The 56,915-nt window shown below is 70.8% G+C and carries 53 protein-coding genes and 1 tRNA gene (1 of these 54 only partly in view); 14 read left to right on the top strand and 40 right to left on the bottom strand.

Going from position 1 to position 56,915, the window contains the following annotated elements; translation table 11 throughout:
* The 5 genes from IFR11_RS01920 to recO form a co-directional block, all read right to left on the bottom strand.
* Window positions 1-1,011: the 5' portion of a deoxyguanosinetriphosphate triphosphohydrolase gene (locus IFR11_RS01920; RefSeq protein WP_156458893.1), read on the bottom strand. 312 nt of this gene lie to the left of the window's left edge; 1,011 of the gene's 1,323 nt are visible here — the first part of the coding sequence; its start codon is at window positions 1,009-1,011; the stop codon falls past the left edge of the window.
* Between the two features lies 1 nt (window position 1,012).
* Complete coding sequence (dusB, locus tag IFR11_RS01915; RefSeq protein ID WP_191915037.1) at window positions 1,013-2,179, bottom strand: tRNA dihydrouridine synthase DusB; 1,167 nt, start codon at window positions 2,177-2,179, stop codon at window positions 1,013-1,015.
* 80 nt (window positions 2,180-2,259) lie between these two features.
* Complete coding sequence (locus tag IFR11_RS01910) at window positions 2,260-2,943, bottom strand: DsbA family oxidoreductase (protein ID WP_055837060.1); 684 nt, start codon at window positions 2,941-2,943, stop codon at window positions 2,260-2,262.
* A 57-nt stretch (window positions 2,944-3,000) separates the two neighbouring features.
* Entirely contained in the window at window positions 3,001-3,804 is an 804-nt protein-coding gene (locus tag IFR11_RS01905; RefSeq protein ID WP_055837057.1) for an isoprenyl transferase, read from the bottom strand.
* On the bottom strand, window positions 3,801-4,529 hold the full coding sequence (recO, locus tag IFR11_RS01900; protein WP_055837054.1) for a DNA repair protein RecO: 729 nt from the start codon (window positions 4,527-4,529) through the stop codon (window positions 3,801-3,803). The genes IFR11_RS01905 and recO overlap by 4 nt, the downstream gene beginning before the upstream one ends.
* A gap of 423 nt (window positions 4,530-4,952) precedes the next feature.
* Here recO and IFR11_RS01895 point away from each other — a divergent pair, with 423 nt between their 5' ends.
* Window positions 4,953-5,657: a trimeric intracellular cation channel family protein gene (locus IFR11_RS01895; protein WP_191915036.1), complete on the top strand. Its 705-nt coding sequence runs from the start codon at window positions 4,953-4,955 to the stop codon at window positions 5,655-5,657.
* Window positions 5,658-5,721: 64 nt separating this feature from the next.
* Here IFR11_RS01895 and IFR11_RS01890 read toward each other — a convergent pair whose 3' ends face one another.
* From IFR11_RS01890 to lepA, 15 genes are all read right to left on the bottom strand, one after another.
* Window positions 5,722-6,504: an MOSC domain-containing protein gene (locus IFR11_RS01890; protein WP_191915035.1), complete on the bottom strand. Its 783-nt coding sequence runs from the start codon at window positions 6,502-6,504 to the stop codon at window positions 5,722-5,724.
* A gap of 41 nt (window positions 6,505-6,545) precedes the next feature.
* The gene (locus tag IFR11_RS01885; protein ID WP_191915034.1) at window positions 6,546-7,334 is read right to left on the bottom strand and encodes a methyltransferase domain-containing protein; all 789 of its coding nucleotides are present in this window, start codon (window positions 7,332-7,334) and stop codon (window positions 6,546-6,548) included.
* Window positions 7,335-7,357: 23 nt separating this feature from the next.
* Window positions 7,358-9,118 (bottom strand): 2-isopropylmalate synthase, encoded by a 1,761-nt coding sequence (gene leuA, locus IFR11_RS01880; RefSeq protein WP_055837043.1) that lies wholly within the window; start codon window positions 9,116-9,118, stop codon window positions 7,358-7,360.
* Between the two features lie 186 nt (window positions 9,119-9,304).
* On the bottom strand, window positions 9,305-10,252 hold the full coding sequence (locus IFR11_RS01875) for a quinone oxidoreductase family protein (protein ID WP_191915033.1): 948 nt from the start codon (window positions 10,250-10,252) through the stop codon (window positions 9,305-9,307).
* A 73-nt stretch (window positions 10,253-10,325) separates the two neighbouring features.
* Window positions 10,326-11,219, bottom strand: a complete 894-nt coding sequence (gene era, locus IFR11_RS01870; protein ID WP_055837036.1) for a GTPase Era — start codon at window positions 11,217-11,219, stop codon at window positions 10,326-10,328.
* Window positions 11,216-12,526, bottom strand: coding sequence for a hemolysin family protein (locus IFR11_RS01865; protein ID WP_191915032.1), 1,311 nt, complete (start codon window positions 12,524-12,526; stop codon window positions 11,216-11,218). Before IFR11_RS01865 ends, era begins: the two co-directional genes overlap by 4 nt.
* Complete coding sequence (gene ybeY, locus IFR11_RS01860; RefSeq protein ID WP_055837030.1) at window positions 12,523-12,990, bottom strand: rRNA maturation RNase YbeY; 468 nt, start codon at window positions 12,988-12,990, stop codon at window positions 12,523-12,525. Before ybeY ends, IFR11_RS01865 begins: the two co-directional genes overlap by 4 nt.
* Entirely contained in the window at window positions 12,987-14,009 is a 1,023-nt protein-coding gene (locus tag IFR11_RS01855; RefSeq protein WP_197978856.1) for a PhoH family protein, read from the bottom strand. The genes ybeY and IFR11_RS01855 overlap by 4 nt, the downstream gene beginning before the upstream one ends.
* Before the next feature lie 49 nt (window positions 14,010-14,058).
* Window positions 14,059-14,406 carry an HIT domain-containing protein gene (locus IFR11_RS01850; protein WP_070407930.1) on the bottom strand — a complete coding sequence of 116 codons (348 nt, stop codon included), beginning with the start codon at window positions 14,404-14,406 and terminating at the stop codon, window positions 14,059-14,061.
* Between the two features lie 210 nt (window positions 14,407-14,616).
* On the bottom strand, window positions 14,617-15,351 hold the full coding sequence (locus IFR11_RS01845; protein ID WP_191915030.1) for a 16S rRNA (uracil(1498)-N(3))-methyltransferase: 735 nt from the start codon (window positions 15,349-15,351) through the stop codon (window positions 14,617-14,619).
* A 2-nt stretch (window positions 15,352-15,353) separates the two neighbouring features.
* Window positions 15,354-16,481 (bottom strand): molecular chaperone DnaJ, encoded by a 1,128-nt coding sequence (dnaJ, locus tag IFR11_RS01840; RefSeq protein ID WP_055939967.1) that lies wholly within the window; start codon window positions 16,479-16,481, stop codon window positions 15,354-15,356.
* 49 nt (window positions 16,482-16,530) lie between these two features.
* Window positions 16,531-17,571: a heat-inducible transcriptional repressor HrcA gene (gene hrcA, locus IFR11_RS01835; RefSeq protein WP_191915029.1), complete on the bottom strand. Its 1,041-nt coding sequence runs from the start codon at window positions 17,569-17,571 to the stop codon at window positions 16,531-16,533.
* Between the two features lie 140 nt (window positions 17,572-17,711).
* Entirely contained in the window at window positions 17,712-18,929 is a 1,218-nt protein-coding gene (hemW, locus tag IFR11_RS01830; RefSeq protein WP_191915028.1) for a radical SAM family heme chaperone HemW, read from the bottom strand.
* Window positions 18,929-19,573 carry a DUF1990 family protein gene (locus IFR11_RS01825; protein ID WP_055939964.1) on the bottom strand — a complete coding sequence of 215 codons (645 nt, stop codon included), beginning with the start codon at window positions 19,571-19,573 and terminating at the stop codon, window positions 18,929-18,931. Before IFR11_RS01825 ends, hemW begins: the two co-directional genes overlap by 1 nt.
* A 22-nt stretch (window positions 19,574-19,595) precedes the next feature.
* On the bottom strand, window positions 19,596-21,440 hold the full coding sequence (gene lepA / locus IFR11_RS01820) for a translation elongation factor 4 (RefSeq protein ID WP_055837006.1): 1,845 nt from the start codon (window positions 21,438-21,440) through the stop codon (window positions 19,596-19,598).
* 173 nt (window positions 21,441-21,613) lie between these two features.
* Between lepA and IFR11_RS01815 the strand changes: the two genes are divergently transcribed.
* The gene (locus IFR11_RS01815) at window positions 21,614-22,336 is read left to right on the top strand and encodes an alpha/beta fold hydrolase (protein WP_191915027.1); all 723 of its coding nucleotides are present in this window, start codon (window positions 21,614-21,616) and stop codon (window positions 22,334-22,336) included.
* A 117-nt stretch (window positions 22,337-22,453) separates the two neighbouring features.
* The gene (gene rpsT / locus IFR11_RS01810) at window positions 22,454-22,714 is read left to right on the top strand and encodes a 30S ribosomal protein S20 (RefSeq protein WP_055836993.1); all 261 of its coding nucleotides are present in this window, start codon (window positions 22,454-22,456) and stop codon (window positions 22,712-22,714) included.
* Window positions 22,715-23,154: 440 nt separating this feature from the next.
* Here the strand turns inward: rpsT and holA are convergent, their stop codons facing one another.
* The 5 genes from holA to IFR11_RS01785 all read right to left on the bottom strand — a co-directional run bounded on the left by holA (window position 23,155) and on the right by IFR11_RS01785 (window position 31,458).
* Window positions 23,155-24,192 (bottom strand): DNA polymerase III subunit delta, encoded by a 1,038-nt coding sequence (gene holA, locus IFR11_RS01805; RefSeq protein WP_055836989.1) that lies wholly within the window; start codon window positions 24,190-24,192, stop codon window positions 23,155-23,157.
* Between the two features lie 161 nt (window positions 24,193-24,353).
* On the bottom strand, window positions 24,354-26,702 hold the full coding sequence (locus IFR11_RS01800; RefSeq protein WP_191915026.1) for a ComEC/Rec2 family competence protein: 2,349 nt from the start codon (window positions 26,700-26,702) through the stop codon (window positions 24,354-24,356).
* Window positions 26,699-27,340 carry a helix-hairpin-helix domain-containing protein gene (locus tag IFR11_RS16245; protein WP_342030233.1) on the bottom strand — a complete coding sequence of 214 codons (642 nt, stop codon included), beginning with the start codon at window positions 27,338-27,340 and terminating at the stop codon, window positions 26,699-26,701. The genes IFR11_RS01800 and IFR11_RS16245 overlap by 4 nt, the downstream gene beginning before the upstream one ends.
* A 226-nt stretch (window positions 27,341-27,566) precedes the next feature.
* Window positions 27,567-30,140, bottom strand: coding sequence for a leucine--tRNA ligase (gene leuS, locus IFR11_RS01790; protein ID WP_191915024.1), 2,574 nt, complete (start codon window positions 30,138-30,140; stop codon window positions 27,567-27,569).
* A gap of 67 nt (window positions 30,141-30,207) precedes the next feature.
* On the bottom strand, window positions 30,208-31,458 hold the full coding sequence (locus IFR11_RS01785; RefSeq protein ID WP_191915023.1) for a chorismate-binding protein: 1,251 nt from the start codon (window positions 31,456-31,458) through the stop codon (window positions 30,208-30,210).
* 41 nt (window positions 31,459-31,499) lie between these two features.
* Between IFR11_RS01785 and IFR11_RS01780 the strand changes: the two genes are divergently transcribed.
* The 5 genes from IFR11_RS01780 (at window position 31,500) to IFR11_RS01760 (ending at window position 35,126) form a co-directional block, all read left to right on the top strand.
* On the top strand, window positions 31,500-32,180 hold the full coding sequence (locus tag IFR11_RS01780; RefSeq protein WP_055836975.1) for a DedA family protein: 681 nt from the start codon (window positions 31,500-31,502) through the stop codon (window positions 32,178-32,180).
* Window positions 32,181-32,185: 5 nt separating this feature from the next.
* On the top strand, window positions 32,186-33,217 hold the full coding sequence (locus IFR11_RS01775) for an App1 family protein (protein WP_055836972.1): 1,032 nt from the start codon (window positions 32,186-32,188) through the stop codon (window positions 33,215-33,217).
* Between the two features lie 178 nt (window positions 33,218-33,395).
* On the top strand, window positions 33,396-34,106 hold the full coding sequence (locus IFR11_RS01770) for an SOS response-associated peptidase (protein ID WP_191915022.1): 711 nt from the start codon (window positions 33,396-33,398) through the stop codon (window positions 34,104-34,106).
* On the top strand, window positions 34,103-35,011 hold the full coding sequence (locus IFR11_RS01765; RefSeq protein WP_191915021.1) for a 3-methyladenine DNA glycosylase: 909 nt from the start codon (window positions 34,103-34,105) through the stop codon (window positions 35,009-35,011). The genes IFR11_RS01770 and IFR11_RS01765 overlap by 4 nt, the downstream gene beginning before the upstream one ends.
* A gap of 42 nt (window positions 35,012-35,053) precedes the next feature.
* Window positions 35,054-35,126 (top strand) — tRNA-Ala (locus tag IFR11_RS01760).
* Window positions 35,127-35,278: 152 nt separating this feature from the next.
* Here IFR11_RS01760 and IFR11_RS01755 read toward each other — a convergent pair.
* A complete protein-coding gene (locus tag IFR11_RS01755; protein ID WP_055836964.1) occupies window positions 35,279-36,643 on the bottom strand; it encodes an MFS transporter in 1,365 nt (454 codons plus the stop codon).
* A 192-nt stretch (window positions 36,644-36,835) separates the two neighbouring features.
* Here IFR11_RS01755 and IFR11_RS01750 point away from each other — a divergent pair, with 192 nt between their 5' ends.
* Genes IFR11_RS01750 through IFR11_RS01740 form a run of 3 tightly spaced genes read left to right on the top strand, consistent with a single transcriptional unit; the run spans window position 36,836 to window position 39,791 of the window.
* On the top strand, window positions 36,836-37,492 hold the full coding sequence (locus IFR11_RS01750; protein ID WP_055939947.1) for a response regulator transcription factor: 657 nt from the start codon (window positions 36,836-36,838) through the stop codon (window positions 37,490-37,492).
* Complete coding sequence (locus IFR11_RS01745) at window positions 37,489-38,877, top strand: ATP-binding protein (protein WP_191915020.1); 1,389 nt, start codon at window positions 37,489-37,491, stop codon at window positions 38,875-38,877. Before IFR11_RS01750 ends, IFR11_RS01745 begins: the two co-directional genes overlap by 4 nt.
* Window positions 38,874-39,791, top strand: coding sequence for a TAXI family TRAP transporter solute-binding subunit (locus IFR11_RS01740; protein ID WP_191915019.1), 918 nt, complete (start codon window positions 38,874-38,876; stop codon window positions 39,789-39,791). The genes IFR11_RS01745 and IFR11_RS01740 overlap by 4 nt, the downstream gene beginning before the upstream one ends.
* Window positions 39,792-39,891: 100 nt before the next feature.
* Here IFR11_RS01740 and rsfS read toward each other — a convergent pair whose 3' ends face one another.
* The 9 genes from rsfS to rplU form a co-directional block, all read right to left on the bottom strand.
* On the bottom strand, window positions 39,892-40,272 hold the full coding sequence (gene rsfS, locus IFR11_RS01735) for a ribosome silencing factor (protein ID WP_055836953.1): 381 nt from the start codon (window positions 40,270-40,272) through the stop codon (window positions 39,892-39,894).
* Window positions 40,269-41,456 (bottom strand): hypothetical protein, encoded by a 1,188-nt coding sequence (locus IFR11_RS01730; protein WP_191915018.1) that lies wholly within the window; start codon window positions 41,454-41,456, stop codon window positions 40,269-40,271. The genes rsfS and IFR11_RS01730 overlap by 4 nt, the downstream gene beginning before the upstream one ends.
* The gene (gene nadD, locus IFR11_RS01725; RefSeq protein ID WP_055836947.1) at window positions 41,453-42,049 is read right to left on the bottom strand and encodes a nicotinate-nucleotide adenylyltransferase; all 597 of its coding nucleotides are present in this window, start codon (window positions 42,047-42,049) and stop codon (window positions 41,453-41,455) included. Before nadD ends, IFR11_RS01730 begins: the two co-directional genes overlap by 4 nt.
* 10 nt (window positions 42,050-42,059) lie before the next feature.
* Window positions 42,060-42,284, bottom strand: coding sequence for a hypothetical protein (locus tag IFR11_RS01720; protein WP_055836944.1), 225 nt, complete (start codon window positions 42,282-42,284; stop codon window positions 42,060-42,062).
* A 51-nt stretch (window positions 42,285-42,335) separates the two neighbouring features.
* Complete coding sequence (locus tag IFR11_RS01715) at window positions 42,336-43,595, bottom strand: glutamate-5-semialdehyde dehydrogenase (RefSeq protein WP_191915017.1); 1,260 nt, start codon at window positions 43,593-43,595, stop codon at window positions 42,336-42,338.
* A gap of 4 nt (window positions 43,596-43,599) precedes the next feature.
* Window positions 43,600-44,436 carry a glutamate 5-kinase gene (proB, locus tag IFR11_RS01710; RefSeq protein WP_055836938.1) on the bottom strand — a complete coding sequence of 279 codons (837 nt, stop codon included), beginning with the start codon at window positions 44,434-44,436 and terminating at the stop codon, window positions 43,600-43,602.
* Window positions 44,433-45,977: a GTPase ObgE gene (gene obgE / locus IFR11_RS01705; RefSeq protein WP_055836935.1), complete on the bottom strand. Its 1,545-nt coding sequence runs from the start codon at window positions 45,975-45,977 to the stop codon at window positions 44,433-44,435. The genes proB and obgE overlap by 4 nt, the downstream gene beginning before the upstream one ends.
* A 95-nt stretch (window positions 45,978-46,072) precedes the next feature.
* Window positions 46,073-46,333 carry a 50S ribosomal protein L27 gene (gene rpmA / locus IFR11_RS01700; protein WP_055836932.1) on the bottom strand — a complete coding sequence of 87 codons (261 nt, stop codon included), beginning with the start codon at window positions 46,331-46,333 and terminating at the stop codon, window positions 46,073-46,075.
* 18 nt (window positions 46,334-46,351) lie between these two features.
* Entirely contained in the window at window positions 46,352-46,660 is a 309-nt protein-coding gene (gene rplU, locus IFR11_RS01695; RefSeq protein ID WP_055836929.1) for a 50S ribosomal protein L21, read from the bottom strand.
* Between the two features lie 212 nt (window positions 46,661-46,872).
* Between rplU and IFR11_RS01690 the strand changes: the two genes are divergently transcribed.
* Window positions 46,873-47,139 carry a DUF4031 domain-containing protein gene (locus tag IFR11_RS01690; RefSeq protein ID WP_055939938.1) on the top strand — a complete coding sequence of 89 codons (267 nt, stop codon included), beginning with the start codon at window positions 46,873-46,875 and terminating at the stop codon, window positions 47,137-47,139.
* A gap of 81 nt (window positions 47,140-47,220) precedes the next feature.
* Here IFR11_RS01690 and IFR11_RS01685 read toward each other — a convergent pair whose 3' ends face one another.
* A complete protein-coding gene (locus IFR11_RS01685) occupies window positions 47,221-49,890 on the bottom strand; it encodes an Rne/Rng family ribonuclease (RefSeq protein WP_191915016.1) in 2,670 nt (889 codons plus the stop codon).
* Window positions 49,891-50,169: 279 nt separating this feature from the next.
* Between IFR11_RS01685 and IFR11_RS01680 the strand changes: the two genes are divergently transcribed.
* Window positions 50,170-50,766 (top strand): vitamin K epoxide reductase family protein, encoded by a 597-nt coding sequence (locus tag IFR11_RS01680; RefSeq protein ID WP_055939935.1) that lies wholly within the window; start codon window positions 50,170-50,172, stop codon window positions 50,764-50,766.
* An 81-nt stretch (window positions 50,767-50,847) separates the two neighbouring features.
* Window positions 50,848-51,084, top strand: coding sequence for a PLD nuclease N-terminal domain-containing protein (locus tag IFR11_RS01675; RefSeq protein ID WP_191915015.1), 237 nt, complete (start codon window positions 50,848-50,850; stop codon window positions 51,082-51,084).
* Between the two features lie 109 nt (window positions 51,085-51,193).
* Here IFR11_RS01675 and ndk read toward each other — a convergent pair whose 3' ends face one another.
* From ndk to ileS, 4 genes are read right to left on the bottom strand one after another with little or no spacing between them, the layout of a single operon-like run.
* Window positions 51,194-51,610, bottom strand: coding sequence for a nucleoside-diphosphate kinase (gene ndk, locus IFR11_RS01670; protein ID WP_055836910.1), 417 nt, complete (start codon window positions 51,608-51,610; stop codon window positions 51,194-51,196).
* 3 nt (window positions 51,611-51,613) lie between these two features.
* Window positions 51,614-52,027 (bottom strand): DUF4233 domain-containing protein, encoded by a 414-nt coding sequence (locus IFR11_RS01665; RefSeq protein WP_308447287.1) that lies wholly within the window; start codon window positions 52,025-52,027, stop codon window positions 51,614-51,616.
* On the bottom strand, window positions 52,024-53,376 hold the full coding sequence (locus tag IFR11_RS01660) for a bifunctional folylpolyglutamate synthase/dihydrofolate synthase (protein ID WP_191915014.1): 1,353 nt from the start codon (window positions 53,374-53,376) through the stop codon (window positions 52,024-52,026). Before IFR11_RS01660 ends, IFR11_RS01665 begins: the two co-directional genes overlap by 4 nt.
* Window positions 53,373-56,786, bottom strand: coding sequence for an isoleucine--tRNA ligase (gene ileS, locus IFR11_RS01655; protein WP_197978820.1), 3,414 nt, complete (start codon window positions 56,784-56,786; stop codon window positions 53,373-53,375). The genes IFR11_RS01660 and ileS overlap by 4 nt, the downstream gene beginning before the upstream one ends.
* Between the last annotated feature and the right edge of the window lie 129 nt (window positions 56,787-56,915).

Raw genomic sequence — 56,915 nt, 5'->3', positions numbered from 1 at the left:
CAGCACGGCCATCTCGGTCTCGACCTCGGCCGGGACGATCACGTGGGCGCGATAGCGGGTGAGCTCGTCGGCCGGGTAGGCCTCGCGCGTCGCCGCGGTCGCCGCGCGCGCGAAGCGGCCGATGAGGTCGGAGGTGAGGTTCTTCAGGCGAGCGAGGGCGGGGCGTGTGCCGTCGAACGAGGGGATCCACTCGGGCATCGACATGAGCCGCTCGAGCCCCTCGGCGAGGTCGTCGCGCACGAAGTCGTAGCCGACCCATCTCTGGATCGCGTCGAGCAGACCGTCACGGCCCACCCTGGATGCCAGGCGGGCGGGGTCGATGTAGCGGTTGACCATGGCGTCTTCGAAGTCGTGCACCGAGTACGCGATGTCGTCGGAGAGGTCCATGACCTCGGCCTCGATGCAGCGCTGGCGCGCGGGCGCTCCCCCACGCATCCAGTGGAAGACGGGCTCGTCGTCGGGGTAGACGCCGAACTTGAGCCGCCCGCCCGGATCGGGGACGGGTTCGTCGACCGTCCAGGGGTACTTGCAGGTCGCGTCGAGGCTCGCGCGCGTCAGGTTGAGCCCGAACGGCTCGCCGTCGGCGCCGAAGGTCTTGGGCTCCAGGCGCGTGAGGATCCGCAGCGTCTGCGCGTTGCCCTCGAAGCCGCCGATGTCGGCCGCCCAGTCGTTGAGGGCGCGTTCGCCGTTGTGACCGAAGGGCGGGTGACCGAGGTCGTGACTGAGGCAGGCCGTGTCGACCACGTCGGGCGACAGCTGCAGGGCCGTCGCCAGCTCGCGGCCCACCTGCGCGACCTCGAGCGAGTGCGTGAGTCGGTTGCGGGCGAAGTCGGCGGGGCTGGCGGGGCTCAGCACCTGCGTCTTCGCCGCGAGGCGCCGCAGGGCGGCGGAGTGCAGCACGCGCGCGCGATCTCGGGCGAAGTCGTCGCGCTGCGAACGGTGCTTCTCGACGTGGAAGCGGGCGGCGTCGGCGTCGACGTAGCCGAGCGGACGAGCGGTCGCCGTGCTCAGCTCAGCCACCGCTGTGGTCCAGTTCGGCGTCGGCGAGGGCGCGGCCGGCGGCGTCGCCGATCTCGCGCGAGTCGAGCCATCCGTCGGGCAGGGCCGGGCGCTTGGGCGTGCCCGCCCGCCCGCGCTGACCCTCGGCCGGGGCGCCGGGGTACGGCGCGTCGAGCTCCATCGTCGCCAGCAGCTCGTCGATCTCGTCGAGGGTCGAGGCCGTCGCGAGGCTGGCTCGCAGCTCGCCGCCGACGGGGTAGCCCTTGAAGTACCAGGCGACGTGCTTGCGGATGTCACGGCATCCGCGCCCCTCGTCGTCGAAGAACTCCACGAGCAGCTCGGCGTGACGGCGGAAGGCGCGCGCGACGAACCCGAGGGTCGCGTCGACGGGGGCGCCGTGGGCGGCGTCGGGGCCGCCGAGGGCCCGCGCGAGATCGCCGAACAACCAGGGACGCCCGAGGCAGCCGCGGCCGACGACGACACCGTCGCACCCGGTCTCGGCCATCATGCGCACCGCGTCCTCGGCCGACCAGATGTCGCCGTTGCCCAAGACGGGAACGCCGGTCACGGTCTCTTTGAGCGTGGTGATCGCGTTCCAGTCGGCGTGACCCGAGTAGAACTCCGATGCCGTGCGGGCGTGCAGGGCGATGGATGCCACTCCCGCGCCCTCGGCGATGCGTCCGGCCTCGAGGTAGGTGAGGTGGTCGGGGTCGATGCCCTTGCGCATCTTGATCGTGAGCGGCTTGTCACCGGCGGCGCGCACGGCGCGCTCGACGATCTCACGGAACAGCGAGAGCTTCCACGGCAGGGCCGCTCCTCCGCCGCGCCGGGTGACCTTGGGGACCGGGCAGCCGAAGTTGAGGTCGATGTGGTCGGCGTGGTCCTCGTCGACGATCATCTGCACCGCCGCTTCGACCGTCGCGGGATCCACGCCGTAGAGCTGGATCGAGCGGGGGGTCTCGGACTCGTGGTGGCGGATGAGGCGCAGGGTGGTCTCGTTGCGCTCCACCAGGGCACGCGTCGTGATCATCTCGCTGACATACAGGCCGGCGCCGTACTCGCGGCACAGTCGACGGAACGCGGTGTTCGTGATGCCGGCCATGGGGGCGAGCACGACGGGGGCGTCGAGTTCGATGTTGCCGATGCGGAGCGTCCGCGCCGGAGCCAATGCCGTATTCACTCGTTCATTCTCCCAGACCTCACGAGACAGCGGTGCCCGGTCCGGTCAGACGCCGGGACGGGCACCGCTGTGGAGAAGCTTCACGCGTCGGCGGTCTCCGACGCCTCGCGACGCTCGCCCCAGACCTGGCGGGCGATCTGCGTGAACGCCTCGACCGGCTGCGCACCGCTCACGCCGTACTTGCCGTCGATGACGAAGAACGGCACGCCGGTGATCCCGAACTGCTGCGCCTGCTCCTGGTCGGCGCGCACGGCCGCGCGGTAACGCTGCGAGGCCAGGGCCTCGCGTGCCGCGTCGGCGTCGAGGCCCGCCTCCACCGCGAGGTCGACGAGGTCGTCGTCGCGGCCGACGTGGCGACCCTCGAGGAAGTACGCCGACATGAGCAGTTCGGCGAGCTCGAGCTGACGCCCGTTCTCTTTCGCGAAGTGCAGGAGCTCGTGCGCCTTCACCGTGTTGGTGTGCTTGAGGATGTCGAAGCGGTAGGTCAGCCCCGCGTCGGCGGCGACGCCGGTGACGCGGTCGAGCATCTCGCGCGCGGACTCGGGCGAGATGCCCTTGTGCTGCGAGAGGTAGTCGACCTCGCCGCCGTCGAAGTCTTCGGGGGTGTCGGGCGAGAGCTCGAACGAGTGGTATTCGATCTCGACGACGGGGGCGTCGTCATCGGCGGCGGTCGCGGCCAACCCGTTCTCGAGGTTGCGCTTGCCGATGTAGCACCAGGGGCAGGCGATGTCGCTCCACACGTCGATCTTGATGGCATCCGTCATATCGCGTGCAACCTCTCGAGCTTGTGATCTATTCCGTTGGCGGCATCTTCGCCGGAATCAGGCGGTGGGGGTGTCGATCGCGCCGCCGAAGCGACGGTCGCGCGACAGGTAGAGCCCGATCGCGTCCCACAGGTGCGTACGTCGGAAGTCGGGCCACAACGTGTCGAGGAAGACCATCTCGGCGTACGCCGACTCCCACAGCAAGAAGTTCGACGTGCGCTGCTCGCCGCTCGATCGCACGAACAGATCCACGTCGGGCATGTCGGGCTGGTAGAGGTTCTTGCGGATCAGCTTCTCGGTCACCGCCGAGGGCTTGAGCCGGCCTGCGGCGATGTCGTCGCCGATGCGCCGCATGGCATCCACGATCTCGACGCGCCCGCCGTAGTTCACGCACATGGTGAGCGTCAGCGTGGAGTTGCCCTCGGTGAGGCGTTCGGCGTGCTGCAGCTCCTTGATGACCGAGCCCCACAGGCGCGGCTTGCGGCCCGACCAGCGGATGCGCACCCCCCACTCGTTGAGCTGATCGCGACGGCGGTGCAGCACCTCGCGGTTGAAGCCCATGAGAAAGCGCACCTCGTCCGGAGAGCGCGACCAGTTCTCGGTCGAGAAGGCGTACACCGACAGGTGCTTCACCCCGGCCTGGATCGCGCCGGCGACGACGTCGAGCAGCGCCGCTTCGCCCGCCCGGTGGCCCTCGACGCGGGTGAGACCCTGCCGGTTCGCCCAGCGTCCGTTGCCGTCCATGACGATGGCGACGTGCTCCGGCACCGCGCCCTTCGGGTAGGCCGGCGGATATTGCTCCGTCCAGTCGAGGGGACGGTAGGGCACGGCGTCGCGGTGGGTGAAGGGCTTCGGGGTCACGGATGCGCCTCCAGGTGCGAGAGCGAACGGATGCCCCGTTCGAGATGGAACTGGGCGTAGGCGGCGACGAGCCCCGACGCGGCGGCGGTGGTGCGCCCGGCGGCGGCGTCGACGGCATCCCACTCCCCCGCCATGAGCGAGCGCAGCAGATCGACTGTGTCGCGCGCGACCCGAGGAGAGCCGGCCGGCGCGCACGTCGAACAGATGACGCCGCCGAGCTGGGGAAGGAAGTAGTCGTGCTCGCCGACGGTGCCGCAGCGCGCGCACTCACCGAGTCCGGGTGCCCAGCCCGACAGCGCCATGGCCCGCAGCAGGTACGAATCCAGCACGCTCCGTGCGGCGTGGTCGCTGCGGGCGAGCGAGCGCAGCCCACCCACGAGCAGCAGGTACTGCTGCGGGGTCGCCTCGGCCTCGTTCAACCGATCGGCGGTCTCGACCATCGCACTGGCGGTGGTGTAGCTGTCGTAGTCGGCGACGATGTCGGCACCGTACGAGCCGAGCGACTCGGCCTGCTGCACGATGTCGAGATTGCGGCCGGTCGCCAACTGCACGTCGGCCACCATGAAGGGCTCGAGGCGCGAGCCGAACCGCGACGAGGTGCGCCGCACGCCCTTCGCCACCGCGCGGATCTTGCCGTTGCGGCGGCTGAGCAGGGTGAGGATGCGATCCGCCTCCCCCAACTTCTGGGTACGCAGGACCACGACTTCATCGCGGTAGGTGGGCACAGTCCATTATCGTTCGGCGATCCCGTGAGAGGCCTGCGCGGCGCGCGCGCGGCCGGGTCTGCGGCGCGGAATGGTGCGTCTGTCGGACCGCCACGCGTTTCGGTGGCGCACACGCCTCGATAGGCGTCACCAGCCCCACCGGTCAGACAGATGGACCGCGTCCCCGGCGGCGAGACCGGCCGAACGGGAAAGCCCATCCGCAGCGCGGAGTGGTCCGTCTGTCGGACCGCACCGCGTTTCGGTGGCGCACACGCCCCGGTAGGCGTCACCAGCCCCACCGGTCCGACAGATGAACCACCCCCGCGGGCGGCGAGACCGGCCCGCCCCGCGTTGCGGTGGCGCACACGCCCCCGTAGGCGTCACCAGCCCCACCGGTCCGATAGATGAACCACCCCCGCGGGCGGCAAGACCGAAGGGGGGAGAATGGATGCCGTGAACTCGGTCTTCGTCATCCCCCTGTGGGCGGATCTCACCGCCGTCGCCCTGGGCGGCGTGCAGGGTGCGCTGTTCGCGTCGGGCTTCCAGGGGCAGCGGCGCCTCGATCTGCTCGGCGTCGCGATCATCGGCATCCTGCTGGGGATGGGCGGCGGTCTGATCCGCGACCTGCTGCTGGGGCTGACGCCCGCGACCCTGCAGAGCAATTGGTATCTCATCACCGCGACGTTGGCGTCGATCGTCGGCATGCTGCTGTCGGGGATCTTCCAACGTCTCAATCGCGCGATCGTCATGCTCGACGCGGTCGTGATCGGTCTGTTCGGTGCCTTCGGCACGTCGAAGGCGCTCGCCCTGGGCATGCCCGCCGTGCCCGCGATCTTCGTCGGCGTGGTCGCCGCCGCGGGCGGCAGCGTGCTGCGCGACGTGCTGATGGGCCTGCCGGTGGCGATCATGCACGTGGGCTCGCTCTACGCCGTCGCCGCGGGTGGCGGATGCGCGGTGCTCGCCATTACGGCCGCCTTCGGCGTGCCCCTGCCCCTCGCCGCGGTGATCGGCGTCGTCGTGACGACCGTGATCCGCGTGCTTGCGGTGCTGTTCGACCTCTCGTTCCCGGAGCAGCGCAAGCTCTACCGCCGCAAGGTCGCGGTCGAGACCACCGGCATCCCGATCATCCGCACCGACGACCCCGCCTGAACCGCGCGCAAGCCCATCCAGGTTTGTCGCTTGGCGCCGCCCCGAAGCAACGAATCCTGGCGACTCACGCGGCGACGACGACCTCGTCGCCCTCGCGGATCGTTCCGCCGCCGGCCACGGGGAGGAGCAAAATGCCGAGGGTCGGCTCGTCCTGAGTGAACTCGGTCGTGAGCACGCGCAGCAGTCGCGCGTCGCGCACTCCGGTGTCGGGGTTGGCGGTGATCGCGGCGCAGCGCTCGATCGGCTTCTGCACCTCGAACTCCACCTCGCCGATGCGTACGCGACCACGCCACTCGAGTTCGGTCCACGCGGCGGTGCCCCCGACCACGATGTTCGAACGGAATCGCCGATCGTCGACGGGCGCCGGCACCGTGGCATCCAGGGCCTCGACGGACGCGGCGCCGTGCAGCGACACGAAGCCGCGCGGGCGATCCTGGAACCGCGCGGTGCGGCCGTCGCCCAGCAGTCCGAGGGGAAGGATGCCGTCGGCGGCGAGCAGCTTCGCGTCGCTCGTCGTACGCAGATACGCCGTCACGGCGTCGGCGAGACGCGCGCGACCCGCGGGGCTGAGGTCGGCCTCGACGTCGATGTCGTCGACCTGGAGTCGCAATGTCTGCCTCTCGTCGTCGTAAGCGAGATCGACGCGCGCCAGCGTGGGGAAGGTCATCAGCGCCAGGCCGCGGCTCTTCGGGAACGTCGCGTCCTCGGGCTCGAGCGCGTCGGCGAAGCGGAACACGAGGGCACGGTCGCCCTGCACCCGCCCGTCGTCCTGGATGACGAGGTGGTCGCACCGTTCAGGGGTGAAGCCCTTCACGGGATATCGGTACAGAGCGGAGACGATGGGCACGGATTCATCCTCGCACCCATCGCTCCGCTCCCCCGCGCGGGTCAGGCCCGGGCGAGCACCTCGCCGTGCGGCAGCAGGATCCACCCGTCGGGGTGCGCGGCCCATTCGCGCCAGCCGTCGGAGATGCGCTGCAGCGCGGCGTCGTCGGCGAGTCCGAGTCTCTTCGCGTGCCCCGCGAACGCCGACGCGACGACGCGGTCAGCCCACATACCGCCCCACCAGGCCCGCTTCTCGGGCGTGTCGAAGACCCACACGCTCGCACTCGCCTCGATGCGGGCGAACCCCGCCTCGCGCGCCCACGCCTTGAGCCGCCGGCCCGCGTCGGGCTCGCCCGACACCCCGCGGTGCACCCCGTGGTAGATCTCGAGCCACTCGTCGAGGGCGGGGATCCGTGGATGCCAGATCACCCCGCCGTAGTCGACGTCACGCACCGCGACCAGGCCCTCGGGCCCCGCCACGCGGCGGAACTCGCGCAGGGCGTCGACGGGCCGGGCCAGGTGCTGAAGGACCTGATGCGCATGCACGATGTCGAATGACCCATCGGGGGCATCGAGGTCGTACGCGTCATCGGTGCGGAACTTGACGTTCGTGCGCTCCCCCGCGGTGGCGCGGGCGACCTCGACGACGTCGGGTGCGGCATCCACCCCCACGACCCGCCCCGGGAAGACCCGGTCGGCGAGGCCGACGGTGATGGTGCCGGGGCCGGCGCCCACATCGAGGATGCGGGCGCCGGCGAACAGCGAAGACACCAGGTACGCCGCCGAGTCGGCGACGGTGCGTGCGGCGTGGGAACGCAGCACGCTCTCGTGGTGTCCGTGGGCGTAGGCCACGGCCGTGGTCTTCGGCGTCGAGGTCAGACGCCGGCGAGGGCGTCGGCCGACTGACGGGTGCGGATCGCGCGGTTCACGCCCGAGACGATCGCCTTCAGCGACGCCGTCGAGATGTCACCGTCGATGCCGACGCCCCACAGGCGCTGGTCATCGACCTGCAGTTCGACGTACGCCGCGGCCTGGGCGTCGCCGCCCGAGCTCAGGGCGTGCTCGACGTAGTCGTAGAGCGTGACGTCGAAGCCCTGCGCGCGCACGATCTCGAGGAACGCGGCCACGGGGCCGTTTCCGACGGCCGAGGCGGGGTGGGTCTCGTCGCCGTCGCGCAGGGCGACATCGAGGTGCACGTCGCCCGACATGTCACTCGACGAGCGCGTCGACAGCAGCTCGAAACGACCCCAGCGCTGGTCCTGGTCTTCGGCGGGCAGGTACTCGTCGGTGAAGATGTCCCAGATCTGGGCACTCGACACCTCGCCGCCCTCGGCATCGGTGCGGGTCTGCACGACGCCCGAGAATTCGATCTGCAGCTTGCGGGGCAGGTCGATCGCGTGGTCGGCCTTCAGCAGGTAGGCGACGCCGCCCTTGCCCGACTGGGAGTTGACGCGGATGACCGCCTCGTACGAGCGGCCCAGGTCTTTCGGGTCGATCGGCAGGTACGGAACCGCCCACTCGATGTCGTCGATGCTCTTGCCCTCGGATGCCGCACGGGCCTCCATCGCCTCGAAGCCCTTCTTGATGGCATCCTGATGCGAACCGCTGAAGGCGGTGAAGACCAGGTCGCCGGCCCAGGGGCTGCGCTCGGGCACCGGCAGCTGGTTGCAGTACTCGACCGTGCGCTTGACCTGGTCGATGTCGCTGAAGTCGATCTGCGGGTCGATGCCCTGTGTCAGCAGGTTGACGCCCAGGGCGACGAGGTCGACGTTTCCGGTGCGCTCCCCGTTGCCGAACAGGCAGCCCTCGATGCGGTCGGCGCCGGCCATGTACCCGAGCTCCGCCGCCGCGACGGCCGTGCCGCGGTCGTTGTGCGGGTGCAGCGACAGGATGACGTTCTCGCGGTGATTCAGGTGACGCGACATCCACTCGATCGAGTCGGCGTAGACGTTCGGGGTGGCCATCTCGACCGTGGCGGGCAGGTTCAGGATGACCTTGCGCTCGGGCGTCGGCTGGAAGACCTCCAGCACCTCATTGCAGATGCGCAGGGCGAACTCGAGCTCGGTACCGGTGTAGCTCTCGGGCGAGTACTCGTAGTAGACCTCGGTCTGGGGAATGGTCGCCTCGTACTGCTTGCACAGACGGGCGCCCTCGAGCGCGATGTCGACGATCCCCTGCTGGTCGGTGCGGAACACGACCTCGCGCTGCAGCACGCTCGTGGAGTTGTACAGGTGCACGATGGCCTGCTTCGCACCGGCGATCGACTCGTACGTGCGGGCGATCAGGTGTTCACGCGCCTGGGTCAGCACCTGGATGGTGACGTCGTCGGGGATCAGGTTCTCTTCGATCAGCTGGCGCACGAAGTCGAAATCGGTCTGGCTGGCGCTGGGGAAGCCGACCTCGATCTCCTTGTAGCCCATCTTCACGAGCAGGTCGAACATCACGCGCTTGCGCTCGGGGCTCATCGGATCGATGAGGGCCTGGTTTCCGTCGCGCAGATCGACGGCGCACCAGCGGGGGGCGACTTCGATGCGCTTCGACGGCCACGTGCGATCGGGCATGTCGACCCGGATCTGCTCGTGGAACGGACGGTACTTGTGCACCGGAGCGGACGTGGGCTTCTGGGTGTTCTTCATGATGTGTCGCTTCTTTAGATTCGTTCGGTGGGGCCGACAACGATCTCCGCGACGAGGAAGGCCCTTAGAACGAGGACTCGTCGCGGCAACTAAGAAGAAGAAGGCCACCGAAGCGCATGAAGCGATCGTAGCAGTCCCACGCGAAGGCCCCGCGTCGCTGGCGTCTGTACCCCAGCCGCGCCGCCGCTACGCCAGCAACGCCACCTTGCCGCCCGGGTGGCCGGTCATGACGAAGCCCACGGCGTCGATCGCATCGGCGAGCGGGTAGGTGCGCGCGACCGGCACCTCGAGAGCCCCCGATGCCGCGAGCTCCAGAACGCGGGCGCGGGCGATGTCGCGGAACCGGGCGCTCTCGGGCCGCGAACCTGCGATCCACAGGAACCCGTCGGCCTCGGCGCGGTCGGGGCGAACGATCGTGACGATGCGGTCGCGCTCCGACACCGACGCGAGCGAGACGTCGATCGCCTCGTCGGTGCCCGCGGTATCCCACGCGGCGACGACGGGAGCTCCCTCGGCGGCGGTCGCGACGCGCTCGGCGAGGCCGTCGCCGTAGGCCACCGGGATACCGCCGTAGTGGCGGACGCGTGCCGCCGACTCGTCGGCATCCGGTCCCACCGTGCCGATGACGCGCACACCGAGCTCGCGCGCCTGCTGCAGCAGGCTCACGCCGACGGCGCCCGAAGCGGCGTGGAGCAGCACCGTGTCACCCGCGGTCACCCGCGTGACCTGGATCATCTCGGCCGCCGTCGTTCCCGCCAGGAGCAGGTTGGCCGCCTCGGCGTGCGAGAGCCGGGCGGGCTTGGCGAAGACGTCGCGGGCGGGCACCGTGATCTCGGTCGCGTACGCGCCCTGCACGCGGAACGCCACGACCTCGTCGCCGACATGCAGCGCGCCGGAGCCGCCGACGGCGTCGGGACCGACGGCCGTCACCTCGCCGGAGAGCTCGTAGCCGATCGCGACGGGGAACTCGGCCCCCGGGCGCGCCTGGGCGACGTGCTTGGCATCGGCGGGGTTGATGCCCGCGGCGTGCACGCGGACGATGACCTCACCGGCGCCGGGCGGAGCCACCTCGACCTCGTCGAGAACCCACGTCTCGATCGGTCCTGCGGCCGGAGCCGTCCACCTCATCGCCATGGCTGCACCTTTCGTCGTGTCGTTCGTCTCATGTGCGCCCGCACACGCGGCACGGGTGCGGCGCGGCCGGGTGTCAGAAGCCCAAGCGCCCGAGCTGCTTCGGGTCGCGCTGCCATTCCTTGGCCACGCGGACGTGCAGCGAGAGATACACCCTGCTGCCCACGAGGGGCTCGATGCCCGCGCGCGCACGCGCACCGACGTCGGCCAGGCGAGAGCCCTTGTGGCCGATGATGATGGCCTTCTGACTGTCGCGCTCGACGACGATGTTGGCCCACACGTCGGTGAGGTCGCTGTTCTCGCGCGCGGCGACGTCATCGACCGTGACCGCGATGGAGTGCGGGAGTTCGTCGCGCACGCCGTGCAGCGCCGCTTCGCGGATGATCTCGGCGATGCGATCTTCGAGCGTCTCGTCGGTGACGATGTCGGCGTCGTACAGCGCGGGCCCCTGGGGCATGAGCGCGAGGAGCTCGTCGCTGAGCACGTCGAGCTGGTCGTGGGTGATGGCCGAGAGCGGGATGACCGCGGCCCAGTCCTCGCGCAGCGCGTCGACCTCGACGAGGCGCTGCGTGATCTGATCGCGCGAGGCGGCGTCGGTCTTGGTGACCAGAGCAACCTTCTTGGCGCGGGGGTACCCCGACAGCGACTCGGCGATACGACGGTCGCCCGGGCCGACCTTCTCGGTCGCCGGAACGCAGAAGGCGATGACGTCGACGTCGCCCAGCACCTGTTCGACCAGGTCGTTCAGACGTTGTCCGAGCAGGGTGCGCGGGCGGTGGATGCCGGGGGTGTCGACGAGCACGAGCTGACCGCCGGGGCGGTTGACGATGCCGCGGATGGCGCGGCGCGTGGTCTGCGGCTTCTCGCTCGTGATCGCGACCTTCTCGCCCACGAGGGCGTTGGTCAGGGTGGACTTGCCGACGTTCGGCCTGCCCACGAAGGTCACGAAACCGGATCGGGTGTCGGTCATCTGTCGTTCCTCTCACGCGCGGGGCCATCGGCCTCGGCGTTGTCGTCGTTCGGAGTCTCGGCGCGCTCCACGATCACCGTGGCGATGCCGCGATTGCGGCCGCGCGATGCCCCGCCGGTCATGACGAGACCGGAGTGTTCCGCCGTCGCCCCCGGTTGGGGAATGCGGCCGAGGGCCTTGCCCAGCAGTCCGCCGATCGAATCCACGTCTTCGTCGTCGAGCTCGAGACCGAAGAGGTCGCCGACCTCGTCGAGGCCAAGACGCGCGTTCACGCGGTACCGGTTGTCGTCGAGCTCGACGACCTCACTGGTGGGCGCGTCGTACTCGTCGGCGATCTCGCCCACGAGCTCCTCGATCAGGTCTTCGAGGGTCACCAGGCCGGCGACGCCGCCGTACTCGTCGACGACGAGGCACACGTGCACGGCGTCTTTCTTCATCTGCTGCAGCAGGGTCTCGGCCTTCATCGACTCGGGCACGAACACCGCCGGGCGGGCGATGCGGCGGATCGGTGCGTCGCGCCACCCCGCCTCGTCGCGGAAGCCGAACTGCACGAGGTCTTTGAGGTACAGCATCCCCACGACGTCGTCGGCCTCGTCGTCGGCGAGGGGAACGCGCGAGACGCCCTTCTCGAGGAAGAGAGCGAGGGCCTCACGCGAGGTGGCGCCGGCCCCGACGGTCACCATGTCGGTGCGCGGGACCATGACCTCGCGGACGTAGCGGTCGGTGAAGTCGAACACCGAGTGGATGAGCTCACGGTCGTCCTGCTCGATGAGCTCGTTCTCGGCCGCCTCGTCGATGATGCTGAGCAGCTGTTCCTCTGACGCGAACGACGTCGAGTGCGGCACTCCGGGGGTGACGCGGTTGCCGACGGCGACGAGGCCGTGCGCGAGGGGCCCGAGCAGAATGCGCATGCCCCGGATGACGGGTGCCCCGCCGCGCAGCAGACCACGGGCGTGCTGGCGGCCAACCGAGCGGGGACTCGCACCGACGGCGACGAACGAGATGCCCGTCATGAGCACGGCGGCGGCCGCGACGGCCAGCCAGATGTCGTCGAAGAGCAGCATGAACGCCGCGGTCACGAGCACCGCGGCGGTGGTCTCGGCGAGCACGCGGATGAACACGACCGCCGTCACGTGCGCACTGGTGTCGTCGGCGATGCGACGCAGCGACGTGGCGTTGCGCCCCGAGGCGCCCAGCTCGAGCAGGTCGGTGCGCGAGGTGACCCCGAGCGCGGCCTCGGACGCCGCCATCAGCCCGCCGAAGGCGACGAGCAGCACGGCGGCGACGAGCAGGAGCGCTTCGGTCATGCGCGGCGCTGGCGCTCGACGGCCTGGAAGCCGGCGATGAGCTCGCGCTGAAGACCGAACATCTCGCGCTCCTCGTCGGGCTCGGCGTGATCGAAGCCGAGGAGGTGCAGCAGTCCGTGGGTGGTGAGCAGGATCAGTTCGTCTTGCGTGGAGTGCTTCGCCGCGACCGCCTGGGTCTCGGCGACGGCGGGGCACAGCACGATGTCGCCGAGCAGACCCGCCGGGGTGGGCGCATCTTCCGACCCGGGTCGCAGTTCGTCCATCGGGAAGCTGAGCACGTCGGTCGGGCCGGGTTCGTCCATCCACTGCACGTGCAGGGACTCCATGGCGCCCTCGTCGACGAGCACGATGGCCACGTCGGCGTCGCCGCTGACGTGCAGCTCGCCGAGGTTGTACTCCATCAGGCGCAGCAGCACCTGCTCGTCGATCTGGTGGTCGGATTCGTTGTTGATCTCGATCGTCATGAGCGGTTTCGTCTCGGGAGGTGATCGCGGGGACCGGCGGCACTCGAGCCGCGTCGCTCCGCACGGGTGGCGAACTCGGAGGCCTCGTCGCGCTCACGGCGGGCGACGAGACGCTTCTCGTCGTACTCGCTGTACGCGTCGACGATGCGACCGACGAGGTTGTGACGCACCACGTCTTCGCTGGTCAGGCGCGAGAAGTGGATGTCGTCGATGTCGTCGAGCACGCGGGTGACGAGACGCAGACCCGACGCGCCCTGGGGCAGGTCGACCTGGGTGATGTCGCCGGTGACGACCATGCGCGTGCCGAAGCCGAGGCGCGTGAGGAACATCTTCATCTGCTCGGGCGTGGTGTTCTGCGCCTCGTCGAGCACAACGAACGAGTCGTTCAGCGTGCGTCCGCGCATGTACGCGAGAGGTGCGACCTCGATCGTGCCAGTCGCCATGAGCTTCGGCACGATGTCGGGGTCCATCATCTCGTTGAGCGCGTCGTACAGCGGGCGCAGGTACGGATCGATCTTGTCGGTGAGCGTGCCGGGCAGGAAGCCCAGACGCTCGCCGGCTTCGACGGCGGGGCGGGTGAGGATAATGCGGGCGACCTCTTTGCGCTGCAGCGCCTGCACGGCCTTGGCCATGGCGAGGTAGGTCTTGCCGGTACCGGCGGGGCCGATGCCGAACACGATGGTGTTCTCGTCGATCGCGTCGACGTAGGCCTTCTGCCCGGCGGTCTTGGGGCGGATGACCTTGCCGCGCGACGACAGGATCGCTTCGCCCATGACCTCGGACGGACGGGGACCGCCGTCGGAGAGCATGCGGTTCGAGCTCTTCACGTCGGAGGGGTCGAGGCCATGACCCGAGCGGGTCATCGCGAGCAGCTCGTCGACGAGGCCCCGCGCCGCGGCGACGGCGGAAGCGGTGCCCGACAGCGTGATCTCGTTGCCGCGGACGTGCACGTCGACCTCGGGGTGCTCTATCTCGACGACGCGCAGCAGGCGATCCTGCGGTCCGAGGAGCTGCACCATGGCCACGCCGTCGACCTCGATGCGGTCGACGACGGATTCTTCGGCGGAGTCAGACACCCACGCTCTTTTCGTTCAGGCCACCCGCGAGGACGTGGGCGTGCACATGGAAGACGGTTTGGCCGGCGCCCTCGCCGGTGTTGAAGATCAGCCGGAAGTCGCCGTCGGCATGCTCGGCGGCGACGCTGTTCGCGAGCCCCACGACCTCGGTGAGCAGGTCGGGGTCGCCCGCCGCCAGCTCGACGACGTTGCGGTACTGCTGCGTCTTGGGGATGACGAGCAGGTGCACCGGCGCTTGCGGGGCGATGTCGCGGATCGCGAAGGCGTTCTCGGTCTCGGCGACGATCTCGGCGGGGATCTCGCCCTGCAGGATGCGCGTGAAGATCGACGGTTCGCTCATGGCATCCAGTCTAGTGACGGGCTCCGACACGCAGGTCGGGGGGTGCGGGCTCGACGGGCGAGGTGGTGCGTCGAGCCGCGCGACTTGTGGACGGGGCGTGAACCGTGCACCGGGGCGGTTGTTGTGCGCCCCGGTGCACATTCCGCGCCCCGGACGGGCGGGGCGGGACGTTTCGCGCCCCGGACGGGAGGATCGGAACGCGGCGGGAGGTCACCAGCGCCCGTGCGCCGCCGAGAGCACCGAGATCGCCGCCGCCCCCGCGGTCGAGGTGCGCAGCACCGTGTCGCCCAGGCGCACGAGCCGCGCACCGGCGCCTTCGAGCGCGGAGAGCTCCTCGGGGGCGATCCCGCCCTCGGGCCCGACCACCAGCACCACGTCGCGACCGTCCGAGGCTTCGACGGCGACCGCGGTGAGGCGATCGGATGCCGAGGGCTCGAGCACCAGCACCAGGTCGGTGCCGGCGCGGCGCACGAGGTCGGCCGTGCGGGCGACGCCCTCGACGTCGGGGATCCACGCGCGGTGCGCCTGCTTCGCGGCCTCGCGCACGATGGTGCGCCAGCGGGCCAGACCCTTGTCGGCCTTGGCATCCCAGCGCGAGACGCTCCGCGCCGCCTGCCAGGGAACGATCGCGTCGACGCCGAGTTCGGTCGCCGCCTGCACCGCGAGCTCGTCACGGTCGCCCTTGGCGAGCGCCTGCACGAGCACGAAGCGCGGCGACGGGGCCGGATGCTGCTCACGGCCCGTCACCCGCACGTCGACCTGCTTGGGCGTCGCGGCCGTAACGAAACCTTCCAGCCATGCCCCGCGCCCGTCGCCCAGGGTGACCGCCTCGTCGACGCGCACGCGGCGGACGGCCGCGGCGTGGTGCGCCTCTGCTCCGGTGAGCGTGACGGCATCCCCTGGCTGAGCGGATGCCGCCTCGTCGGTGACGAAGTGCAGCGCCACGGTCAGTGCCGGAAGCGGTCGCGGAACTTCGAGAACATGCCCTGCTGGTGCTCGGCCAGGCGCGGCTGGGGGGCCTTCGTGCGCTTGGCGAACTCCTCGATGAGGGCGCGTTCCTTGTGGTCGAGGCGCGTGGGCGTCACGACGTGCACGCCGACCTTCAGGTCGCCGCGCTGGCTTCCGCGCAGCGGCGTGATGCCGCGGCCCTTGATGGTGAGCACGTCGCCCGACTGCACGCCCGGGCGCACCTCGAGCTCGACGGCTCCATCGAGGGCGTCGATCGTCGTGGTGGTGCCGAGGATGGCATCCGGCATCGACACCTCAAGGGTGGCGAGCAGGTCGTCGCCCTCGCGGCTGAAAGCCTCGTGCGCGTCGACGGTGATCTCGAGGTACAGGTCGCCGTTGGGGCCGCCGGCGGGGCCGACCTCACCCGAACCGGGAAGCTGCAGGCGCAGGCCCGACTCGACGCCGGCGGGGATGTCGACCGACACGGTACGGCGGGCGCGTACGCGCCCTTGCCCCTGGCAGGTGCCGCAGGGGTAGGGGATGGTCGTGCCGTGTCCGTGGCACACGTTGCAGGGCTGGCTGGTGACGACGTTGCCGAGCAGGCTGCGCACCGTGCGCTGCACGTGACCGGAGCCGTGGCAGATGTCGCAGGTGACTTCGCTCGTGCCGGGCTGCGTGCAGGCTCCCTGGCAGGTCTCGCACAGGACGGCGGTGTCGACGTCGAGGTCGCGGTGCGTGCCGAAGACGACGTCGCCGAGATCGAGCGTGACGCGCACGAGGGCGTCCTGCCCGCGCTCGCGACGCGAACGCGGACGCGGTCCACGCCCGCCTCCGCCGCCCTGGGCACCGCCGAAGAACGTCTCGAAGATGTCGCTGAAGCCGCCGAAGCCGGCCGCTCCCCCGCCCCCGCCGAAGGGGTTCTGGTCGCCGCCCATGTCGTAGCGGCGACGCTGCTCGGGGTCGCTGAGCACGTCGTACGCGTGCGTGACCAGCTTGAAGCGTTCGGACGCGTCGTCACCGGGGTTCACGTCGGGGTGCAACTGACGAGCGAGACGGCGGTACGCCTTCTTGATCTCGTCGGCGCTGGCGTCTCGTTCGACGCCGAGGACCTCGTAGTGGTCAGCCACAATCGCCTTCCTGTCCGCGGGTGCGGGGTCGTTCTCGGTGGGGTGCTCGTCAGCGCGCGCTGTCGTCGTCTTCGAGCATCCGGGTCAGATAGTGCGCGACGGCGCGAACCGCCGCGAGGTTGGAGGAGTAGTCCATGCGGGTGGGGCCGAGCAGGCCCACGCGGGCACCGCCCGTCGAGCCGTCGTACCGGCTGGCGAGCACCGAGGCCTCGATGAGTCCGAAGGGTTCGTTCTCGCGGCCGATGCTGGCCGACAAGCCCTTCTCGTCGGCGACCATCTCGGTCATGAGCCGCAGCAGGGTCACCTGCTCCTCGATGGCTTCGAGGAGCGGGTAGATGCTGCCGCGGAAGTCGGACTCGCGCTTGGCGAGGGTCGCCGCCCCAGCCATGACGAGGCGATCCTGACGGAACTCCTCGAGCTCCTCGCCGACGACGCGGAACACGGCGTCGGCGACGGCGTCGAGGGCGATGCCGGGGCGGGGTCCGTCGGCGACGACCGCGGAGACCTGCTGAGCGCAGTCGGCGACGGAGCGCCCGACCAGCACCGCGCCCACGCGGGCACGCAGCTGCACGATGTCGGCCTCGACCGGCTCGGCCGGGACGAGCGCGATCCGCTGCGAGACTCGGCCGGTGTCGGTGACCAGGATGACCAGCACACGCGGACCGCCGAGCGCGACGAGCTCCACGTGCGAGAGGTTGGCGCGCGCGAACGACGGGTACTGCACGATGGCGACCTGGCCGGTCAGCTGCGTCAGGGCACGCACCGTGCGGGCGAGCAGGTCGTCGAGATCACCCGCCTCGTCGAGGAACGAGGTGATCGCGCTGCGCTGCGCGCCCGAGAGCGGGCGCAGTTCGGCGAGGTGATCGACGAACACGCGGTAGCCCTTGTCAGTGGGCACGCGGCCCGACGAGGTGTGGGGGGCGACGATGAGGTCTTCGTCTTCGAGCAGCGCCATGTCGTTGCGGATGGTCGCCGCCGACACACCGAACGCGTGCCGGTCGACGATCGCCTTGCTGCCGACGGGTTCACGCGTGTCGACGTAATCCTGCACGATCGCGCGGAGCACTTGGAGGCCGCGTTCCGACACCATGCGCTGCTCCTCCCCGTCTGGCACTCGACTTGACTGAGTGCCAATTCTACGCCGATCGACGGCGTGCCCCGTCGGGGGCTCGCGGATGCCAGATCCTCCGCGCGTGCGTGCGGCCCCGCCGCGGGATGCGACGGCGCGGATCAGACCGTGAGGGCTCGCACCACGGCATCCGCCAGCAGGCGCCCGCGGCGGGTCAGGACGATGCGGCCCCGGATGGCATCCGCCCCCTCGATGAGCCCGTCGGCGATGAGCGACGCCACGGCCTTGCGGCCCTCGCCGTGCAGCTCGCCGACGGCGAGACCCTCGCGAATGCGGCTGCGCAGCAGCACCGACTCGAGTCGTCGGGCGGTCTCGTCGGGGCGCTCGCGCGCGGCGGCCGGCGACTCGTTCGCCGCGAGGCGCTGGGCATAGGCAGCCGGGTGCTTGACGTTCCACCAGCGCAGCCCCGCGACGTGGCTGTGGGCGCCCGGCCCGAACCCCCACCAGTCCGTGCCGCGCCAATAGGCGAGGTTGTGCCGCGAACGGCGGGCGACGCCGCGCGACCAGTTCGACACCTCGTACCAGTCGTACCCGGCGTCGGCGAGCATCTCGTCGGCCAGCTCGTACATGTCGGCCTGCAGGTCGTCGGACGGCTCCGCGACCGCGCCCGAGCGGATCTGGCGGGCGAGCTTCGTGCCGTCTTCGACGATGAGCGCGTAGGCCGAGATGTGATCGGGAGCGAGCGAGACGGCGGCCTCGAGAGACGCCCGCCAGTCGTCGAGCGACTCCCCCGGTGCGCCGTAGATGAGGTCGAGCGACACGTCGAGCCCGGCGCGGCGGGCCGCGGCGACGGCGGTCGAGACGTTCGCGGGGTCGTGGGTGCGGTCGAGGGCGGCGAGCACGTGCGGGCGGGCCGACTGCATGCCGATCGACACGCGCGTGACGCCCGCCGCGGCCAGCGTCTCGACCACGGCGTCGTCGACGGTGTCGGGATTGGCCTCGACGGTGACCTCGGCCCCCTCGGCGATGCCGAACTCCGCGCGCACGGCGTCGAGCATGCGGGCCAGATCGCCGGGAGGCAGAAGCGTCGGCGTACCCCCGCCGAAGAAGACCGTGGATGCCGTGCGGCGGCCACCCGTGGCATCCATCACCCCGCCCGCCAGGCGCACCTCGGCGGCGAGCGTGTCGGCGAAGTCGTCTTGCCGCGCGCCGCGCAGTTCGCTGGCCGTGTAGGTGTTGAAGTCGCAGTAGCCGCAGCGCACGCGGCAGAACGGCACGTGCAGGTAGACCCCGAAGTCGACCGACGGGTCGATGGTCAGGTCGTCGGGCAGACGACCGTCGGTGGGCGCGGGGTCTCCGAGGGGAAGCGGTCCGCCCATCAGGACGTGTACAGCGGCGAGATCGCGCGCAGGTACCGCGTGAACAGCGCCTTGCGGCGACGACGCACGCGGCTGGTGAGGAGCTTGTAGGACGGCGCGGTGGGGCGGTCGAACGCGCGCACGACGAACCAGACCTCGTCGTTGTCGCGCCACTCGAGCGAGAACAACTCTTCGCCGCTCACGATGGAGTGTCCGACCGTGCCGAGGATGAATCCGACGCGGCGCGGCTCCTCGAACACCGAGATGACCCGCAGCTCGGCGTCGGCGCGGTGGCCATCGACCTTGCCGTGCAGGCGCACGCCCGTTCCGGGGCTGACGAACGGGGTGCCGTCGGCGGCGAAGCGCTGCTCGGCCTCGAGGCGGCTGGGGGCGACGGGAGCGCCCTCGGCGTCGAAGCCGACGCCCGCGTAGCCGGCGCCCGACGCGGGACGCACGTCGGTGATGCTCAGCTCTTCGCTGCGCAGCGGCGCCCACGCGAGCAGCAACTCGCCCGCGGCGACGAAGCGCTCTTCGCCGCTGCCGATACGCCACGCATCTTCGGCGGGCACGGAACGCTCGGGCGGATACTGCATGAGGTCGGGGGCCTGAGTGGCGCCCACCGCCGCGTAGTCGACCGTGTCGTCGGTGAAGTTCTGCCGGCGCATGATCTTCCTCTCGAATCGGTCGTTACTTCTTGGCCTCGACGTCGCCCGAGAGGGCGGCGATGAAGGCTTCCTGCGGCACCTCGACGCGGCCCACCATCTTCATGCGCTTCTTGCCCTCTTTCTGCTTCTCGAGCAGCTTGCGCTTTCGGGTGATGTCACCGCCGTAGCACTTCGCGAGGACGTCCTTGCGGATGGCGCGGATCGTCTCGCGCGCGATGATGCGGGCGCCGATCGCGGCCTGGATGGGCACCTCGAACTGCTGGCGCGGGATGAGTTTGCGCAGGCGCTCGGCCATGAGCGTGCCGTAGGCGTAGGCCTTCTCGCGGTGCACGATCGAGCTGAACGCGTCGACCTTGTCGCCCTGCAGCAGGATGTCGACCTTCACGAGGTCGGCGGTCTGCTGACCGGCGGGTTCGTAGTCGAGGCTCGCGTAGCCCTGCGTGCGCGACTTGAGGTGGTCGAAGAAGTCGAACACGATCTCGCCGAGGGGCATGTGGTACCGCAGCTCGACGCGGTCCTCGCTGAGGTAGTCCATGCCCAGGAGCGTTCCGCGGCGCGACTGGCAGAGCTCCATCACGGTGCCGACGTAGTCCTTGGGCAGCAGGATGCCGACCTTGACGATCGGCTCCGAGACCGAGGCGACGCGACCGTCGGGGTACTCGCTGGGGTTGGTGACCGAGACGGTGTCGCCCGTGTCGGTGGTGACCTCATAGGTCACCGACGGGGCGGTGGTGATGAGGTCGAGACCGAACTCCCGCGAAAGGCGCTCGGTGATGATCTCGAGGTGCAGCAGGCCGAGGAACCCGGCGCGGAAGCCGAAGCCCAGCGCGACCGAGGTCTCGGGCTCGTACTGCAGCGACGCATCGGACAGCTTGAGTTTGTCGAGGGCTTCGCGCAGCTCGGCGTAGTCGCTGCCGTCGATGGGGTAGATACCCGAGAAGACCATGGGCTTCGGATCGGTGTACCCGGGCAGCGCCTGGGTGGCGGGCTTGCGGTGCGTCGTGATCGTGTCGCCGACCTTCGACTGGCGCACGTCTTTCACACCGGTGATGAGGTAGCCGACCTCGCCGACGCCGAGACCGCGCGTGGGCACGGGCTCGGGGCTCGACACACCGATCTCGAGCAGCTCGTGCGTCGCGGTGGTCGACATCATCTGGATGCGCTCGCGCGGCTGCAGCGAGCCGTCGATCATGCGCACGTAGGTGACCACGCCGCGGTAGGCGTCGTAGACGGAGTCGAAGATCATGGCGCGCGCCGGGGCGTCGGGCTTGCCGACCGGGGCGGGAATCTTGTCGACGATGAGGTCGAGCAGCTCCTCGACGCCCATGCCGGTCTTGCCGCTGACGCGCAGCACGTCTTCGGGCTTGCCGCCGATGAGGCCGGCGAGCTCGGCCGCGTACTTCTCGGGGTCGGCGGCCGGCAGGTCGATCTTGTTCAGCACGGGGATGATCGTCAGATCGTTCTCGAGTGCGAGATAGAGGTTGGCCAGCGTCTGCGCCTCGATGCCCTGCGCCGCATCCACGAGCAGGATCGCTCCCTCGCACGCGGCAAGCGAGCGGCTGACCTCGTACGTGAAGTCGACGTGGCCGGGCGTGTCGATCATGTTGAGGGCGAACGTGCCGTCGGCGGTGGCCCACGGCATCCGCACCGCCTGCGACTTGATCGTGATGCCGCGCTCACGCTCGATGTCCATGCGGTCGAGGTACTGCGCCCGCATATCGCGGTCGCTGACGACGCCGGTGATCTGCAGCATGCGGTCGGCCAACGTCGACTTGCCGTGGTCGATGTGAGCGATGATGCAGAAGTTGCGGATCTGCTCCGGCGGAGTGGCAGACGGCTCGAGGGGCTTCAGGGCGCGCGGTGACATGTTCCGTCGATTCTACGGTGGCGCGCCGACATCGCCGTCCGCGTATGCCCGGGGTCCGGCATCCGGGGGTCCCCCACGGGTCGAGATCACCCGTTCCACGCGCGGGAACGTGCGGCGCGTGGGGGACGCGACGCACAGCCGGTCGGCAGCGAACGGCTTCTACCCTGGATGCCATGACGGTCCAGGTCGTGTTCGTGCACGGTATCCGCACCTCGGCGACGATGTGGCGCGCGCAGCTCGCCCACCTCGAGGAGCGCGGCAACCCGGCCGTCGCCGTCGACCTGCCCGGACACGGCACCCGCCGCGGCGAGGAGTTCACTCTCGACGAGGCGTTCGCCACGATCGACCGGGCGGTGCAGGATGCCGCGACCCGCGGCCCCGTGCTGCTCGTGGGCCATTCGATGGGTGGGTTGCTGTGCATCGAGTACGTGGGGCGCGAGGACCCGCCGCCGGTCGCGGCGTTCATCGCCGCATCGTGCACCTCGATCCCGCGGGGTGTGGGCCTCGCGGCCTACCGCTTTCTCGCGCGGCGCTTCGACAGCCTGCCCGACCGCGGGCTCGGGCTCACCAACCGCGTGCTCGACCGCACGCTCCCGCCCGAGACGCGGCCCGACTTCGGTGCGGGCGGATACGCCTTCGAGGCGCAGGACACCGCCCTGGCGAGCCTGTCGGTGCTCGACCTTCTGGCGTCGCTGTGCCGCATCGAGGTTCCGCTGTGGTTCATCAACGGGCAGTGGGACCAACTGCGCGCCAACGAGAAGCTGTTCGTGTCGGTGGCGCGTGAGGCCGAGCTCATCGTCGTCCCCCGCACCACGCACCTGGTGACGGCGATGCGGCCCCGCGTGTTCAACGCGCTGGTCGACGTGGCGCTCACCACCGTCGAGGCGTCGACCTGATAGAGTTGGTCCTTGGCTTGCGTGTGGGGTTTTTCCCGACCTCCACGATGCCGGTGCAGCGTCCCTCTACCGCTCGCCCGGCTCTTCCATATTCACTTCAAACGAAAGACCGTCGACGTGGCGAATATCAAGTCGCAGATCAAGCGCAACAAGACCAACGACAAGGCGCACGAGCGCAACAAGGCCGTCAAGAGCGAGCTGAAGACGCACGTGCGTCGCACCAAGCAGGCTGTGCTGGCCGGTGACAAGGAAGGCGCTCTCAAGGCGCTCGCCACCGCGACCAAGAAGCTCGACAAGGCCGTGAGCAAGGGTGTCATCCACCAGAACCAGGCCGCGAACCGCAAGTCGGCCATCGCGAAGTCGGTCGCCGCTCTCTGAGTCGCACCTTTTCGACAGCCCGTCCCGCATCATGCGGGGCGGGCTTCGTCGTTTCCGGGGTAGGGCGCGAAAGCGTAGGGGGCGTCGGGGTGGGTGCTGTGGACTGCGCGGGGGCCGATGAGGCGTGGCGAGCGGAGGGATGGGGGCGAGCGGAGGACGCGCGGCCTCGATCCGGTCCTCCGTTGAGCCCGGGCCCTCCCCTGGTCACGGATCTGCGCCGCGCAGCAGGTGTGAGCTCGCGCGTGCCTCGTCGCGTGGATGCCAGGAGGTGCGGGCGTCCCCGTCCGCTGGAGCTCGTGGGCCGACGAACCGTGGCGAGCGGAGGGGCAGGGGCGAGCGGAGGACGCGCGGCCTCGATCCGGTCCTCCGCTCAGCCCACGCCCTCCCCTGCTCACGGATCTGCCCTGCGAGCCCAAGGCCGGCGAGACGACCGTGCGCGGTCAGCCGCCGTACGGTGCGCGGGTGGCGATGATCGTGATCATTCGCTCGAGCGCGAAGACCGCGTCGCGCGACGCGCCCTTCACCTCGGCGTCGGCGCGGGCGGTGGCGTGGATCGCCATGCCGAGGGTGTTGCCGGTCCACCCGACCAGGTCGCGCCGCGCACGGTCGACCTGCCAATCCTTCATGCCGAGGCGTTGAGCGGCCGCCGACGAGGACTCACGGGTTCCGGCGACCCGGGCCATGGTGCGGAGCTTCATGGCGACCGCGGCGACGAGGGGCACGGGGTCGGCTCCGGATGCCAGCGCGTGCCGCAGCGCCAACATGGCGGGGCCGTAGTGCCCGGCGATGGCGGTGTCGGCGACCGTGAACGCCGAGGTTTCGACCCGCCCGCCGTAGTACCGCTCGACGATGCGCTCGTCGATATCGCCGGGGACGTCGGCGATGAGCTGCTGGCACGCGGCGGCGAGCTCGGTGAGGTCGTCGGCGAACGCCGAGACCAGGGAGCGGAGGGCGACGGGGGCGATGCGCTTGTGCGCGGCCTTGAACTCGCCCACGGCGAAGTCGAAGCGGTCGGAGTCGCGCTTCACCGCCGCACACGGGATCTCGATGCCGGCGCCCTGCCCGGCACGGATGGCGTCGAGGAGCTTCTTGCCGCGCACGCTCGCCCCGGTGTGGCGCAGGATGACGGTGGCGCCCTCTTGCGTCTGCGAGAGGTACGACACGGCTTCGCTGAGAAACGTGTCGCTGCACTTCTCGACGCCGCTCACGCGGACCAGGCGGGGCTCGCCGAACAGCGAGGGAGACGTGACGCCGAGCAAGGTGCCCGCGGCGTAATCGTCGGCGCGGATGTCGGTGACCTCGAGGCTCGGGTCTTCGCTCTTGAGAAGTGCCCGGATGCCGGCGGTCGCGCGCTCGGCGCACACCTCTTCGGGACCGGAGATCAGCACGACGGGCGCGGGCTGCGGGGTGCGCCAGGACACCTGGGGAATGGCCGACTTGGTCTTCGCGGGGGCGGAGCGTCGGGGTGCCGGGGTCACTCCCCCAGCCTACCGACCGGGTCCGACATCGGAGCCGCGGTGCGGAGGCGCGGAAGCCCCACGACGGCGCGGCAACGGGCGTCGCCCCGCGGTGGCTCGCCGCGGCGTTCCTTTCCCGGTGCGGCGAGACACCGACGCGACCTGAACCGGCGCACGCACGGCTACCGGGGCGCAGACGATGTCGGGCTCGGAACGCCGTCGACAGCGGGACCGTTCTCGCGCCAGAGCGACAGGCGGCCCTGCTCGTCGATCCACACGGCGAGGGCTCCGTCTCGGTCCGTGCGACCCACGCTCGTGCCTTCGCTCTCGAGGATCGACAGGAGGGATGCCGTGGGATGGCCGTAGCGGTTGTCGGCACCGACGCCGATCAGTCCGATCTCCGCGTGGAGTCGCCGGTAGAGGTCGGCGTCCTGGTCGGCGCTGCCGTGGTGCGCGACTTTGACGACCTGCACCGGCGTCACGTCGGCGCGTCGGAGCAGGGATTCCTGCGCGTCCTCGCCCAGATCGCCGAGCATCTCCGTGCGGGGGAAGCCGGGGCCGGCGACGTCGAGGGCGACGCTGGCGTCATTGCCCGGCTCCGCTCGCGGCGGTGGGTGCAGAGCCTGCCAGCGCGTGGCGCCCAGCGTGCCGGTCATCCCGGCCGTCGCCTGCGTGAGCGAGGCACCCGCGGCGGCGAAGCGCTCGAGCAGCCGCTGGTCGGCGCCCCCGTCGGTCGGGCCGTGGAGGACGAGGTCGGTGCGCCCGAGCACCGCCGGCGAGCCACCGACGTGGTCGAGGTCGAAATGGGTCAGCACGACGAGGTCGAGGCGCTCCACCCCGAACTTCTCGAGGCAGCCGGTGAGCGCCGCCGGGTCGGGCCCGGTGTCGACGAGCGCGATGGCCGCTCCGGATCGCCAGAGCGTGGCATCGCCCTGCCCCACGTCGCACATGACCACCTGCCACGCCGCGGGGACGGTGAGCGACCCCGCGAACGTGCGGACGGCCGATTGACCGAGCATCAGGCCGAGACTGACGGCGGAAGCCACGGCGGCGAGGGCTGCGGTGCGGGGCAGACGGCGGGGGCGGACGACCGCGACGAACACGGCGGCGCCGACAAGCCCGAGCAGCCCGGCGCCGAGCAGGCCGTCGGGCCACGGAATGTTCTGCGCCGAGATGCCCGCGGTCGTGTGCGCGACAGCGGCGATCCACGAGGCGGGGATCCACGCCAGGGCGGTGAGTCCGTCTTGCAGCCAGGGGAACGGGGCAATGGCGGCGAGAGCGCCCGCGATGGTGGCGGGGGCGGCCGCCGGATCGGCGAGGAGGTTCGCGACGATGCCCAGGAGCGGCACGTGCGGATCGATCAGCACGATCAGCGGGCCGCAGACGAGCTGCGCCGAGGCCGGCACGGCGATCGCGAGCGCCAGAGCCCGCGGCATCCAGCGCTCGAGACCGGCGGCGAGGGGCCGCGCGAGGACGAGCAGGGCGGCGGTGGCCGCGGCCGAGAGCGCGAAGCCGATGGACCGCGAGAGCCAGGGGTCGAGGATCAGCAGCACGGTCGTCGCCAGCGACAGCACGGCGATCCCGACCGCCGGTCTGCCCAGGGCCAGGGCAAGGAGTGCCACCGATGCCATCGCCGCGGCACGCACGACGCTGGGTTCGGGGGTGACCAGCGCGACGAAGCCGGCGAGCACGAGCAGCGCCCCGACGATACGTGCTCCCCGTGGTGCGCGGCAGAGGGCGAGCAGGGCGAAGGCCGCCCCGACCACGATGACGCAGTTGGCCCCCGACACGGCCGTGAGGTGCGAGAGCGACGAGACCGTCATCGCGGTCTCGGTCGCCGCGTCGAGGCTAGAGGTGTCGCCCACCGCGAGGCCCGGCACGAGGCCGGCACCAGGCTGCGGGAGTCCCTCGGTCGACGCGACGAGGCGGCTGCGGAGCCCCTCCAACCATCCCCAGACCCCGCTCGGCGGTGCCGCTCTCGCGACCTCCTCGGCCCGGACGACGAGCACCGCCCGCTCCCCCGGCTCGGCGGGCAGAGCCCGACCGACGACCTCTACCTCGCTGCCCATCGCGGCCTCGGCGAGGACCCGGCGCCCCTCGGCATCCACTCCGATGCGGGCCGGGATGTCTCCCGAGAGCTGCACGCTCCCGGCGCGGACCTCCGTGGCGACGGCGTCGAACCACGCCCCGCCGTCCGGGGCGCCGTCTATGCGTCCGGTCACCGTGAGCTCGAGCACGATCTGCCGGCCGCCCTCCACCTGCAAAGCGTCGACCTGCTCGCGTACGGCGTCCACGAAAGCCACGCTCGACACGGATGCCGCGGCGCAGGCGACGGCGATGGTGGCGACGGCGAGGACCGCGTGCCGTCTGCCCAGAAAGGCGAGGGCGGTGAGACCCGCCCCCGCGGCGAGGACGAGAGCCAGGACGCGGGCGTCGGGGAGCCCGGTGGCGAGCCCCGCGAAGCCCCAGGTGGAGACGGCCACCGAGATCGGCCGGAGTGCCCGTCTCCGCAGCGCACGCCGCTCGCTCACACCCGCACCAGGTCGCGCAGGGCCTCGATCATCTTGTCGCCGAACCCCGGTATCGACGACAGGTCGTCGACGCTGGTGAAGCGGCCGTTCTCGTCGCGCCACGCGATGATGCGGTCGGCCAGAGCGGGGCCGATCCGCGGGAGCGTGTCGAGCTGCTCGCGCGTCGCCGTGTTCAGATCGACGACGCCGTCCGAGGCTCCCGAGGCCGGAGCGGCTCCCCCGGCGCCGACGTCGGCTCCTGCCACCGGGACGACGATCTGCTCGCCGTCCGCGACGGGCCGCGCGAGATTCACCCCGTCTCGTGCGGCGTCTTCGGCGAAGCCGCCCGCGCGCGCGACCGCATCGGCGACACGGTCGCCGACCTCGAGCCGGTAGAGCCCGGCCTCGCGCACCGCGCCCGCCACGTGCACGTAGACACCGACCTGCGGGACGGCGGCCGAGGGGGGTGACGCCGACACGGCGGGCTCGACGACCTCGGTCCCGGTCGCACCCCGCAGCATGCCGATCCCGATCGTGACGGCGAACGCCAGCAGCACCAGCACGACGACCGCCCCGATCCCCAGCCGCGTCCGCGCCGGAAGATGCTCGCCCGGGAGGGGCGGGTGGGCCTCGGCGGGGACGACGACGTTCTCGGTCACACCGCGACAGTAGGCAGCGCCCCCGCCCGCCCGTGCCCCTCCGACGGCGATCGGTGAACGCTCGCGCGAGAAGCCCTCCTGGGGAGGAGCGGCATCTCGCCCGCCCTGACGAACGCGAACGGCGGCCCGAGGTCGCCGCCGGCGGATCAACGGTCGGGTCGGAACGACGGATGCCACGCCCCCGCGCTCCGTGGAGCGCCGGGGACGTGGCATCCGGAACCAGAACCTACTTCGTCGAGAAGCTGACCACCTTCGGCGGACGCACGACCGCGCGCACGATCTCGCGCTCACCGAGCGCGCGGAGCACGCGCTCGTCGCCGCGGGCGAGGGCTTCGAGCTCGTCGCCGCCGATCTTGGCCGACACCTCGAGCGTGGCGCGCACCTTGCCGTCGATCTGCACGACGGCGGTGACGGTGTCTTCGACCAGCAGCGTCGGGTCGGCCTGGCGCCAGGTCGCGAGCCCCACGAAGCCGGTGTAGCCGAGCGTCTGCCACATCTCTTCGGCGGTGTGCGGGGCGAACAGGTCGAGGGTCATCGCGATGACCTCGGCCGCCTCGCGCACGGCGGGGTCGCTCGCGCCGGCCTTTCCGTCGATCGCCTTGCGGGTGGCGTTGACCAGCTCCATCAGGCGGGCGACGACGACGTTGAACTTCGTCTGCTCGACGAGGTTCGGCGCCTCGGCCAGCAGGCGGTGCGTGACGCGGCGGAGCGAGGGGTCGCCTTCGGCCCACACCACGTCGGTGTCGCTGTCGACGTCGTGCGCGATGCGCAGGGCGCGGGCGAGGAACTTCGCCGCTCCGGTGGTCGAGACGTCGTTCCAGTCCTTGTCGTCTTCGACCGGGCCGGCGAAGGCCAGCGCCACGCGCAGGGCGTCGGCACCGTGCGCGTCGAGCTCTTCCTGGAACAAGACCAGGTTGCCCTTGCTCTTCGACATCTTGGTGCCGTCGAGAATGACCATGCCCTGGTTGATGAGGCTCGAGAACGGCTCGGTGAACTCCACCAGGCCCATGTCGAACAGCGCCTTGGTGATGAACCGCGCGTACAGCAGGTGCAGGATGGCGTGCTCGACGCCGCCGATGTAGAAGTCGACGGGGCCCCACTTGTTGGCCTCGCGAGCCGAGAACGCCTCGGTGTCGCTGTTCGGCGACAGGAAGCGCAGGTAGTACCACGAGCTGTCGACGAAGGTGTCCATCGTGTCGGGGTCGCGCAGCAGCGTCTGGCCGGTCTCGGGGTCGGTGACCTCGACCCATTCGGTCGCGGCCCCCAGCGGCGAGGTGCCCTTGGGCTTGAGGTCGAGGCCCTCCACCGACGGCAGGGTGACCGGCAGCTGGTCGGCGGGGACCGGCGTGATCGAGCCGTCTTCGCCGTGCAGCATGGGGATGGGCGTGCCCCAGTAGCGCTGGCGCGAGATGAGCCAGTCGCGCAGGCGGTACGTCTTGGCGGCACGGCCGACGCCCTTCGCCTCGAGCTCCTCGATCATGCGGGCGATGGCGTGGCGCTTGGACAGGCCGTTCAGCGAACCCGAGTTGACCATGCGGCCATCTCCGGTGAGGGCGATGCCGGTCTTCACCGGGTCGGTCTCGTCGAGGTCGCCCAGCGGGTCGATCGGCACGCCGTCATCGTCGAGCTCGATGACGGGGATCGCCCCGGTGACGGGTGCGAGGGTGTCGACGACGACCCGCACGGGCAGGTCGAAGGCGCGCGCGAAGTCGAGGTCGCGCTGGTCGTGCGCGGGCACGGCCATGACGGCACCGTGACCGTAGTCGGCGAGCACGTAGTCGGCGGCCCAGATCGGCAGCTTCTCGCCGTTGACGGGGTTGATCGCGTGATGCCCGAGGAACACGCCGGTCTTCGGCCGGTCGGTGGCCTGGCGCTCGATGTCGGTCGCACGCTGCACCTGGGCGAGGTACGCCTCGAAGCTCTCGCGCACGCCCTGATCCGCGGATGCCGCGAGCTCGGCCGCGAGGTCGGACTCGGGCGCCACGACGAAGAACGTCGCACCGTGCAGCGTGTCGGGGCGGGTCGAGAAGACGGTGATCTTCTCGGCGCGGCCCTCGATCTCGAACTCGATGTCGGCGCCGATCGAGCGTCCGATCCAGTTGCGCTGCATCTGGATGACCTTGCTCGGCCAGAAGCCCTCGAGCTGGTTCAGGTCGTCGAGCAGGCGGTCGGCGTAGTCGGTGATGCGCAGGAACCACTGCGTCAGCTTCTTCTTGACCACGACGGCACCGCTGCGCTCGCTGGTGCCGTCGGGCAGCACCTGCTCGTTGGCGAGCACGGTCTGATCCACCGGGTCCCAGTTGACGAGGGCGTCCTTGCGGTAGGCGAGGCCCTTGTCGTAGAGCTTCTGGAACAGCCACTGGTTCCACCGGTAGTACTCGGGGTCGCTGGTGTGCAGCACCCGGCTCCAGTCGAACGAGACGCCGTAGTCCTTCAGGCTCTCCTTCTGCTGCGCGATGTTCGCGTAGGTCCACTCGACCGGGTCGGCACCGCGCTTGATGGCGGCGTTCTCGGCCGGCAGGCCGAACGAGTCCCACCCGATCGGGTTGAGCACGTTGTAGCCGCGGTGACGCCAGAAGCGCGCGACGATGTCGGAGTAGAGGTAGTTCTCGGCGTGACCCATGTGCAGGTCGCCCGAGGGGTACGGGAACATCGCCAGCACGTACTTGCGGGGGCGCGTGTCATCGTCGCCGCCGGCGCGGAAGGGATCTTTGTCGGCCCACGCTCGCTGCCACTTCGCCTGGATGGCGTGGATGTCGAAGCCACCCTCGCGGGGGTCGGGTGCGGAATTCTGAGACACGGGTGAAGCCAATCGTGAAGGTCGGGGAGGCCGCGGGGGCCAGCGTCCAGGCTATCGGACCCGGACGTCACCACCCGGGCGGTACCTCGGCGCCGAGGGCGGCGAGGGGCGCTCGCGCCTTGATCCCCACCTCGGCGACTTCGGATGCCGCGACCGAACGCCACGTGATCCCCCCGCCGGCGCCGACCCAGGCGGCATCCGCGTCGACGACGACACTGCGGATGACCATGGCGAGATCGGCCGCGCCGTCGTCGCCGATCCACCCGAAGGCGCCGGAGTAGACGCCGCGCGGGGCTTCTTCGAGGCCGGCGAGGATCTGCATCGCCGACTGCTTGGGGGCGCCCGTCATGCTGCCCGCCGGAAAGGTCGCCTCGAGCAGCGCACCGACGCGTGTGCCGGGGAGCAGGCGCCCCGACACCTCGCTGACGAGCTGGTGCACGTGCGGGTAGCTCTCGACTTCGAGCAGACGGTCGACGCCGACGGTCGACGGCTCGCACACCCGCGACAGGTCGTTGCGCATGAGGTCGACGATCATGACGTTCTCGGCGCGCTCCTTGGCATCCGTCCGCAGGGCGTCGGCCAGGGCGGCGTCGCGCACCGGGTCGGTCGAGCGCGGACGCGTGCCCTTGATGGGGTGGGTGTGCACGGCCCCGCCGCGCACCTCGAGGAAGCGCTCGGGCGACGCGCTCGCCAGCGCCGTGTCGCCGGAGCGCACGAAGCCGGCGTGGTGCGAGGTCGAGGCGCGGCGGAGGCGCCGGAACACCGCCACGGGGTCGACGGCTCCGGGCACGGTGAACCGCGTGGTGAGGCACAGCTGGTAGGCGTCGCCCTCGCGGATGCGCGCGCGGCAGGCCTCGATGAGTTCCGCGTAGCGGGTGGGTGTCACGCGACCGGATGCCGCACCCCGACGCTCCGCGACGGGCACCGGCGGCGGCACGGGGGCCTCGGCGGCGCGCCGGGCGATCTCGGCGTCGCCGAACGCCCACACGCGCCGTGCGGCGTGGTCGAACGCGAGGAACGTCTCCACCCGCAGCCAGACCGGGTCACCCTCGTACGTGAGCCAGCCGACCCATCCCCCGCGGAACGCCCCGGCTTCCTCTCCGGGTGATCCGGGGGCGCGGCCGGGCGAGGTGGCATCCTGATCCATCGGCGCCGACGACGAGTCGGGAACGCCCGTTCCCATCCAGCTCCACCCGGTCGACGCGTCGACCCCGGCATCGAGCCAGAACGCGTGATCGGCGTCGGCGAGAAGGTGCAGGAACACCGCCTCGGGGTCGACCCACGCGGGGAGGGCGACCGGAGCGGAGGAGTGCGGCACGCTCCCAGGCTAGGCGTGGCCGACGGCCATAGGGTGACGGGGTGAACGAGATCCTCACGTGGCTGCTCGACGTCGTTCAGAACGTCGACCCCGTGCTGCGCACGATCGTCGCCGGTGTCGCGATGGTGCTCGAGACGAGCGTGCTGGTCGGTCTGATCGTTCCCGGCGACACCATGGTCATCGTGGCGGGCACCGCTATCGCGTCTCCCCTCGAAGGAGTGCTGCTGGGCGCAGCCGTCGTCCTGGGCGCGCTGATCGGCGAGAGCCTCGGCTTCTGGCTGGGCCGGTACTTCGGCCCCCGCATCCGTGCCTCGCGGCTGGGCCAGAAGCTCGGCGAACGCAACTGGGATCGCGCCGACCGGTATCTCCGCCGACGCGGCGGACCGGCGATCTTCCTCTCTCGTTTCCTCCCCGTGCTGCACTCGCTCGTGCCGTTGACGGTGGGGATGAGCGGGTACAGCTACCGCCGGTTCCTGGCCTGGACGACCCCCGCGTGCCTGATCTGGGCCGGGCTGTACATCACGGTCGCGGCCACCGCCGCGGGCACCTACCGCGAGCTCGCCGATCAGTTGCACTACGCCGGCTACCTCTTCGTCGGCATCCTCGTGGTGTTCCTCGTGCTGGTCTTCGTCGCCAAGAAGCTGATCGAGCGCGCGGAACGTCGCCATCTGGCCGAGGAGACGACTTCCCTCGGACCAGCGGACGGCGACGTGAAAGACTGAGCGGAATGTCTCGCTCCTCTCGCGCCAAAGTGCTCTGGTTCGCCCGACTCGAGCGCCGGTTCCACCGCTGGCGCGAACGTCGGGCGCGCGCCCGCCACCTGCGTCCCGTGGTCACCGGCTTTCCGGGCTATGGAACCGAGGAGTGGGTGCGCGTGCTCGGTCGCGTGCTGATCGCCCCGCCGATCAAGCGCACCTCGACCGGAGAGTCCGCGAGCCTGCGCGGCTGGCGTGCGTTCGCCGCCGTTCCGGTGGGGATGGCGCGCGTCGACATCGTCATCGACGGGGTGACGCACGAGGTCACCGCCGACCGTGGCGGAGTGATCGACGCCAAGCTCCCCGCGACGCTCGCGCCCGGCTGGCAGGACATCACCATGTCGGTCGAGGGCAGCGAGCCCACCGAGACCCGCGTGTTCATCGTCGGCTCCGACGTGCGCTTCGGCGTCGTGAGCGACATCGACGACACCGTCATGGTCACCGCCCTTCCGCGTCCGCTTCTCGCGGCCTGGAACTCCTTCGTGCTCGACGAACACGCCCGCCAGCCCGTTCCGGGGATGGCGGTCATGCTCGAGCGGCTGACGCGGGAAAACCCCGGTACGCCGGTCATCTACCTGTCGACCGGTGCCTGGAACGTCGCCCCCACACTGACCCGCTTCATGCGTCGGCACCTGTTCCCGGCGGGCTCGTTCCTGCTCACCGACTGGGGTCCCACGCACGACCGCTGGTTCCGCAGCGGTCGCGACCACAAGGAGCAGAACCTCCGCCGTCTCGCGCGGGAGTTCCCCCAGGTGAAGTGGCTGCTCGTCGGTGACGACGGTCAGCACGACGACGCCATCTACACCGGCTTCGCCATCGAGAATCCGCGGAGCGTCGCCGCCGTCGCCATCCGCCGGCTGCTGCCCGCCGAGGCCGTGCTGGCCGGTGGGCGCACCGTGGTCGACGATCACTCGGCCGCCGAGGTGCCGTGGGTGAGCGAGTCCGACGGCGCGGGCCTGCTCGAGCGACTGCAGGATGCCGGGGTCATCTCGCGAGAGGGCTGAGCGCGGGCGGGGCGACGCTGGTCGTAGCCTCCGCGATGCGGACAACCTCCGTGGCATCCGGGCCGTTGGGGCTGAGGATGCGCGCATCGCTGACCACACGCACGCACGCGGGGCGAAGGCCGTCAGCTCCGGAGGCCGCACACGGCTCGATGTCGGAGGGGGCGCGTACGGTGGAAGCATGTGCGGTCGTTTCGTCGTAGCCAACGTGGCCTCCCAGCTCGTGGGGGTGCTGCGCGTCGACGTCGAGGCCGACGAGCTGCCCCCGCCGTCGTACAACATCGCTCCCACGTCGCGCGTGGGCATCGTGCTCGACTCGATCAAGAGCGAACCCCCCGTCCGACGCCTCGAGGTCGCGCGCTGGGGGCTCGTGCCCGGGTGGGCCAAAGACGTCAAGATCGGCGCCCGCGCGTTCAACGCCCGCGCCGAAGAGGTCGAAGACAAGCCGATGTTCCGCACCGCGCTCATCAAGCGGCGCGCGGTGATCCCGGCATCCGGGTACTACGAGTGGAAGACCACCGACGAGGGCAAGACCCCTCACTACATCCACCCGGCCGACGGTTCACCGCTGTTCTTCGCCGGGCTGTACGAGTGGTGGAAAGACCCCTCGCTCGCCGACGACGACCCCGCCCGGTGGGTGCTCAGCTGCACGATCCTCACCCGCGACGCCATCGGCCGCCTCGGATCGATCCACGACCGCATGCCGCTGTTCCTCGACCCCGATTTCGCCGACGCCTGGCTCGACCCGACCACCGAGAACGTCGGCGACGTGCTCGACGCCGCGATCGACGCGGCACCCGACGTCGCCGAGACGCTCGACGACCACGTCGTGTCGTCCGACGTCGGCAATGTGCGCAACGACTCCCCCGCGCTGATCGACGCCGTCGAGTGAGCACCGTCCTCGACACGACGACGCTCTCGCGCGCCGAGTGGAGCGTTCTCGCCGATGCGCACGCCGCACGCGCCGACGCGCTGACCGCCGACCATCGCGCGCGGGCGAGTCGGGCCGAGAAGCACCCGGTCGAAGACTTCCTGTTCACCTATTACTCGTACAAGCCGGCGATCCTGCGGCGCTGGCACCCCGGCATCGATGTCGTGCTCGGCGACGCCGACGAGCGCGCCGCCTGGCGCTGGTACCGCAGCGACCGTGACGGCGTGCGCGTGGATGCCGAGAGCTTCCGCACCGAGCGCGGATCCCTGTATCGCGGCATCGTCTCGCTGCTGCGGGCCACCGCCGACCGACCGGCGCAGTTCGGCTGCTTCGGGCTGCACGAGTGGGCCATGGCCTACCGCGCCGACGAGGTGCGGCACGCGGTGCCGCTGCGGCTCGGCCGCGACGGGACCGACGCGGTGGTCGACGCCCACGACCTGCGCTGCACGCACTTCGACGCGTTCCGCTTCTTCACGCCCGATGCGGTGCCGCTGAACCGTACGCCCCTCTCCCGCGACGACCAGGCCGAGCGCGAGCAGCCCGGTTGTCTGCACGCAGGCATGGACGTGTACAAGTGGGCCGTGAAGCTCGGTCCTCTCGTTCCCGGCCCCCTGCTGCTCGCGGCGTTCGAGCTCGCCCGCGACATCCGCACCCTCGACATGCAGGCCTCGCCCTACGACCTGCGCGACTGGGGCTACCTGCCCGTCCCCATCGAAACAGCCGAGGGCAAGGCCGAATACGTGGCCCGTCAGAGGAGCCTGAGCGAGCGCGGTCAGGGTCTGCGGCGCGACGTCATCCGCGCGGTCACGGGCACTGACGACACGCCCGGCCGCGCCGATTTCTTACGCCCGCGATCTGTGTTGTAAGCTCATGGAGTTGCCTCGAAGGGGGCGGAAAACAAAATATCCGGGCCTGTGGCGCAGCTGGTAGCGCACCTGCATGGCATGCAGGGGGTCAGGGGTTCGAGTCCCCTCAGGTCCACCCAGAGAAAGCCTCCGCTTCGGCGGGGGCTTTCGTCGTTCCGGTCGGTGGCGGATCCCGGTCGCGTCGGCGGGCTCACGGCATCCGTTCCCGGCTCTCCGCCACACGGCGGATGCCCCTCCCGCGTGGGAAGGGGCATCCGGTGAGACGACTCAGCGCGACGAGACCGGCACGCGCGTCTTGGCCTGCTGGGCCTCGCGCATGAGGAGCTCATCGTCGAGCCAGTTCGGGGCCTTGTTGCGCAGGGCGAAGATGTACACCGCGAGCGAGGCCGCAATGATGACCGTGACGTAGACGATGAACACGGGCACCTGCTCGGCGCTCTGCGCCCCGGCGTACAGCAGGGGGGCCGTGCCGCCGAACAGCGAGTTCGCCAGCGCGTAGCCGAGGCCCACGCCGAGCGCCCGCACGTGGGTCGGGAACAGCTGGGCCTTCACCAGCGCGTTGATCGAGGTGTACCCGGTGAGGATGATGAAGCCTCCGAGCAGGATCGCGAACGCCGCGAACTCGTTCGTCTGCTGCGGGAGCATCGTGATCAGGAACCACGTGTAGAGCACGCCGCCGACGCCGAAGAACACCAGGAGCGACTTGCGGCCGACCTTGTCGGAGAGCCAGCCGCCGATGGGCTGCATGAGCATGAGTGCGGTCAGGGCGACCAGGTTGATGATCGTGCCGGCCACGACGTCGCCGCCCGAGAAGGCGGTCTTGACGATGTTCGGTCCGGTGACCGAGTAGGTGTAGAAGGCGACGGTCCCGCCCGCGGTGACGGCGAAGCAGAGCAGCAGCGGACGCCAGTTGTTGACGAGCAGGTCGCGCATCGAGCCGGACTCCTTCGAACGGCCCGACTTGTTGTCGGTGATGACGCTCTGCTCGAGCGACTCGTCCATGGTGCGGCGCATCCAGAACACCGCCACCGCGGCGACCCCGCCGATGGCGAAGGCAACGCGCCAGCCCCACGCCGAGATGGCCTCGTCGTCGAGGGTGAGCACCATGACGAGCAGGGTCGTCTGGGCGAGCACATGCCCACCGACGAGCGTGACGTAGTGGAACGACGACAGGAAGCCACGACGACCGGGCATGGCGGCCTCGGACATGTACGTCGCGCTCGTGCCGTACTCGCCGCCGGTGGCGAAGCCCTGCACCAGGCGGGCGAAGACCAGGATGACGACGGCTCCGGCGCCGATCGCCTCGGCCGTCGGGGCGAGGGCGATGACGAGCGAGCAGAACGCCATCAGCGACACCGACACGGTGAGAGACAGGCGGCGTCCGTGGCGGTCGGCGAAGCGGCCGAAGAACCACGATCCGATCGGACGCATGAGGAAGGTGACGGCGAAGATCGCCCACACGTAGAGGGAGGAGTTCTTGTCGTCGGAGTCGAAGAACTGCGACTCGAAGTACACCGCGAACACCGAGTAGACGTAGACGTCGTACCACTCGACCAGGTTGCCGGCCGAGCCTTTCAGCGTGTTCGATATCGAGCGTCGCAGGCTCGTGGGGATCGTCGTCGTCGTTGACATGGGTAATCCGATCGGTCGATGGACGGTTCTCGTCTCGTACGCCGTCGAAGACGGGGCCCGGCGGCGGCGACGAGTCGTATCCCGTTATCGTGGCGGCGCGCGGGGGCCCGTCCCGAGATCCTTACATGCGCCTTACATTGGCCCCGGCCCGCCGCCGCGGGCGACCCCGGCGCGTGAGCCTACGATGGGGCCATGCACGTACTCGTAGCCGAGGACGACGGCTCGGTCGCCGCGGCGCTCGTCTCGGCGCTCACGCGCGCCGGGCACGCGTGCACCCGTGTCGCGCGGGGCAGCGACGTGTTGCTGCGCCATCGCGACGCCCAGGTCGTGCTGCTCGATCTCGGGCTGGAAGACATGGACGGGCTCGACGTACTGCGCCAGCTGCGCGAGGTGAGCCAGCTGCCCGTCATCGTCGTCACGGCCCGCGGCGACGAGCGCTCCACCGTGCGGGCACTGTCGCTCGGCGCCGACGACTACCTCGTGAAGCCGGTGCGGCTCCACGAGCTGCTGGCGCGGCTCCTGGCCGTCACCCGTCGCTACAGCCCACCCGACGAGCCCCAGCGCGTGCGGGTCGGGTCGGTCGAGATCGACATCGACGCCCACCGCGTGCACGCCGCCGACCGCGAGGTCGCGCTGACGCCCAACGAGTTCGGCATCCTGTACGCCCTCGCCCGACGCGCGGGGCAGGCGGTGAGCCGTCGGCAGATCCTCGACGAGGTCTGGGGAGACGCGTACGTGGCATCGTCGCGATCGTTCGACGTGCACCTGGGGCAGGTGCGCCAGAAGCTCCCCGAGGTGACCATCACGACCATCCGCGGCCTGGGCTACCGCCTCGAGGATGCCGCGTGAAGCTGCGGGTGCTGCTCCCCCTGCTCGTCTTCGGTCTCATCGCCGTGATCGCCGTGCTCATCCCCGTGGCGCAGTCGCTCGCCGACTCCCGCACGCAGCAGCTCGCCCTGCAGCGCACCGCGGCGCTCGACCAGGTCGTGCAGCGTGCCCGGACGGCGCTGGTGCAGTCCGACGCCGAAGGACTCCAGGCCTACCTCGAGCGCTTCCACGCGGTCTACGCGGAGTCGGTGCTCGTCCTCGACGAGAGCGGGGAACCGGTCGCCTCGGCGGGCGAGCTGCACCGCGATGCCGACGTCGATCAGCTCGTCATCGCGGCTTCGCGGGCCATTCCCCAGCTGTCGCTCCCCCGGGTCACCCCCTGGGGACCCCGCAGCGCCCTCGTCGCGGTGCCCGTGATCGCGGCCGGTGATCTGTCGGCTGGCGTCGTGGTGCTCGCGGTCGACCTGCGGGGCGCGCAAGCCGACGTCTCGCGCGCGTGGGCCGTGATCGCCGCGATCGGGGTGCTGCTGCTCAGCGCCCTCATGGTCGCCTCGCTGCTGTGGACCCGCTGGATCCTGCGCCCGGTGCGCGCGCTCGATTCCGCGGTCGCCGACCTCACCGCCCACCGCGGTCCCGCACCGCTGCGTCCCTCGGGACCGCCGGAGCTGCGCCGCCTCAGCCGGGCGTTCGCGACGATGGCCGATGAGGTCGAGAACAGCCTCGAGCAGCAGCGCGGTTTCGTCGCCGATGCCTCGCACCAATTGCGGACGCCCCTCGCCGCCATCCGACTGCGCGTGGACGGCCTCACCCGCGACGGTGACGCGGCCGACGACCTCTCCGCCGTCGACGACGACCTCGATCGCCTCGAGCGCACCGTGGAACGCATGCTGACTCTCGCCAACGCGGAGCACCGCGCTGCCGCGCGAACCCAGGGTCACGACGACGCCCGAGACGAGGGCGCTCCGCGCGAATGCTCGGTCACCGCGGCCGACCTGGTGCAACGCCACCGCGCGCGCCTGCACGCCGCGGGACTGACGCTCAGCATCGACGACTCCCCGGCGGTCGTGGTCCCCTGCGGCCGCGCCGACCTCGACGAGATGCTCGATGTGCTGCTCGACAACGCGGCGAAGTACGCCGGTGCGGGCGCGCGGGTGCGGGTGAGCGTGGAACAGGATGCCGGACGCCTCGAGGTGCGCGTGGAGGACTCGGGCACGCAGCTCGACGACGCGCACCTTCCGCGCCTGGGCACGCGTTTCTGGCGCGCCGGTCTCGACGGCGGCACCACCGGCACCGGCCTCGGGCTCGCCATCGTCGCGCAGCTGATGCGGGCCGCCGGTGGGCGGCTGGAGCTGCGCCGCTCGCGCGAGGGTGGACTCGCGGCGCACCTGATCTGGGACAGAATATGACGGGGGTCTCGCGTCGCAGCTTCCTGTGGGCGGGCGCCGCGGCGGGCACCGTCGTGCTGGCGGGGTGCGTGCCCACCGCGCCGACCGTGCTGACGCTGGGCTGCGGCGAACCCGGCGGCAGCTACCTGCAGTTCGGCCAGCTGCTGAGCGACGTCGCCCGAGGGTCCGGGGCGTTCGAGATCACCGCCCTGCAGACCGAGGGCAGCGTCGACAACCTCGCCCTGCTGTCGCAGGGTCGCGTGGAGCTCGCCCTGTCGCTGGCGGATTCGGCGGCGGCGGCGAGCGGTGAGGTGGTCGCGATCGGGCGGGTCTACCAGAACTACCTGCAGTGCCTCGTCCGCGCACCCGACGGCCCGCGCTCGCTCGCGGAGCTCGCCGGAACGCGCGTCTCGCTGGGCGCCCCCGGCTCGGGGGCGGCCGCGACCGCGCGCCGGGTGATGGAAGCCGCGGGACTCTCGCCCGCGTCGGCGACCGAGCGGCCGCTCCGCGATGCCGTCGTCGATCTGGAGCGGGGCCGCATCGACGCGCTGTTCTGGTCGGGCGGGGTGCCGACGCCCCAGATCGCGGAGCTCGCCGCCCGCACCCCCATCGCGGTGCTCGACACGACGCCCGTGCTGCCGACCCTCCTGCAGCGCTACCCCGACGCGTACGTGGCCACGACCATCCCCGCCGGCGTCTACGGCGCGGACTCCCCGGTTCCCGCCATCGGCGTCGCCAACCTGCTGCTCGCCCGCCCCGACCTCGACGACACGCTCGTGGAGCGCGTCGTCGACGTGCTCATCGACGACGCGGCGCGCCTCGTGGCGCCCGGGGCCCTCGGCATCCAGTACCTGACTCCGGCGAGCCTCATCGACACCCTGCCGATCGCCCTGCACGCGGCGGCCGAGCGGCGGTATCGCGAACGCTACGGGTGAGTGATCGGGCGGGCACAGCGCGAACAGGCCGGCGCGAACACGCCCCACGTACACAGAACGCCCCCGGCCGTGAGGGCCGAGGGCGTTGTCGTGGGGGTCGTTACTCGGGCGCGCCCGCGGGCGTCGGCAGCTCGATCGGAACGACGGGGCAGTCCTTCCAGAGGCGCTCCAGGCCGTAGTAGACACGTTCTTCCTCGTGGAAGACGTGGACCACGAGGTCGCCGAAATCGAGCAGCACCCAGCGCGACTCCTGACGCCCCTCGCGGCGCAGACGCTTGTGGCCGTGCTCGAGCAGCTTGTCTTCGATCTCGTCGGCGATCGCGGCGACGTTGCGCTCATTGCGACCGGTGACGAGCAGGAAGATGTCGACGAGCGGAAGGGGCTCGGAGACGTCGAGGGCGACGATGTCGTCGCCGCTCTTGGCGTCGGCGGCGAGAGCGGCGATCTGCGCCATCTCCCGTCCGTTGGCGGTGGCGGTCATCGGAAGACTCCTGTCGTGAAGGCGAGCACGAGGGTGACGGCCACCGCCAGCGCCAGCGCGCCGGTCGTGATGATGAGGCCGATGAGGAGCTTGCTCCCCTTCTCGGGCGCCGGGGGGCGAATGATCTCGCCGGGCTGTTTGACGGTGCTGATGGCGGCACTGGCCGCGATCGGGGTGGGAGACGAGGCGGGCGGGAGCTCGCCGTCGAGAAGAACGGCATCGGCGTCGCGACCGTCGGTCGTGCCCGGGGCGTGACCGACGGAGCCGAGGCCCTCGGGTAGCTCGAACGTGCCGGTGATCATGACCTCGCCCGTCGCGGTGATGGGGCCGACCAGCGGCACGCCCGAGGGCGTCTGCGAGAGGATCAGCGCGTTCGGCGTCGACACCGCGCCGCTCGCCGAGGCGTTGCGCGCGATGAGCTGGTCGAACGAGTCGGGCAGGGTGACGTCGGGCTTGGCGCCGTCGAGCAGCTCGGAACCGAGCGCCGGGTTCACGACCGACGCGCCGGGGGCGTCATCGGCCGCGGCGGGCGTCTCGGCGGTGTCGGGCGCCGACGGGCGGAAGATCGCCGGACGCGTCGGCTCGGCCTGGGGCAGAGGAGCGAACGGGGAGTTCTGGCGCGGCAGGGCGGGCTCGAGGTCGGGCGTGATGACCGGAACCGCGGCAGTGCGGATCTTCTCTTGCGCGCGCGCCTGGCGGCGCGTGAGTCCCGGAACGCCGAAGTCGGCGCCGTGGTCGCTGAACGGAGGCTCAAAGGCCGAGGGGCGCGCGGCGGCCGGACCGTCGTCGCGCGCGGTGTCTTCGCGTGCGCTGTCTTCACGTGCGGTTTCGTCGGCACCGGATGCCGCGGGCTCGGGCTCGTCGGTGGACTTCGCCGTGGGGAACAACGCGGTCGGGGCCGCGTCGTCGACCGCCGGGGTCTCGGCAGCAGGTACGTCGGCAGCCGCGACGTCGGCAGAGGCATCGTCCACCGGGGTGTCGGCCTTGGCGGCATCGTCGACGACCGGTGCACTCGACGCCGTGGTCTCGGCGGGCGCCGCCGTCTCGGCGGTGCTGTCGGTCGCGGGCGCCGAGGACTCGGCATCCGTCTCGGGCGCGATGATCGGCGTCGCGCCGGTGTGGCGGAGCTCGCGCAGCTGACGGCGGGTCAGCGCGGGGGTCTCGGGGTTCTCGGAAGTGCTCATGCATTGCTCCGGTAGAGGTGGTGCTTCGCGATGTACTGCACGACGCCGTCGGGCACGAGGTACCACACGGGGTGTCCTCGGCGCACACGGGCGCGGCAGTCTGTGGACGAGATCGACAGCGCCGGGATCTCCAGCTGGCTCACGTTTTCGGTGGGCAGGCCTTCGGTGGTGAGCACGTGTCCGGGCCGCGAGACGGCCACGAAATGCGCGAGATCCCACAGCTGCTGATGGTTTCGCCACCCCAGGATCTGCGCCACGGCGTCGGCACCGGTGATGAAGAACAGCTCGGCTCCCGGACGCTGCTCCTGCAGATCGCGCAGCGTGTCGATCGTGTAGGTGGGGCCTTCCCGATCGATGTCGACGCGGCTCACCGTGAACTGGGGGTTCGAGGCCGTCGCGATCACCGTCATGAGGTAGCGGTGCTCGCTCTCGGTGACGTCGTCCTTCTGCCACGGGCGACCCGTGGGCACGAAGACGACCTCGTCGAGGTCGAACGACTGCGCCACCTCGCTGGCCGCGACGAGGTGACCATGATGGATGGGATCGAACGTCCCACCCATGACCCCGATCCGAGGGGCGCGCGTCACCGACATACGGTGGGCCTCAGTGGCCGTGCGCCTCGGGGGTGGGCGTCCCGTGCTTCTTCGTGTAGGCGTCGGCCTTGTGCGCGTGGCGGTTGGCGACGTTGCGGTACGACAGCGTGACCAGGCTCAGCGACACGAACACGACGAACGCGACGGCGCCGAACCAGAAGGTCTGGGCCTGCACGTTGCCGCCGTGGTGGGCGCCTTCTTCTGCAGCGTGGGCGAGAAGTGAGACGAAAGTCATCTGTGCTCCGTTCGAGAGGTCTGCGCGGGGCGCGCAGCCCATTTTAGGCGGTCAGGCGCGGACCTGGCCGTCGCCGCGCCCGAGCCACTTGGTGCTCGTGAGTTCGGCGAGGCCCATGGGACCGCGGGCGTGCAGCTTCTGGGTCGAGATGCCGACTTCGGCGCCGAAGCCGAACTCTCCCCCGTCGGTGAAGCGGGTGGAGGCGTTGACCATGACGACGGCCGAGTCGACCTCGGCGAGGAACCGGTCGGCCGAGGCCTGATCGGCCGTGATGATCGACTCGGTGTGGTGGGTCGAGTAACGGCGGATGTGGGCGAGGGCGTCGTCGAGGTCGTCGACGACACGCACGGCCAGGTCGAGCGTGCCGTACTCACGCGCCCAGTCGTCTTCGGTCGCGGTGACGACGCGCGCGTCGTGTGCCCGCGTGACGTCGTCGCCGTGCACGGTCACCCCGGCATCGGACAGTGACGCCAGCAGCTCGGGCAGCAGGCGATCGGCCGCGTCGCGGTGGACGAGCACCGTCTCGACGGCGTTGCACACGCTCGGCCGCTGGGTCTTGGCGTTGAGCACGATGTCGCGCGCCCAGTCGTCACGGGCCGTGGCGTCGAGGAAGACGTGGACCACGCCGGCCCCGGTCTCGATGACCGGAACGGTCGACTCGGTCACGACCGTCTCGATCAGCGACGCGCTTCCGCGTGGCACGAGCACGTCGACCAGTCCGCGCGCGTTCATGAGCGCACGCGCGCCGTCACGGCCGAAGTCGTCGACGCTCTGCACGGCCTCGGGGCTGACGCCCTGGGCCTGCAGCGCCGCGCGCATGACCGAGACGAGGGTCGCGTTGGTGCTCTGCGCCGCGGAACCACCGCGCAGCACGACCGCATTTCCGGAACGCAGGGCGAGAGAGGCGATGTCGACCGTGACGTTCGGGCGCGCCTCGTAGATCGATCCGACGACGCCGAACGGTACCGCCACCTTCTCGAGGGCGAGTCCGTTGGCGAGCGTTCGGCTGTCGAGCACGCGGCCGACGGGGTCGGGCAGGGCGGCGACATCGCGCACCGCCGCTGCCAGGGCTGCGACGCGTCCGGCATCGAGGCGCAGGCGGTCGAGGAGGGCGTCGCCGATGGCATCCGCTCGTCCGCGTTCGAGGTCGTCGGCGTTGGCCGCGACGATCTCGGCGGACGCCGCCTCGATCGCGTCGGCGACCGCATTGAGCAGAGCGGTCTTGCGCTCGGAATCGAGCAGACCGATCTCGCGCGCGGCGTCTTTGGCCAGACGCAAGCGCTCATCGACGGAGGCGGCGATCGTGGTCATGCGCTCAGTGTACCGGCGCGCCCACGGCGCCCACCGGGCCGGTGGCGAGGGTGACGGGGTCGGGATTCGGGGCGAACCAGGTGCCCACCGCATCGCCCGCGAGAGCGGATGAGACGAGGTCGGCGCTGGTGACGAGCACCCCGACGCCGGCGGTGGAGGCCAGCTTCGCGGCCGACGCCTTGGTCGCCGCTCCCCCGGTCCCCACGCCGTTGACGACGCCGGCGCCGAACTCGAACTGCGACAGGTCGTCGCCCCACGCCACATCGACGATCGGGCGCGCACCGGGCTCGCTCGGCGGCAGCGTGTACAGGCACTCGATGTCGCTCAACAGCACGAGTGCGTCGGCACCGATCAGCTGCGCCACGAGAGCGGCGAGCCGGTCGTTGTCGCCGAAACGGATCTCGTGGGTCGCGACGGTGTCGTTCTCGTTGACGATGGGCAGGATGCCGAGACCCAGCAGCCGTTCCATCGCCCGGCGCGCGTTCGAACGGTGCGTGGCGTTCTCGAGGTCGCCCGCCGTGAGCAGGACCTGCCCGGCGAGCAGGCCGAAGCGGTCGAGCGAGGTCTGGTAGCGCCACATGAGCACGTTCTGACCGACGGCGGCCGCGGCCTGCTGCGTCGCCAGGTCGTTGGGTCGGCCGCCGAGGTCGAGCAACGGCAGGGCCGTCGCGATCGCCCCGGACGAGACGAGCACCACCTCGGTCCCCGCGCCGCGCGCGTGGGCGAGAGCCTCGACGATCGTGTCGATCCGGTGCGCCCCGTCGCCGCTGATCGACGACGAGCCCACCTTCACCACGACGCGGCCGGCTCCCGGGATCGCGGAGCGCGAGGTCGCGCTCACCGCTCCTCGTCCTCGGCGGACGACAGCGAGGGATCCCCGTCGGCGCCGATGCCCACGGCCCGGGCGGCACGCCGCTCGGTCTCGAGCTCGGCGCGGGCCTCGGCCTTGGCATCCATGCGCTCGTGGTACCGCTCGCGGCGCTCCGACGAGGTGCGGCGCGGGTTCTGCACGAGACGGGGGTCGGTGCCGCGGGGGGCCGTCATGAGCTCGGCCGCCGAGGTGAGCGTGGGCTCCCAGTCGAAGACGATCCCGTCGCCGGGGCCGATGACGACGGTCGCACCGGCGACCGCACCGGCGCGGAACAGGCCCTCTTCGATGCCCAGGCGCGCGAGACGGTCGGCGAGGTAGCCCACGGCCTCTTCGTTCTGGAAGTCGGTCTGCTGCACCCACTTGACCGGCTTGTCGCCGAGCACGCGGTAGACGGGACCGTAGGTGCCGCCCTCGACCTTGATCTCGAAGTCCTTGCGAGTGCCCTGCGGGCGGATGACGATGCGCTCCACCGGAGCCTCGTCGATCGACGCCAGGCGGTGCTGCTCCACCACGTCGGCCAGCGCGAAGGTGAGTTCGCGCAGGCCCGTGCGGCTGACCGTGGAGATCTCGAACACGCGGAAACCGCGGGCTTCGAGGTCGGGACGCACGAAGTCGGCGAGCTCGCGGGCCTCGGGCACGTCGATCTTGTTCAGCGCGATGATCTGCGGGCGCTCGAGGAGCGGGGTCTGCCCCTCGGGCACGGGGTAGGCGCCGAGCTCGGCGAGGATGACGTCGAGGTCGGTGAGCGGGTCGCGACCGGGGTCGAGCGTCGCGCAGTCGAGCACGTGCACGAGAGCCGTGCAGCGTTCGACGTGGCGGAGGAACTCCAGGCCCAGGCCCTTGCCCTCGCTCGCGCCCTCGATGAGACCCGGGACGTCGGCGATGGTGAAGCGGATGTCACCCGACTGCACGACGCCCAGGTTGGGGTGCAGCGTGGTGAAGGGGTAGTCGGCGATCTTCGGTCGCGCCGCCGAGACGGCCGCGATGAGGCTCGACTTTCCCGCCGACGGGAAGCCGACGAGGGCGATGTCGGCGACGGTCTTGAGCTCGAGGACGACGTCGCCCTCCCACCCGGGCGTTCCGAGCAGCGCGAAGCCGGGGGCCTTGCGCTTGGGCGACGACAGCGAGGCGTTACCGAGGCCGCCGAGACCACCGGGGGCGACGATGAAGCGCATGCCCGGGGTGAGCATGTCGACGAGCACGGTGCCGTCGGGGTCCTTCACGACCGTGCCGAGCGGCACGGGGAGCTCCTGGTCTTCGCCCATCGCGCCCGAGCGGTGGTCGCCCATGCCGAAACCACCGTTGCCGGCGGTGCGATGCGGCGAGTGGTGGTACGACAGCAGCGTGGTGACCTGGGGGTCGGCGACGAGCACGACGTCGCCGCCGCTGCCGCCGTTGCCGCCGTCGGGGCCGGCCAGAGGCTTGAACTTCTCGCGGCGCACCGAGACGCAGCCGTTGCCGCCCTTGCCCGCACGGAGGTGCAGGGTGACGCGGTCGACGAAGGTGACCATGAGTGTCCTTTCAGGACGGACCGGCGGGTGCCGGGAAGAAAAGAAGAGGGGGCGGGCTGTGTGCCCACCCCCTCTGAAGCGCTGAGCGCTCGGTATTACTCCGCTGCTGCGGTGACGATGTTGACGACCTTGCGGCCGCCCTTGGCACCGAACTGAACCGCACCGGGGGCCAGGGCGAACAGGGTGTCGTCGCCACCGCGGCCGACGTTGGCGCCGGGGTGGAAGTGCGTGCCACGCTGGCGGACGATGATCTCGCCGGCGAGGACGACCTGACCGCCGAAGCGCTTCACGCCGAGGCGCTGTGCGTTGGAGTCACGACCGTTACGGGTGGAGCTTGCGCCCTTTTTGTGTGCCATCTCTGCGTCTCCTGGCTCTTACTTGATGCCGGTGATCTTGACGCGCGTGAGGTCCTGGCGGTGGCCCTGGCGCTTCTTGTAGCCGGTCTTGTTCTTGAACTTCTGGATCACGATCTTCGGACCGCGCTCCTCGCCGAGGACCTCGGCCGTGACCGAGACCTTCGCGAGCTTGTCGGCGTCGGTCGTGACCGCGTCGCCGTCGACGAACAGGACGGCGGGCAGCTGGATGCTCTCGCCGATCTTCGCCTTCTGGCGGTCGAGCACGACGACCGTGCCGACCTGGACCTTCTCCTGGCGGCCGCCGGCGCGCACAACTGCGTAAACCACTTCACACCTGTTTTCGTTCGGGAGCGCGGAGCTCCGGTTGTCTGATGACGTCGGGAGGGTCTGGCGACCCAAGTCTCGGTGCGATCCGGCGAGCAAAGCCCGCGGGGTCACGCTCCAGTAAGGGCGGACGCGACGCACCAAGGGTCAAGTTTAGCTCACCGGGCGGCATCCGGCAAAAGCATTCGGCCCGCGTGTCGACCTAGGATCGCGGGATGGTGATTCTGATCGACGATCCGCAGTGGCCCGCGCACGGACGACTGTGGGCGCACCTGGTCAGCGACAGCGACCTCGACGAATTGCACGCCTTCGCCGCCGCGGCCGGAATCCCCCGCCGCGCGTTCGATCTCGACCACTACGACGTGCCCGATGAGCGGCACGCCGACCTGGTCGCCGCCGGAGCCCAGCACGTCGGCGGCAAAGAGCTCGTTCGACGCCTGCGGGCCTCGGGCCTGCGGATCACGGCGCGCGAACGCCGCTGACACGCGTGTGGGACCGCGACCCGTCGCCCGACCGAAGTCGGGAACGATGGGTCGCGGCCCCACACGCACGAGGGAGCGGACTCAGGCCTCGCTGGAGGGCTGGGCGTTGACGGGGGTGCCGGTGAGCGCCGCGGTCGTCACACGGCGCCGTGAGCGGCCCTGACCGGGCGCCTTGGGCTCGGGGAGGGCCTCGAGCACCGACTCGAGAAGGGCGTCCTTCTCGGTACGGGGCGCCTTGGGCTCGCGCTTCTTGCGCGGACGCTTTTCGCGGACCGGTGCGGGTGCCTCGGCCTGGGCCTCGACGACGGCCTCCACCGACGCGACCACGGCCGCCTCGACCACGGCGGGGTCATCGAGGGTCGGCTTCACGGTGGATGCCGCGATCTGAGCGAGAGCGGACTTCACGCCCTCGGTGATCACGTGGGTGCCGCCGGTCGGCGCCGCTCCCCCGTTGCCGGTGGAGGAAGCTCCGGCCGACGCGCCACCGCCGTGTGCGGCATGGCCGTTCGATCCGTTGCCGTTCGCGGGAGTGTTGCCCCCGCGACCGCGGCGGTTCGACGAGCCGGTGTTGCCGCCGCCGTTGCTGCTGCCGTTCCCGGCCGGGCGGTGCTTGACGACGGGGTCGTGGTGCACGACCACGCCGCGACCGGCGCACACGTCGCACGCCTCGCTGAAGGTCTCGAGCAGGCCGAGTCCGAGCTTCTTGCGGGTCATCTGCACGAGGCCGAGCGAGGTGACTTCGGCGACCTGGTGCTTCGTGCGGTCGCGGCTGAGGCATTCGATCAGGCGACGCAGCACGAGATCGCGGTTGGATTCGAGCACCATGTCGATGAAGTCGACGACGATGATGCCGCCGATGTCGCGCAGGCGCAGCTGGCGCACGATCTCTTCGGCCGCCTCGAGGTTGTTCTTGGTGACGGTCTCTTCGAGGTTGCCGCCCGAGCCGACGAACTTGCCGGTGTTGACGTCGACGACCGTCATGGCCTCGGTGCGGTCGATCACGAGCGAGCCGCCCGAGGGCAGCCAGACCTTACGGTCGAGAGCCTTCTCGATCTGCTCGGTGACGCGGAACGCGTCGAACGGGTCCTGCTCGCCCTCGTACTTCTCGACGCGCTCGAGCAGGTCGGGGGCGACGCCCTGGAGGTAGCTCGAGATGGTCTGCAGCGCCTCGTCGCCCTGGATGAGCATGCGCGTGAAGTCCTCGTTGAAGACGTCGCGCACGATCTTGACCAGCAGGTCGGGCTCGGAGTGCAGCAGAGCGGGGGCCTGGATGGTCTTGATCTGGCTCGAGACGTGCTCCCACTGCGAGGTGAGGCGCTGCACGTCGAGGGTGAGCTGCTCTTCGGTGGCGCCCTCGGCAGCCGTGCGGACGATGACGCCCGACGATTCGGGGAGCACCTCCTTGAGGATCTTCTTCAGGCGCGCGCGCTCGGTGTCGGGGAGCTTGCGCGAGATGCCGTTCATCGTGCCGTTGGGCACGTAGACGAGGTAACGGCCGGGCAGCGAGATCTGGCTCGTCAGGCGGGCGCCCTTGTGTCCCACGGGGTCTTTGGTCACCTGCACCAGGACGCGGTCGCCCGACTTGAGCGCGAGCTCGATGCGACGCGGCTGGTTGTTGGTCTCGACGCCGTCCCAGTCGACTTCGCCGGAGTACAGCACGGCGTTGCGGCCGCGGCCGATGTCGACGAACGCCGCCTCCATGCTGGGAAGCACGTTCTGCACGCGACCCAGGTAGACGTTGCCGATGAGCGAGGCGTCCTGGTTGCGGGCGACGTAGTGTTCGACGAGCACGTTGTCTTCGAGCACGGCGATCTGGATGCGGCCGGCCTTGGACCGCACGACCATCACGCGGTCGACGGCCTCGCGACGGGCGAGGAACTCGGCCTCGGTGACGACGGGGCGGCGACGGCCGGCCTCGCGGCCATCGCGGCGACGCTGCTTCTTCGCCTCGAGGCGCGTGGAGCCCTTGATGCGCTGCGGCTCGGTGATGAGCTCGACCGCGCGCTGTCGCACCGGGGCTGCGGGGGCCTCGTGCTGCTCGGCGGGGGCGACGTCGACACCGCCGCGTCGGCGGTTGCGGCGACGGGCGTTGGCGGAGCCGCGCTCGAGGGGGCCGTCGTCGTCGCGGTCGTCGCGCTCGTCACGGTCGTCGCGGTCATCGACGTCGTCGCGCACCGGGAAGGCCGGCAGCGCGGGGGCGTAGAAGTGCAGCGCCGTCGACACGGCCGAGACGAAGACCTCGGGCAGCAGTCCGAGCGAGACGGCCGTGGGACGCGCGGGAGCTTCGGGCTCGGTGGCGGCCTCGGGCTGAGCGGAGACCTCGGGCTGCGCGGGAGCCTCGGGCTGAGCGGCGACCTCGGGCTGAGCCGGAGCCTCCGGCTCAGCGACGTCGGGAGCGGCGACCTCGGCAGCGGATGCCGTGGCGTCGGCGCCCTGGTCCGCCACGGAGGCGTCCACGGTGGGCTCCTCGACGCTCGCGGCGTTCGCCTCGGCAACGTCGTCACCGGCAACGTCGTCACCGGCGGCGGCCTGAGCCGGCGCGTCGCCGGATCCCTCGTCGAGCACGGCGGGGGGTGCCACGTCGTCGGCGGCGGCCTGCTCGGCATCCTGCACCGCGGCCTCTTCGTCGTCGACGGGGGGCACGAATCCCGCGGCGGCCTCCGTCTCGGACGCGAGGGTCTCGAATTGCGGAGCCTCGGTCTCGGGCGTCACCTGGTCAGCGGGGGTCTGATCGTCGGTCTTGTCGGCCATATCGGGGATACTCCCTAGCGGGCGACACCGCGCGTCACCCGGCGAAATCTCATGCGGCGCCGCACCCGGCGGGGCCGCGAACTCACTCGGTCTGCAGCAGGCCTGTGGCGCTTGCTGCGATGGGCGGTCATCGCCCGAAGTCTTCTGGGTGATGTTCCTGCGGCGCGGCCGCGGTCACATCAGCTTTCATTATCGCACGGACCACGCGTTTCGCCCGCAGAAGGTCGACGACGAGCCGTCTTCAGCCGGCGGAGAAGTCAGCGGTGGCAGAATCACGGCATGAGCGAAACCGTCACGACCCGTCGTCCGATCGTCACGGCGGTCTGGCTCATCTTCGCCGGGATCGTCGGCTGGTGGGCGGCGTTCTCGCTGACGATGGAGCGGTTCCACCAGCTCATGGATCCCACGGCCGCCGCGTCGTGCGACTTCAGCGTCCTCGTGCAGTGCTCGGCCAATCTGCAGTCGTCGCAGGGAAGCGTGTTCGGCTTCCCCAATCCGATCATCGGACTGTCGGCGTGGATCGCCCCCATCGTGGTCGGGGTCGCGCTGCTGGCCGGCGCCCGGTTCGCACGCTGGTTCTGGGCCCTCTTCTGGCTGGGCTTCGCTCTGGCCCTGACCTTCGTCATCTGGCTGATCGCGCAGAGCCTGTTCGTTCTGGCCACTCTCTGCCCGTGGTGCATGGTGACGTGGTCGGTCGTCATCCCCTCGTTCTTCGTCGTGACCCTGCACGTGCTGCGCGAGGGCGTCGTTCCGGGCGCGCGGGTGCGCGAGGTCGCCGACCGTCTCATGGTGTGGGTGCCCTTGATGAGCATCGTGGCCTTTGCCGTCATCGCGGTGATCGCGCAGCTGCGGCTGGATGTGCTCGCGCAGCTGTGAGGTCGCGGCGGCCCTGACCCGCCGGCCCGGCGATGGGCATCCGAGTCGCGCGGCTCGCCTCGCGGGCCCTATCCTCCAGGAATGGATGCGATGAACCCGCTGGTGCCGGCCGCGTACGACGTCGTGTGGGCGGTCGTCGCACTGGTCGCGTTCGCTCTCGCCGTCTGGGCGGTCGTCAGCCTGTCCCGCGGAGCGGCCCGCCTGTCGTCCCTCACGGTGATGCTGTGGGCCGTGGTGATTCTGCTCGTCCCCGTTGTGGGGCCGGTCGCCTGGCTCGCCGCCGGTCGTCGTGCGGGGCGCGGGGTCGCGCGCAGCTGAGCGACGCGCCGCCGCACGGGTCCGATTCGACAGACCGTGCGGCCGCGCGGGCCGATCAGACGACGATGGCCGCCACCCTCTCGGGCGGCGGCCATCTCGGCATCCGGGATCAGGCGAACCAGATCGCCAGTTCGCGTTCGGCGGACTCGGTGCTGTCGCTGCCGTGCACGAGGTTCTGCTGCACCTTGAGGCCCCAGTCGCGGCCGAAGTCGCCGCGGATGGTGCCGGGGGCGGCCGTGGTCGGGTCGGTGGTGCCGGCCAGCGAGCGGAAGCCCTCGATCACGCGGTTTCCGGCGAGGCGGATCGCGACCGACGGGCCCGAGAGCATGAACTCCAGCAGCGGCTCGTAGAAGGGCTTGCCCTCGTGCTCGGCGTAGTGCTGGGCGAGGCGCTCACGGTCGGGCTCGACGAGGCGGATGTCGACGAGCGCGTAGCCCTTCGCCTCGATGCGGGCGAGGATGGCGCCGGTCAGTCCGCGGGCGACGCCGTCGGGCTTGACCAGGACGAGGGTCTCTTCGGTAGCCATGGGTCATTCTCCGTTCGAGAGGTCGGGATGAGCGGCGCGTCGGGCGTTCTGCCGATCCAGTGCCGCTCCCTTGATGGTGGCATACGCCCACATGCCGCCGAAAATGAGGGCGACCACCGCGAGGGCGGGAACGAGGAATCCGCCGAGCAGCAGCAGGATCTGCAGGCCCCAGCCGACGACGATCGCCGCGCGGTGCTGCAGGAGCCCCGCCACGGCGACCATGGCGACCGCCATGACGACGCCGCCGACGATGCCCCACCAGGGTTCGATGCCGAAGGGCAGCACCTTAAGGCCGTAGACGACCAGGCCGCCGAGGAACACCACGATCGACTCGAAGCCGAGCACGACGGCGCCGAGCGACTCGAGCGCACCGCGCCGTCGCCGCACGCGCGGGGTCCGGGGGGTGCGCGGGCTCACGCCTGCCACCCCGACTTCCAGTCCTCGAGCTCCGACAGGCGCAGCGCCTCGCCCGCGAGCACGACGGAACCGGCGATGATGACCGCGCGCCGGTCGGATTCCGCGGCCCACGCGCGCGCCGCGTCGGCGGCTTCTTCGAGCGTCGGGTGCACGGTGACGGGCAGGTCGGCCGCCTCGGCGACGTCGGCGATCACGTCGGGGTCGCTGGCGCGGTCGCTCGCGGGGGCCGTGGCGAACACGCGCGCGACGGCGGGCACGAGAGCCGACATGATGCCCCGGGCGTCCTTGCCGTCCAGGATGCCGACGACGGCACCCCACTCGTCGATGTCGAACGCCTCGTCGAGGGCGGCGACGAGCGCGCGGGCGCCGTGCGGGTTGTGCGCCGCGTCGACGAAGACGGTCGGCGCCGTCCCGACGAGCTGAAGGCGCCCGGGCGAGGTGGCGTTCGCGAGGCCGTCGGCCACGACCTCGGCGGCCAGGGGCTGCGTGCCCCCGCCGATGAGCGACTCCACGGCCGCGACCGCCAGGGCGGCGTTGGTGCCCTGGTGCGCGCCGTACAGCGGCAGGTACAGCTCGGGGTACGACCCCGCGACCCCGCGGATCGTCAGCATCTGCCCGCCGACGGCCAGCGCCTGGGCCTCGAGCGCGAAGCCGTCGCCGGCCACCGACACGGTCGCGCCCTCCTTCTCGGCGCGCGCGCGGATGACGCGGAGCGCCGCGTCGGGCTGCGCGGCCGAGACGACGGCGGCGCCGGGCTTGATGATGCCCGCCTTGACCGTCGCGATCTCGGTGATCGTGGAGCCCAGGCGGTCGGTGTGGTCGATGTCGATGGGCGTGAAGACGGCGACGTCGCCGTCGGCGGTGTTGGTGGAGTCCCACTCCCCGCCCATGCCGACCTCGAGCACCAGCACGTCGATCGGCGCGTCGGCGCAGACCACGAAGGCCAGCACCGTCAGCAGCTCGAAGAACGTCAGCGGCGCATCGTCGGCGGCGGTGAGCTCGGCGTCGACCATGTCGACGAACGGCGCGATCTCGTCCCACGCGTCGGCGATCGCGGCATCCGCCACCGGTTCGCCGTCGATGAGGATCCGCTCGGTGAAGCGCTCGAGGTGCGGGCTCGTGAACAGGCCCGTGCGCAGTCCCAGGCCGCGCAGCAGGCTCTCGATCATGCGGCTGGTCGAGGTCTTGCCGTTCGTGCCCGTGACGTGGATGACGCGGTAGGTGCGCTGCGGGTCGGCGAGCAGCTCGAGCACTCGGCGCGTGCGCTCGACGCGCGGCTGCACCCACTGCTCCCCCTGGCGTTCCAGCAGGGCGCTGTACACGGCGTCGGCTCGGGTGCGGTCGCTCATGCGGTCCCTCCGATGCGTGCGACGGCGACGGTGACGGCACCGACGTTCGCGTAGGTTCTCGCGGCGATCTGGGTCTCGTACTCGGCGGGGGCGATGGCCCCGCGTTCGATGAGCCTTCCCTCGGGGCCGGCGAGCACGACGGCTTCGGCGAGGGTCTCGGATGCCACGCCGGCGACGTCGAACGCCTGGGCGACCGCCCGCGCGTCGGCGTCGTCGACGAAGGTGAGCGAGAGGAAGATCCGGTCGCTCACGTCGAAGCCGGCGGCCTTGCGGGTGTCCTGGATGCCGCGGATCATGTCGCGCGCCAGGCCCTCGGCTTCGAGCTCGGGGGTGGTGACGGTGTCGAGCAGCACGAAGCCGCCCGTCGCCAGCACGGCCAGAGCCTCGCCCTCGGGGCGACCCGCGGTCTCGACGACCAGGTCGTACTCGGCGGGCTCCAGCGCGATGCCGCCGGCGACGACCTGTCCGTCGACCTCGTTCCAGTCGCCCTCGCGGGCGGCCTTGATCGCCTGCTGCACCTGCTTGCCCAGGCGGGGACCCGCGGCGCGGGCGTTGACCGACAGGCGGTGCGTGATGCCGTACTCGGCGGCAGTGCCGGCCTGCAGGGTGACCTGCTCGACGTTCTTCACGTTGAGCTCTTCGCGCAGGATGTCGTCGAACTGCGCCAAGCCGGTGGCATCCGGAGTCACCACCGTCAGGCGCGGCAGCGGCAGGCGCACGCGCTTGCCCTCGCGCTTGCGGAGCGCGTTGGCGACGCTCGAGACGTCGCGGACGGTGTCCATCGCCGTGCGGATGTCGGCCGCGGCGGGGAACGCGTCGGCGTCGGGCCAGTCGGTCAGGTGCACGCTGCGCCCACCCGTCAGGCCCTGCCACACGCGCTCGGTCACCAGCGGCAGCAACGGGGCGGCGACGCGGGTGAGCGTCTCGAGCACCGTGTAGAGCGTGTCGAACGCCTCACGGCTGGTCGGGTCGTCGGTCACGCCCACCCAGAAACGGTCGCGCGAGCGACGGATGTACCAGTTGGTCAGCACCTCGGCGAAGTCGCGCAGACGCTCGGCCGCGGTCGTGGAGTCGAGCCCCTCGAGGTCGGCGGCGACGCCCTGCACGAGGTCGCCGGTAAGGGCGAGGATGTAGCGGTCGAGCACGTCGGTGGAGTCGGTGCGCCACTCGGCCGTGTAGCCCTCCCCCGACGCATTCGCGTAGGTGGCGAAGAAGTACCACGCGTTCCACATCGGCAGCAGGAACTCGCGCACCCCCGAGCGGATGCCCTCCTCGGTCACGACGAGGTTGCCGCCGCGCAGCACGCTCGACGACATGAGGAACCACCGCATGGCGTCCGAGCCGTCGCGGTCGAAGACCTCGCGCACGTCGGGGTAGTTGCGCAGCGACTTCGACATCTTCTGCCCGTCGTTGCCCAGCACGATGCCGTGGCACGACACACCCGTGAAGGCCGGGCGGTCGAAGAGCGCGGTCGAGAGCACGTGCATGACGTAGAACCAGCCGCGCGTCTGCCCGATGTACTCGACGATGAAGTCGGCGGGGGCGTGCTCGTCGAACCACTCGTGGTTCTCGAACGGGTAGTGCACCTGCGCGAACGGCATGGAGCCCGAGTCGAACCAGACGTCGAGCACGTCTTCGATGCGGCGCATCGTCGAGCGTCCCGTCGGGTCGTCGGGGTTCGGGCGCGTGAGGTCGTCGATGTAGGGCCGGTGCAGGTCGACCTCGCCGTCGCCGTTCACCGGCAGGCGGCCGAAGTCGGCCTCGATGTCGGCGAGGGAGCCGTACACGTCGACGCGCGGGTAGTTCGCGTCGTCGCTCTTCCACACCGGGATCGGCGAGCCCCAGTAGCGGTTGCGGCTGATCGACCAGTCGCGTGCGCCCTCGAGCCACTTGCCGAACTGGCCTTCCTTGACGTTCTCGGGCACCCAGGTGATCTGCTGGTTGTTCGCCAGCAGGTCGTCCTTGATCTCGGTGACCCGCACGAACCAGCTCGACACGGCCTTGTAGATCAGGGGGTTCCGGCAGCGCCAGCAGTGCGGGTACGAGTGCTCGTACGACGCCTCGCGAAGCAGACGGCCCTGCTGCGTGAGCAGGCGGATGAGGGGCCGGTTGGCCTCCATCCACAGCTCGCCGGCCACGTCGGTCACGGCCGGGAGGAACCGGCCGCCGTCGTCGAGCGAGATGATCGTCGGCAGGCCCGCGGCGTCGGCGAGGCGCTTGTCGTCCTCACCGTAAGCGGGCGCCTGGTGCACGATGCCCGTGCCGTCGCTGACGGTGACGTAGTCGTCGACGAGGATCTTCCAGGCGTTGCCGGTCCCCCACGTCTCGGCGTCGGCGTAGTAGTCGAAGAGGCGGTCGTATGACACGCCCTCGAGCTCGGCGCCGGTGAGCGTGGTCTGCACGGCCTGGCGGGCGGCATCCGGGGTCTCGTACCCCAGGTCCTTCGCGTAGCCCGGCAGCAGGTCTTCGGCGAGCAGATAGCGGTGGGCGGTGGCCTCGATCGCTTCGTCGGGGGTGCCGTCGGGAGCGCGGTGCACGTCGGCGGCACCGTGGGGACCGCCCTCGATGACCGCGTATCGGATGCCGGGACCCACCGCGAGAGCGAGGTTCGTCGGCAGGGTCCACGGCGTCGTCGTCCACGCCAGCGCCCGCACGCCGGTGAGCCCGAGCGCCTCGGCCTTCGCGCCGACGAGCGGGAAGGTCACGGTGACCGACGGATCCTGGCGCATCTTGTAGACGTCGTCGTCCATGCGCAGCTCGTGCGTCGACAGGGGGGTCTCATCGCGCCAGCAGTAGGGCAGCACGCGGTAGCCCTCGTACGCGAGGCCCTTGTCGTGCAGGGTCTTGAAGGCCCAGAGCACGCTCTCCATGTAGGTCGTGTCGAGCGTCTTGTACCCGCGGTCGAAGTCGACCCAGCGGGCCTGGCGGGTGACGTAGTCCTGCCAGTCGCGCGTGTACTCCAGCACCGACTCGCGGGCCTTGGCGTTGAAGGTGGCGACCCCCATGCGCTCGATCTCGTCCTTCTCGGTGATCCCGAGCTGCTTCATGGCCTCGAGCTCGGCCGGGAGACCGTGGGTGTCCCACCCGAAGACGCGGTCGACCTTCTTGCCGCGCATGGTCTGGAAGCGCGGGAAGACGTCCTTGGCGTAGCCGGTGAGCAGGTGCCCGTAGTGCGGCAGGCCGTTGGCGAAGGGCGGGCCGTCGTAGAACACCCACTCCTCGCCGCCGTCGCGGTTCGCGATCGACGCGCGGAAGGTGTCGTCGGCCTCCCAGAACGCGAGGGTGTCGTTCTCGATCGCCGGGAAGCGAGGGCTCGGGACGACGGATGCCGCGGACGCCGGGGTGATGGCATCCGGGCTCGCGGACGCGTCGGCGGCGGGGCCGAAGGATGAGGGGCGTGGGTAGGTCATGTCACTCCGCGGGTCGAGGTTCACTCGCCGGGACGATCCTTGCGGACCGCGGTACCACCCTGCGTTGCGCCCTCTCGCGAGGACGCCTCTCTCACTGCGGCGATGACGGGCCTGCCCCGCTCGGTTCTA

It is taken from the genome of Microbacterium sp. CFBP 8801 (assembly GCF_014839455.1).
Classification (GTDB): domain Bacteria; phylum Actinomycetota; class Actinomycetes; order Actinomycetales; family Microbacteriaceae; genus Microbacterium.
The sequence above is the reverse complement of the archived record's forward strand: the minus strand, read 5'-3'. Positions and strand labels throughout refer to the sequence as shown.

Bases quoted from the DNA above. Each gene is read 5' to 3' on its own strand.
- IFR11_RS01685 (WP_191915016.1), bottom strand. From the start codon at position 49,890: ATGGCCGACAAGACCGACGATCAGACCCCCGCTGACCAGGTGACGCCC.
- leuA (WP_055837043.1), bottom strand. From the start codon at position 9,118: ATGAAGAACACCCAGAAGCCCACGTCCGCTCCGGTGCACAAGTACCGT.
- hemW (WP_191915028.1), bottom strand. From the start codon at position 18,929: ATGGGCGGACCGCTTCCCCTCGGAGACCCCGCGCCCACCGACGGTCGT.
- ndk (WP_055836910.1), bottom strand. From the start codon at position 51,610: ATGGCTACCGAAGAGACCCTCGTCCTGGTCAAGCCCGACGGCGTCGCC.
- IFR11_RS01750 (WP_055939947.1), top strand. From the start codon at position 36,836: ATGCACGTACTCGTAGCCGAGGACGACGGCTCGGTCGCCGCGGCGCTC.
- IFR11_RS01815 (WP_191915027.1), top strand. From the start codon at position 21,614: ATGACGGTCCAGGTCGTGTTCGTGCACGGTATCCGCACCTCGGCGACG.
- IFR11_RS01690 (WP_055939938.1), top strand. From the start codon at position 46,873: ATGGTGATTCTGATCGACGATCCGCAGTGGCCCGCGCACGGACGACTG.
- rsfS (WP_055836953.1), bottom strand. From the start codon at position 40,272: ATGACCGCCACCGCCAACGGACGGGAGATGGCGCAGATCGCCGCTCTC.
- IFR11_RS01730 (WP_191915018.1), bottom strand. From the start codon at position 41,456: ATGAGCACTTCCGAGAACCCCGAGACCCCCGCGCTGACCCGCCGTCAG.
- IFR11_RS01720 (WP_055836944.1), bottom strand. From the start codon at position 42,284: ATGACTTTCGTCTCACTTCTCGCCCACGCTGCAGAAGAAGGCGCCCAC.
- lepA (WP_055837006.1), bottom strand. From the start codon at position 21,440: ATGTCACCGCGCGCCCTGAAGCCCCTCGAGCCGTCTGCCACTCCGCCG.
- IFR11_RS01680 (WP_055939935.1), top strand. From the start codon at position 50,170: ATGAGCGAAACCGTCACGACCCGTCGTCCGATCGTCACGGCGGTCTGG.
- IFR11_RS01675 (WP_191915015.1), top strand. From the start codon at position 50,848: ATGGATGCGATGAACCCGCTGGTGCCGGCCGCGTACGACGTCGTGTGG.
- IFR11_RS01910 (WP_055837060.1), bottom strand. From the start codon at position 2,943: ATGACGGATGCCATCAAGATCGACGTGTGGAGCGACATCGCCTGCCCC.
- ybeY (WP_055837030.1), bottom strand. From the start codon at position 12,990: ATGACGATCGAGATCAACAACGAATCCGACCACCAGATCGACGAGCAG.
- IFR11_RS01850 (WP_070407930.1), bottom strand. From the start codon at position 14,406: ATGAGCGAACCGTCGATCTTCACGCGCATCCTGCAGGGCGAGATCCCC.
- IFR11_RS01895 (WP_191915036.1), top strand. From the start codon at position 4,953: ATGGATGCCGTGAACTCGGTCTTCGTCATCCCCCTGTGGGCGGATCTC.
- era (WP_055837036.1), bottom strand. From the start codon at position 11,219: ATGACCGACACCCGATCCGGTTTCGTGACCTTCGTGGGCAGGCCGAAC.
- obgE (WP_055836935.1), bottom strand. From the start codon at position 45,977: ATGGTCACCTTCGTCGACCGCGTCACCCTGCACCTCCGTGCGGGCAAG.
- ileS (WP_197978820.1), bottom strand. From the start codon at position 56,786: ATGACCTACCCACGCCCCTCATCCTTCGGCCCCGCCGCCGACGCGTCC.
- IFR11_RS01855 (WP_197978856.1), bottom strand. From the start codon at position 14,009: ATGGTGCAGCTCCTCGGACCGCAGGATCGCCTGCTGCGCGTCGTCGAG.
- IFR11_RS01660 (WP_191915014.1), bottom strand. From the start codon at position 53,376: ATGAGCGACCGCACCCGAGCCGACGCCGTGTACAGCGCCCTGCTGGAA.
- IFR11_RS01770 (WP_191915022.1), top strand. From the start codon at position 33,396: ATGTGCGGTCGTTTCGTCGTAGCCAACGTGGCCTCCCAGCTCGTGGGG.
- nadD (WP_055836947.1), bottom strand. From the start codon at position 42,049: ATGTCGGTGACGCGCGCCCCTCGGATCGGGGTCATGGGTGGGACGTTC.
- IFR11_RS01865 (WP_191915032.1), bottom strand. From the start codon at position 12,526: ATGACCGAAGCGCTCCTGCTCGTCGCCGCCGTGCTGCTCGTCGCCTTC.
- IFR11_RS01775 (WP_055836972.1), top strand. From the start codon at position 32,186: ATGTCTCGCTCCTCTCGCGCCAAAGTGCTCTGGTTCGCCCGACTCGAG.
- IFR11_RS01740 (WP_191915019.1), top strand. From the start codon at position 38,874: ATGACGGGGGTCTCGCGTCGCAGCTTCCTGTGGGCGGGCGCCGCGGCG.
- IFR11_RS01715 (WP_191915017.1), bottom strand. From the start codon at position 43,595: ATGACCACGATCGCCGCCTCCGTCGATGAGCGCTTGCGTCTGGCCAAA.
- IFR11_RS01875 (WP_191915033.1), bottom strand. From the start codon at position 10,252: ATGGCGATGAGGTGGACGGCTCCGGCCGCAGGACCGATCGAGACGTGG.
- rpmA (WP_055836932.1), bottom strand. From the start codon at position 46,333: ATGGCACACAAAAAGGGCGCAAGCTCCACCCGTAACGGTCGTGACTCC.
- hrcA (WP_191915029.1), bottom strand. From the start codon at position 17,571: ATGGTGTCGGAACGCGGCCTCCAAGTGCTCCGCGCGATCGTGCAGGAT.
- IFR11_RS01755 (WP_055836964.1), bottom strand. From the start codon at position 36,643: ATGTCAACGACGACGACGATCCCCACGAGCCTGCGACGCTCGATATCG.
- IFR11_RS01825 (WP_055939964.1), bottom strand. From the start codon at position 19,573: ATGCGCCGGCAGAACTTCACCGACGACACGGTCGACTACGCGGCGGTG.